Source organism: Streptomyces rubellus (assembly GCF_036323805.1).
In the GTDB taxonomy this organism is placed as follows: Bacteria; Actinomycetota; Actinomycetes; order Streptomycetales; family Streptomycetaceae; genus Streptomyces.
On sequence record NZ_JAZDCX010000010.1, the window covers coordinates 111,640 to 165,980 of the forward strand.

General features: G+C 68.7%; 66 protein-coding genes and 3 tRNA genes (1 of these 69 running past the window's edge). 62 read left to right on the top strand and 7 right to left on the bottom strand.

Annotated elements, in window-relative coordinates; genetic code table 11:
- Positions 1-104 precede the first annotated feature (104 nt).
- From V1L54_RS13920 to V1L54_RS13945, 6 genes are all read left to right on the top strand, one after another.
- Positions 105-177 (top strand) — tRNA-Thr (locus tag V1L54_RS13920).
- Between the two features lie 44 nt (positions 178-221).
- A tRNA-Met gene (locus V1L54_RS13925) sits at positions 222-294 on the top strand.
- 88 nt (positions 295-382) lie between these two features.
- Positions 383-547, top strand: a complete 165-nt coding sequence (gene rpmG / locus V1L54_RS13930; protein WP_003948671.1) for a 50S ribosomal protein L33 — start codon at positions 383-385, stop codon at positions 545-547.
- 159 nt (positions 548-706) lie between these two features.
- Positions 707-1,189 (top strand): FAS1-like dehydratase domain-containing protein, encoded by a 483-nt coding sequence (locus tag V1L54_RS13935; RefSeq protein WP_330118301.1) that lies wholly within the window; start codon positions 707-709, stop codon positions 1,187-1,189.
- A gap of 5 nt (positions 1,190-1,194) precedes the next feature.
- A complete protein-coding gene (locus V1L54_RS13940) occupies positions 1,195-1,629 on the top strand; it encodes a MaoC family dehydratase (protein ID WP_330118302.1) in 435 nt (144 codons plus the stop codon).
- A gap of 122 nt (positions 1,630-1,751) precedes the next feature.
- Positions 1,752-2,807: a UDP-N-acetylmuramate dehydrogenase gene (locus V1L54_RS13945; RefSeq protein WP_330118303.1), complete on the top strand. Its 1,056-nt coding sequence runs from the start codon at positions 1,752-1,754 to the stop codon at positions 2,805-2,807.
- 152 nt (positions 2,808-2,959) lie between these two features.
- Here the strand turns inward: V1L54_RS13945 and V1L54_RS13950 are convergent, their stop codons facing one another.
- Both V1L54_RS13950 and V1L54_RS13955 read right to left on the bottom strand, forming a co-directional pair.
- Positions 2,960-4,009, bottom strand: a complete 1,050-nt coding sequence (locus V1L54_RS13950; RefSeq protein WP_330118304.1) for an adenosine deaminase — start codon at positions 4,007-4,009, stop codon at positions 2,960-2,962.
- A 112-nt stretch (positions 4,010-4,121) separates the two neighbouring features.
- Complete coding sequence (locus tag V1L54_RS13955) at positions 4,122-5,381, bottom strand: pyridoxal phosphate-dependent aminotransferase (protein ID WP_330118305.1); 1,260 nt, start codon at positions 5,379-5,381, stop codon at positions 4,122-4,124.
- Positions 5,382-5,617: 236 nt separating this feature from the next.
- On the opposite strand from V1L54_RS13955, the gene V1L54_RS13960 reads away from it, so the two are divergent.
- The 15 genes from V1L54_RS13960 to tuf all read left to right on the top strand — a co-directional run bounded on the left by V1L54_RS13960 (position 5,618) and on the right by tuf (position 24,538).
- Positions 5,618-5,690, top strand: a tRNA-Trp gene (locus V1L54_RS13960).
- A 112-nt stretch (positions 5,691-5,802) separates the two neighbouring features.
- On the top strand, positions 5,803-6,084 hold the full coding sequence (secE, locus tag V1L54_RS13965; RefSeq protein ID WP_443076622.1) for a preprotein translocase subunit SecE: 282 nt from the start codon (positions 5,803-5,805) through the stop codon (positions 6,082-6,084).
- Between the two features lie 74 nt (positions 6,085-6,158).
- A complete protein-coding gene (gene nusG, locus V1L54_RS13970; RefSeq protein WP_330118306.1) occupies positions 6,159-7,010 on the top strand; it encodes a transcription termination/antitermination protein NusG in 852 nt (283 codons plus the stop codon).
- 174 nt (positions 7,011-7,184) lie between these two features.
- On the top strand, positions 7,185-7,619 hold the full coding sequence (gene rplK, locus V1L54_RS13975) for a 50S ribosomal protein L11 (RefSeq protein ID WP_330118307.1): 435 nt from the start codon (positions 7,185-7,187) through the stop codon (positions 7,617-7,619).
- A gap of 80 nt (positions 7,620-7,699) precedes the next feature.
- Positions 7,700-8,419 carry a 50S ribosomal protein L1 gene (gene rplA / locus V1L54_RS13980; protein ID WP_330118308.1) on the top strand — a complete coding sequence of 240 codons (720 nt, stop codon included), beginning with the start codon at positions 7,700-7,702 and terminating at the stop codon, positions 8,417-8,419.
- 140 nt (positions 8,420-8,559) lie between these two features.
- Complete coding sequence (locus V1L54_RS13985; protein WP_330118309.1) at positions 8,560-9,474, top strand: SCO4651 family lipoprotein; 915 nt, start codon at positions 8,560-8,562, stop codon at positions 9,472-9,474.
- 387 nt (positions 9,475-9,861) lie between these two features.
- Positions 9,862-10,416, top strand: coding sequence for a 50S ribosomal protein L10 (rplJ, locus tag V1L54_RS13990; protein WP_100201501.1), 555 nt, complete (start codon positions 9,862-9,864; stop codon positions 10,414-10,416).
- 96 nt (positions 10,417-10,512) lie between these two features.
- Positions 10,513-10,905, top strand: a complete 393-nt coding sequence (gene rplL / locus V1L54_RS13995; protein WP_330118310.1) for a 50S ribosomal protein L7/L12 — start codon at positions 10,513-10,515, stop codon at positions 10,903-10,905.
- A 521-nt stretch (positions 10,906-11,426) separates the two neighbouring features.
- On the top strand, positions 11,427-14,912 hold the full coding sequence (gene rpoB / locus V1L54_RS14000) for a DNA-directed RNA polymerase subunit beta (protein ID WP_330118311.1): 3,486 nt from the start codon (positions 11,427-11,429) through the stop codon (positions 14,910-14,912).
- Positions 14,913-15,056: 144 nt separating this feature from the next.
- A complete protein-coding gene (locus tag V1L54_RS14005) occupies positions 15,057-18,980 on the top strand; it encodes a DNA-directed RNA polymerase subunit beta' (protein ID WP_330118312.1) in 3,924 nt (1,307 codons plus the stop codon).
- 269 nt (positions 18,981-19,249) lie between these two features.
- Positions 19,250-19,741: a DUF1707 and DUF4190 domain-containing protein gene (locus V1L54_RS14010; protein WP_330118429.1), complete on the top strand. Its 492-nt coding sequence runs from the start codon at positions 19,250-19,252 to the stop codon at positions 19,739-19,741.
- Between the two features lie 369 nt (positions 19,742-20,110).
- The gene (rpsL, locus tag V1L54_RS14015; protein WP_003948652.1) at positions 20,111-20,482 is read left to right on the top strand and encodes a 30S ribosomal protein S12; all 372 of its coding nucleotides are present in this window, start codon (positions 20,111-20,113) and stop codon (positions 20,480-20,482) included.
- A gap of 3 nt (positions 20,483-20,485) precedes the next feature.
- Complete coding sequence (gene rpsG, locus V1L54_RS14020; RefSeq protein ID WP_330118313.1) at positions 20,486-20,956, top strand: 30S ribosomal protein S7; 471 nt, start codon at positions 20,486-20,488, stop codon at positions 20,954-20,956.
- 39 nt (positions 20,957-20,995) lie between these two features.
- Complete coding sequence (gene fusA / locus V1L54_RS14025; RefSeq protein ID WP_330118314.1) at positions 20,996-23,116, top strand: elongation factor G; 2,121 nt, start codon at positions 20,996-20,998, stop codon at positions 23,114-23,116.
- Positions 23,117-23,344: 228 nt separating this feature from the next.
- Positions 23,345-24,538, top strand: coding sequence for an elongation factor Tu (gene tuf / locus V1L54_RS14030; protein ID WP_330118315.1), 1,194 nt, complete (start codon positions 23,345-23,347; stop codon positions 24,536-24,538).
- 121 nt (positions 24,539-24,659) lie between these two features.
- Here the strand turns inward: tuf and V1L54_RS14035 are convergent, their stop codons facing one another.
- Positions 24,660-25,394 carry a hypothetical protein gene (locus V1L54_RS14035; RefSeq protein WP_330118316.1) on the bottom strand — a complete coding sequence of 245 codons (735 nt, stop codon included), beginning with the start codon at positions 25,392-25,394 and terminating at the stop codon, positions 24,660-24,662.
- A gap of 26 nt (positions 25,395-25,420) precedes the next feature.
- Positions 25,421-26,299: a hypothetical protein gene (locus V1L54_RS14040; protein WP_330118317.1), complete on the bottom strand. Its 879-nt coding sequence runs from the start codon at positions 26,297-26,299 to the stop codon at positions 25,421-25,423.
- A 405-nt stretch (positions 26,300-26,704) separates the two neighbouring features.
- Between V1L54_RS14040 and V1L54_RS14045 the strand changes: the two genes are divergently transcribed.
- Positions 26,705-27,169: a hypothetical protein gene (locus V1L54_RS14045; RefSeq protein WP_330118318.1), complete on the top strand. Its 465-nt coding sequence runs from the start codon at positions 26,705-26,707 to the stop codon at positions 27,167-27,169.
- A gap of 64 nt (positions 27,170-27,233) precedes the next feature.
- On the opposite strand, the gene V1L54_RS14050 is transcribed toward V1L54_RS14045, so the two are convergent.
- The gene (locus V1L54_RS14050) at positions 27,234-27,986 is read right to left on the bottom strand and encodes a class I SAM-dependent DNA methyltransferase (protein WP_330118319.1); all 753 of its coding nucleotides are present in this window, start codon (positions 27,984-27,986) and stop codon (positions 27,234-27,236) included.
- Positions 27,987-28,180: 194 nt separating this feature from the next.
- Between V1L54_RS14050 and V1L54_RS14055 the strand changes: the two genes are divergently transcribed.
- Positions 28,181-29,362 carry a hypothetical protein gene (locus V1L54_RS14055; RefSeq protein ID WP_330118320.1) on the top strand — a complete coding sequence of 394 codons (1,182 nt, stop codon included), beginning with the start codon at positions 28,181-28,183 and terminating at the stop codon, positions 29,360-29,362.
- Positions 29,363-29,535: 173 nt separating this feature from the next.
- On the opposite strand, the gene V1L54_RS14060 is transcribed toward V1L54_RS14055, so the two are convergent.
- Both V1L54_RS14060 and V1L54_RS14065 read right to left on the bottom strand, forming a co-directional pair.
- A complete protein-coding gene (locus V1L54_RS14060) occupies positions 29,536-29,721 on the bottom strand; it encodes a VapC50 family PIN domain-containing toxin (protein WP_330118321.1) in 186 nt (61 codons plus the stop codon).
- Between the two features lie 22 nt (positions 29,722-29,743).
- A complete protein-coding gene (locus tag V1L54_RS14065; RefSeq protein WP_330118322.1) occupies positions 29,744-30,121 on the bottom strand; it encodes a helix-turn-helix domain-containing protein in 378 nt (125 codons plus the stop codon).
- Between the two features lie 167 nt (positions 30,122-30,288).
- Here V1L54_RS14065 and V1L54_RS14070 point away from each other — a divergent pair, with 167 nt between their 5' ends.
- The 39 genes from V1L54_RS14070 to truA form a co-directional block, all read left to right on the top strand.
- Complete coding sequence (locus tag V1L54_RS14070; RefSeq protein ID WP_330118323.1) at positions 30,289-31,167, top strand: hypothetical protein; 879 nt, start codon at positions 30,289-30,291, stop codon at positions 31,165-31,167.
- Positions 31,148-31,672 carry a hypothetical protein gene (locus V1L54_RS14075; RefSeq protein ID WP_330118324.1) on the top strand — a complete coding sequence of 175 codons (525 nt, stop codon included), beginning with the start codon at positions 31,148-31,150 and terminating at the stop codon, positions 31,670-31,672. The genes V1L54_RS14070 and V1L54_RS14075 overlap by 20 nt, the downstream gene beginning before the upstream one ends.
- Positions 31,673-31,723: 51 nt before the next feature.
- Positions 31,724-32,419: a contact-dependent growth inhibition system immunity protein gene (locus V1L54_RS14080; protein ID WP_330118325.1), complete on the top strand. Its 696-nt coding sequence runs from the start codon at positions 31,724-31,726 to the stop codon at positions 32,417-32,419.
- A gap of 63 nt (positions 32,420-32,482) precedes the next feature.
- On the top strand, positions 32,483-33,352 hold the full coding sequence (locus V1L54_RS14085; RefSeq protein WP_330118326.1) for a hypothetical protein: 870 nt from the start codon (positions 32,483-32,485) through the stop codon (positions 33,350-33,352).
- Positions 33,353-33,659: 307 nt separating this feature from the next.
- Positions 33,660-34,646 carry a PASTA domain-containing protein gene (locus V1L54_RS14090; RefSeq protein WP_330118327.1) on the top strand — a complete coding sequence of 329 codons (987 nt, stop codon included), beginning with the start codon at positions 33,660-33,662 and terminating at the stop codon, positions 34,644-34,646.
- Between the two features lie 468 nt (positions 34,647-35,114).
- The gene (locus tag V1L54_RS14095) at positions 35,115-36,002 is read left to right on the top strand and encodes a helix-turn-helix domain-containing protein (RefSeq protein WP_330118328.1); all 888 of its coding nucleotides are present in this window, start codon (positions 35,115-35,117) and stop codon (positions 36,000-36,002) included.
- Positions 35,999-36,205: a DUF397 domain-containing protein gene (locus tag V1L54_RS14100; protein WP_330118329.1), complete on the top strand. Its 207-nt coding sequence runs from the start codon at positions 35,999-36,001 to the stop codon at positions 36,203-36,205. Before V1L54_RS14095 ends, V1L54_RS14100 begins: the two co-directional genes overlap by 4 nt.
- 660 nt (positions 36,206-36,865) lie before the next feature.
- Positions 36,866-37,174, top strand: coding sequence for a 30S ribosomal protein S10 (gene rpsJ, locus V1L54_RS14105; protein ID WP_016473429.1), 309 nt, complete (start codon positions 36,866-36,868; stop codon positions 37,172-37,174).
- A 14-nt stretch (positions 37,175-37,188) separates the two neighbouring features.
- Complete coding sequence (gene rplC / locus V1L54_RS14110; RefSeq protein ID WP_330118330.1) at positions 37,189-37,836, top strand: 50S ribosomal protein L3; 648 nt, start codon at positions 37,189-37,191, stop codon at positions 37,834-37,836.
- 5 nt (positions 37,837-37,841) lie between these two features.
- Positions 37,842-38,495 carry a 50S ribosomal protein L4 gene (rplD, locus tag V1L54_RS14115; RefSeq protein ID WP_330118331.1) on the top strand — a complete coding sequence of 218 codons (654 nt, stop codon included), beginning with the start codon at positions 37,842-37,844 and terminating at the stop codon, positions 38,493-38,495.
- The gene (rplW, locus tag V1L54_RS14120; protein ID WP_100201531.1) at positions 38,495-38,818 is read left to right on the top strand and encodes a 50S ribosomal protein L23; all 324 of its coding nucleotides are present in this window, start codon (positions 38,495-38,497) and stop codon (positions 38,816-38,818) included. Before rplD ends, rplW begins: the two co-directional genes overlap by 1 nt.
- Before the next feature lie 39 nt (positions 38,819-38,857).
- Positions 38,858-39,694, top strand: a complete 837-nt coding sequence (gene rplB, locus V1L54_RS14125) for a 50S ribosomal protein L2 (protein WP_100201532.1) — start codon at positions 38,858-38,860, stop codon at positions 39,692-39,694.
- A 14-nt stretch (positions 39,695-39,708) separates the two neighbouring features.
- On the top strand, positions 39,709-39,990 hold the full coding sequence (rpsS, locus tag V1L54_RS14130) for a 30S ribosomal protein S19 (protein WP_020869258.1): 282 nt from the start codon (positions 39,709-39,711) through the stop codon (positions 39,988-39,990).
- Between the two features lie 46 nt (positions 39,991-40,036).
- Positions 40,037-40,384, top strand: a complete 348-nt coding sequence (gene rplV / locus V1L54_RS14135; RefSeq protein WP_006130776.1) for a 50S ribosomal protein L22 — start codon at positions 40,037-40,039, stop codon at positions 40,382-40,384.
- Positions 40,384-41,214, top strand: a complete 831-nt coding sequence (rpsC, locus tag V1L54_RS14140; RefSeq protein ID WP_330118332.1) for a 30S ribosomal protein S3 — start codon at positions 40,384-40,386, stop codon at positions 41,212-41,214. The genes rplV and rpsC overlap by 1 nt, the downstream gene beginning before the upstream one ends.
- 5 nt (positions 41,215-41,219) lie before the next feature.
- A complete protein-coding gene (rplP, locus tag V1L54_RS14145; RefSeq protein ID WP_100201535.1) occupies positions 41,220-41,639 on the top strand; it encodes a 50S ribosomal protein L16 in 420 nt (139 codons plus the stop codon).
- Positions 41,639-41,863, top strand: a complete 225-nt coding sequence (gene rpmC, locus V1L54_RS14150) for a 50S ribosomal protein L29 (protein WP_100201536.1) — start codon at positions 41,639-41,641, stop codon at positions 41,861-41,863. The genes rplP and rpmC overlap by 1 nt, the downstream gene beginning before the upstream one ends.
- Positions 41,863-42,150 (top strand): 30S ribosomal protein S17, encoded by a 288-nt coding sequence (rpsQ, locus tag V1L54_RS14155; protein WP_330118333.1) that lies wholly within the window; start codon positions 41,863-41,865, stop codon positions 42,148-42,150. The genes rpmC and rpsQ overlap by 1 nt, the downstream gene beginning before the upstream one ends.
- 101 nt (positions 42,151-42,251) lie before the next feature.
- Positions 42,252-42,620 (top strand): 50S ribosomal protein L14, encoded by a 369-nt coding sequence (gene rplN / locus V1L54_RS14160; protein WP_100201538.1) that lies wholly within the window; start codon positions 42,252-42,254, stop codon positions 42,618-42,620.
- Positions 42,621-42,623: 3 nt separating this feature from the next.
- Positions 42,624-42,947, top strand: a complete 324-nt coding sequence (gene rplX, locus V1L54_RS14165; protein ID WP_330118334.1) for a 50S ribosomal protein L24 — start codon at positions 42,624-42,626, stop codon at positions 42,945-42,947.
- Entirely contained in the window at positions 42,947-43,510 is a 564-nt protein-coding gene (gene rplE / locus V1L54_RS14170) for a 50S ribosomal protein L5 (protein WP_330118335.1), read from the top strand. Before rplX ends, rplE begins: the two co-directional genes overlap by 1 nt.
- Positions 43,511-43,513: 3 nt before the next feature.
- The gene (locus V1L54_RS14175) at positions 43,514-43,699 is read left to right on the top strand and encodes a type Z 30S ribosomal protein S14 (RefSeq protein ID WP_004571834.1); all 186 of its coding nucleotides are present in this window, start codon (positions 43,514-43,516) and stop codon (positions 43,697-43,699) included.
- A gap of 216 nt (positions 43,700-43,915) precedes the next feature.
- Positions 43,916-44,314 carry a 30S ribosomal protein S8 gene (rpsH, locus tag V1L54_RS14180; protein ID WP_093660615.1) on the top strand — a complete coding sequence of 133 codons (399 nt, stop codon included), beginning with the start codon at positions 43,916-43,918 and terminating at the stop codon, positions 44,312-44,314.
- A 23-nt stretch (positions 44,315-44,337) separates the two neighbouring features.
- Entirely contained in the window at positions 44,338-44,877 is a 540-nt protein-coding gene (rplF, locus tag V1L54_RS14185; protein ID WP_330118336.1) for a 50S ribosomal protein L6, read from the top strand.
- Positions 44,878-44,880: 3 nt separating this feature from the next.
- Positions 44,881-45,264 carry a 50S ribosomal protein L18 gene (rplR, locus tag V1L54_RS14190; protein ID WP_330118337.1) on the top strand — a complete coding sequence of 128 codons (384 nt, stop codon included), beginning with the start codon at positions 44,881-44,883 and terminating at the stop codon, positions 45,262-45,264.
- A 43-nt stretch (positions 45,265-45,307) separates the two neighbouring features.
- Complete coding sequence (rpsE, locus tag V1L54_RS14195) at positions 45,308-45,913, top strand: 30S ribosomal protein S5 (RefSeq protein WP_100201544.1); 606 nt, start codon at positions 45,308-45,310, stop codon at positions 45,911-45,913.
- Positions 45,913-46,095, top strand: a complete 183-nt coding sequence (gene rpmD, locus V1L54_RS14200; protein WP_100201545.1) for a 50S ribosomal protein L30 — start codon at positions 45,913-45,915, stop codon at positions 46,093-46,095. Before rpsE ends, rpmD begins: the two co-directional genes overlap by 1 nt.
- A 1-nt stretch (position 46,096) precedes the next feature.
- Complete coding sequence (gene rplO, locus V1L54_RS14205; RefSeq protein WP_100201546.1) at positions 46,097-46,561, top strand: 50S ribosomal protein L15; 465 nt, start codon at positions 46,097-46,099, stop codon at positions 46,559-46,561.
- A 210-nt stretch (positions 46,562-46,771) separates the two neighbouring features.
- Positions 46,772-48,088, top strand: coding sequence for a preprotein translocase subunit SecY (gene secY / locus V1L54_RS14210; RefSeq protein ID WP_330118430.1), 1,317 nt, complete (start codon positions 46,772-46,774; stop codon positions 48,086-48,088).
- A complete protein-coding gene (locus tag V1L54_RS14215) occupies positions 48,088-48,741 on the top strand; it encodes an adenylate kinase (protein ID WP_330118338.1) in 654 nt (217 codons plus the stop codon). The genes secY and V1L54_RS14215 overlap by 1 nt, the downstream gene beginning before the upstream one ends.
- A 126-nt stretch (positions 48,742-48,867) precedes the next feature.
- The gene (gene map / locus V1L54_RS14220; protein WP_330118339.1) at positions 48,868-49,704 is read left to right on the top strand and encodes a type I methionyl aminopeptidase; all 837 of its coding nucleotides are present in this window, start codon (positions 48,868-48,870) and stop codon (positions 49,702-49,704) included.
- A gap of 258 nt (positions 49,705-49,962) precedes the next feature.
- Positions 49,963-50,184, top strand: a complete 222-nt coding sequence (gene infA, locus V1L54_RS14225; RefSeq protein ID WP_003948620.1) for a translation initiation factor IF-1 — start codon at positions 49,963-49,965, stop codon at positions 50,182-50,184.
- 61 nt (positions 50,185-50,245) lie between these two features.
- Entirely contained in the window at positions 50,246-50,359 is a 114-nt protein-coding gene (gene rpmJ, locus V1L54_RS14230; protein ID WP_009740505.1) for a 50S ribosomal protein L36, read from the top strand.
- Positions 50,360-50,561: 202 nt separating this feature from the next.
- Complete coding sequence (rpsM, locus tag V1L54_RS14235; RefSeq protein WP_100201550.1) at positions 50,562-50,942, top strand: 30S ribosomal protein S13; 381 nt, start codon at positions 50,562-50,564, stop codon at positions 50,940-50,942.
- 66 nt (positions 50,943-51,008) lie between these two features.
- Positions 51,009-51,413 carry a 30S ribosomal protein S11 gene (gene rpsK / locus V1L54_RS14240; protein WP_004571845.1) on the top strand — a complete coding sequence of 135 codons (405 nt, stop codon included), beginning with the start codon at positions 51,009-51,011 and terminating at the stop codon, positions 51,411-51,413.
- Between the two features lie 26 nt (positions 51,414-51,439).
- Positions 51,440-52,066, top strand: a complete 627-nt coding sequence (rpsD, locus tag V1L54_RS14245; RefSeq protein ID WP_330118340.1) for a 30S ribosomal protein S4 — start codon at positions 51,440-51,442, stop codon at positions 52,064-52,066.
- Between the two features lie 137 nt (positions 52,067-52,203).
- The gene (locus V1L54_RS14250; RefSeq protein WP_093660637.1) at positions 52,204-53,226 is read left to right on the top strand and encodes a DNA-directed RNA polymerase subunit alpha; all 1,023 of its coding nucleotides are present in this window, start codon (positions 52,204-52,206) and stop codon (positions 53,224-53,226) included.
- A gap of 207 nt (positions 53,227-53,433) precedes the next feature.
- Complete coding sequence (rplQ, locus tag V1L54_RS14255; protein WP_330118341.1) at positions 53,434-54,015, top strand: 50S ribosomal protein L17; 582 nt, start codon at positions 53,434-53,436, stop codon at positions 54,013-54,015.
- Between the two features lie 115 nt (positions 54,016-54,130).
- On the top strand, positions 54,131-54,341 hold the beginning of the coding sequence (gene truA / locus V1L54_RS14260) for a tRNA pseudouridine(38-40) synthase TruA (RefSeq protein ID WP_330118342.1). 641 nt of this gene lie beyond the right edge of the window; 211 of the gene's 852 nt are visible here — the first part of the coding sequence; it begins with the start codon at positions 54,131-54,133; its stop codon lies off the right edge, out of view.

Below are 54,341 nucleotides of genomic sequence, written 5' to 3' on the forward strand. Positions count from 1 at the left end.
CGGAAGCCCATAAGTCGTACCGGTGGCCGGGTACACGATCGGGCGGTGGTGGCCGATACGGATTTCACGTTCGGCGCCCGGACCGTGTAATGTCTTCATCGCTCGCCCCAATAGCTCAGTCGGCAGAGCGTCTCCATGGTAAGGAGAAGGTCTACGGTTCGATTCCGTATTGGGGCTCTGATGTGTGAGGTCCCCCGCTCCGGCGGGGGCGTCCGCATCGCGGCGGTGTAGCTCAGTCGGTAGAGCAAACGGCTCATAATCGTTGTGTCACCGGTTCGAGTCCGGTCACCGCTACCTCACCCAGTAGCCGATTGCGGGGTCGGTCCTCCGATCGGCTACTCTTTCTGCGTTAAGCCCATCCCGTTCGTCAAGGAGCACTCACGTGGCTGCCACAGACGTCCGCCCGAAGATCACGCTGGCCTGCGTGGAGTGCAAGGAGCGGAACTACATCACCAAGAAGAACCGGCGCAACAACCCGGATCGTCTGGAGATGAAGAAGCACTGCCCGCGCTGCAACGCGCACACCGCGCACCGCGAGACGCGATAACGCCGCGACCGACAAGGCCGCCGCTCACCCACGTCAGCCTGAGGCCGTCCCCGTCGCGGGGGCGGCCTCAGGGCGTTGCGGAGGCGACTTTCCGGCCGACGACGTCCAGCACCCAGTAGGCACCGACAAGTCCAGCAAGCCGTATGGAGGTACCGGGCCATGGCGCTCGACCAGTCCTTCGTGGGGCGGAGCTATCCACCCACCGCACCGTACGAGGTCGGCCGGGAGAAGATCCGCGAGTTCGCCGAGGCGATCGGGGACACCCACCCCGCCTACACGGACCCGGCGGCGGCCGCGGAGCTCGGCCACCCGGACGTGATCGCCCCGCCCACCTTCGCCTTCACCCTCACCTTCCGGGCGGCCGGCGAGGTCATCCGGGACCCGGCGCTCGGCCTGGACTACAGCCGGGTGGTCCACGGCGACCAGCGGTTCGCCCACACCCGGCCGGTGCGCGCCGGGGACCGGCTCTCGGTGACCTCCACCATCGAGTCGGTCAAGTCGCTCGCCGGGAACGACATCCTGGACGTCCGCGGCGAGGTGCGCGACGAGAGGGGCGAGCTCGTGGTGACCGCCTGGACCAAGCTGGTGGCCCGCGCCGCGCGGGACGAGTCCGCCGAGAACACCGGAAAGCAGGGGGAGTGACGGACATGGCAGCGCGGATCGCCTACGCGGACGTCGAGGTCGGCACCGAGCTCCCCGCGCGGAGCTTCCCCGTGGACCGTGCCGCGCTCGTGCGCTACGCGGGCGCCTCCGGCGACTTCAACCCGATCCACTGGAACGAGCGGTTCGCCCGCGAGGTCGGCCTCCCCGACGTCATCGCGCACGGCATGTTCACCATGGCCCAGGCCGCCCGGGTGGTGACCGACTGGGCGGGTGACCCGGGTGCGCTCGTGGAGCACGGCGTGCGCTTCACCAAGCCCGTCGTCGTCCCCGACGACGACAAGGGCGCGGTCATCGAGGTCTCCGGGAAGGTCGCCGCCAAGCTGGACGACGAGGCCCGCACCGTCCGGGTGGACCTGACGGCGACCAGCGCGGGCCAGAAGGTGCTGGGCATGTCCCGCGCGGTGGTCCGGCTGGCCTGAGCCCGGCCGTACGTCCCCGGTGCCGCCGCACGGCGGCACCGTCCGGCGGCACGGGGCCGGGGCCCGCCCGTACGCGGCGAGGCCGCCCGGCCGCCGTACGGCCGTCCCCGTACGCTTGGGGCGTGCAGGAACTCCACGACGCCCCCCTCGCCCCGCTGACCACCTTCCGGCTGGGCGGCCCGGCCCGCCGCCTGGTGGTGGCCAGCACCGACGAGGAGGTGACCGAGGCGGTGCGCGCCGCCGACGCCTCGGGCACCCCGCTGCTGCTCGTCGGCGGCGGCAGCAACCTCGTCGTCGCCGACGAGGGCTTCGACGGCACCGCCCTGCGCGTCGCCACCACCGGCTTCCGCCTGGAGGGCACCCGGCTGGAGCTGGCCGCGGGCGAGAACTGGTCCGCCGCCGTGGCCCGCACCGTCGAGGCGGGACTGGCGGGCGTCGAGTGCCTGGCCGGGATCCCCGGCTCCGCCGGCGCGACGCCGATCCAGAACGTCGGCGCGTACGGCCAGGAGGTCGCCGCCACGATCACCGAGGTCGTCGCCCACGACCGCCGCACCGACGAGACCGTCACCCTCCCCGCCGCCGAGTGCGGCTTCTCCTACCGGCACAGCCGCTTCAAGGCCGATCCGGAGCGCTTCGTCGTGCTGCGCGTCCGCTTCGAACTGGAGGACGCCGGCGGGCTCTCCGCCCCGGTCCGCTACGCCGAGACCGCCCGTGCGCTGGGCGTGGCGGTCGGCGAGCGGGTGCCCGTGGAGCGGGCCCGCGAGACCGTCCTCAAGCTCCGCGCCGGCAAGGGCATGGTCCTCGACCCGGAGGACCACGACACCTGGTCCGCGGGCTCCTTCTTCACCAACCCCGTCCTGACCGAGGACGGGTACGCCGCCTTCCTCGCCCGCGTCGCCGAGCGGCTCGGTCCGGACGCCGTCCCGCCCGCCTACCCGGCGGGGGAGGGGCTGGTGAAGACCTCCGCCGCCTGGCTGATCGACAAGGCGGGCTTCGCCAAGGGGTACGGCGAGGGCCCGGCCCGGATCTCCACCAAGCACACCCTCGCCCTGACCAACCGGGGCTCGGCCACCACCGCCGACCTGCTGGCCCTGGCCCGCGAGGTCCGCGACGGGGTGTACGAGGCGTTCGGCGTGCGGCTGGTCAACGAGCCGGTGACGGTCGGCTGCGCCCTGTAAGGGCCTTGCGGAGGGCGCGCGGTCGGCCGCGCCCCGGGGCCGTCCGGAATCGCTGCCGGGCCGGGGCCTCGCGGGCGCGCCGACGCACGCTCACCCCACGCCGGGAGACGGTGGTCCGGGAGGTACGCGCCCGTCCCGCGGCCCCGTGCCCCTCAGCCCCCGGCGCCCGCCGTGTCCCCCGGCGGTGCCGCCAGCCAGGCGTCGATGTCCGCCAGCAGCTCCTTGCGGACGCTCTCCGGCGCGCGCGAGCCGCGCACCGACTGCCGGGCCAGCTCCGCCAGCTCCGCGTCCGTGAAGCCGTGGTACCGCCGGGCGATCTCGTACTGCGCCGCCAGCCGGGAGCCGAACAGCAGCGGGTCGTCGGCGCCCAGCGCCATCGGCACGCCCGCCTCGAACAGCGTCCGCAGCGGTACGTCCTCGGGCCTGTCGTACACGCCCAGCGCCACGTTGGACGCCGGGCAGACCTCGCAGGTCACCTGGTGCTCGGCCAGCCGGGCCAGCAGCCGCGGCTCCTCGGCGGCCCGCACCCCGTGCCCGATGCGGCCCGCGCGCAGGTCGTCCAGGCAGTCGGCGACGGACGCCGGGCCCGACAGCTCGCCGCCGTGCGGGGCCGCCAGCAGCCCGCCCCGGCGCGCGATGGCGAAGGCCCTGTCGAAGTCCCGGGCGAAACCGCGCCGCTCGTCGTTGGAGAGCCCGAAGCCGACGACCCCGCGGTCGGCGTAGCGCACCGCCAGCCGGGCCAGGGTGCGGGCTTCCAGCGGGTGCTTGACGCGGTTGGCGGCGATCAGCACCCGCATGCCGAGTCCGGTCTCCCGGCTCGCGCCCTCCACCGCGTCCAGGATGATCTCGATGGCCGGGATCAGCCCGCCCAGCCGCGGCGCGTACGAGGTGGGGTCGACCTGGATCTCCAGCCAGCGCGAGCCGTCCCGCACGTCCTCCTCGGCGGCCTCGCGGACCAGCCGCCGGATGTCCTCCGGCGAGCGCAGGCAGGAGCGCGCGATGTCGTACAGCCGCTGGAAGCGGAACCAGCCCCGCTCGTCCGTGGCCCGCAGTTTCGGCGGTGTGCCGCCGCTCAGGGCGTCCGGCAGGTGGACGCCGTACCGGTCGGCGAGCTCCAGCAGGGTGCCGGGCCGCATCGATCCGGTGAAGTGCAGGTGCAGGTGGGCCTTCGGGAGTTGACGGACGTCGCGAGCGCTTTCCATCCATGGATTTTGCCGCATGCCGCGACACGCCCGGAACCGCGGCCCCCGATCGGGGACGGCGTGAACACACGAGCGGGCCCCGGAAGATCCCGGGGCCCGCTCGGGGCCGGGCTCAGCGCGCCTCGGCCAGCAGCTTCTGGATGCGGGAGACGCCCTCGACGAGGTCCTCGTCGCCCAGCGCGTACGACAGCCGCAGATAGCCGGGGGTGCCGAACGCCTCACCGGGGACGACCGCGACCTCGGCCTCCTCCAGGATCACCTCGGCCAGTTCCACGCTGGTGGCCGGACGGCGGCCGCGGATCTCCTTCCCCAGCACGCCCTTGACCGACGGGTACGCGTAGAAGGCGCCCTCCGGCTCGGGGCAGGTGACGCCGTCGATCTCGTTCAGCATCCGCACGATCGTCCTCCGGCGGCGGTCGAACGCCTCGCGCATCCGGGACACGGCCGTCAGATCGCCGGAGACGGCGGCCAGCGCGGCGGCCTGCGAGACGTTGGCGACGTTGGAGGTGGCGTGCGACTGGAGGTTCGCGGCGGCCTTCACCACGTCCTTCGGAGCGATGATCCAGCCCACCCGCCAGCCGGTCATGGCGTAGGTCTTGGCCACGCCGTTGACCACGACACAGCGGTCGGCCAGCTCGGGCACGACCACCGGCAGCGACGAGCTCTGTCCTTCAGCGCCGGCGCGCGCGGCCGCTTCCCCGTAGACGAGGTGCTCGTAGATCTCGTCGGTGAGCACCCACAGCCCGTGCTCGGCGGCCCAGCGGCCGATCTCCTCGACCTGGGCGCGGGAGTAGACCGCGCCGGTCGGGTTGGAGGGGGAGACGAACACCAGCGCCTTGGTCCGCTCGGTGCGGGCCGCCTCCAGCTGCTCCACGGTGGCGCGGTAGCCGGTGGTCTCGTCGGTGACCACCGGGACCGGCACACCGCCCGCGAGCTTGACCGACTCGGGGTAGGTGGTCCAGTACGGGGCGGGGAGGACGACCTCGTCGCCCGGGTCGAGGATCGCGGCGAAGGCCTCGTAGATGGCCTGCTTGCCACCGTTGGTGACCAGCACCTGGGAGGTCTCGACCGCGTAGCCGGAGTCGCGCAGCGTCTTGGCGACGATCGCCTCCTTCAGCTCGGGGAGCCCGCCGGCCGGGGTGTAGCGGTGGAAGCGCGGATCCCGGCAGGCCTCCACCGCCGCCTCGACGATGTAGTCGGGGGTCGGGAAGTCGGGCTCGCCCGCACCGAAGCCGATCACCGGCCGTCCGGCGGCCTTGAGCGCCTTGGCCTTGGCGTCGACGGCGAGGGTGGCGGACTCGGAGATCGAGCCGATCCGGGCCGAGACCCGGCGCTCGGTGGGCGACTGGTTGGCAGGATTCGCAGCGGTCATAGGGGCATCGTCGCAGACCGGGCGGGAGCCGGGCACACCGGTTTGGACGGACCGGGGCGGGCCCGGGGCGGAAGCCGGCGGGAGGACGGCCGGGGGAGCCCGGGGGCGGTCCGGGGCTACGTGTTCGACGCCGGGGCGGGAAGCACGTACACTCGTGCGTCGTTGGCCCCGGCCGATCAGCTTCGAATCGTGTACTCCGCGAGGCCGTTCGGATGCTGTAGGTTGGGAGGCGACAAAGGGTCGTAGCTCAATTGGTAGAGCACTGGTCTCCAAAACCAGCGGTTGGGGGTTCAAGTCCCTCCGGCCCTGCTACACGCATCTGGCACAGGTGCGTGCACGTGTACGTACTGGACGCACCGCCGTACGGCCGGGCCGGACGCGGCACGGCACGCGGCCAGGACCCGGATGCAGGTGAGGACGAGTGGCGGAGATCACGGACTCCATCGAGGTCCCCGAGCCCGGGCGGTCGCAGGACGACAGCAAGCCCCGGCGCGGCGGCAAGCGCGGAAAGAAGGGCCCCCTGGGCCGTTTCGCGCTCTTCTACCGACAGATCGTCGCAGAGCTGCGCAAGGTCGTCTGGCCCACGAAGCGCCAGCTCTCGACGTACACCACAGTGGTGATCATTTTTGTCGTCATCGTCATCGGCCTGGTGACCGTGATTGACTGGGGGTTCACCGAGGTCGTCAAGTTCGTCTTCGGCTGATCCGCCCGCGGAGGGTGCCTCCCGGGCACCTTTCCGCATGTTCGACCCCTTGAAGCCAGGAAGAAGCAGCCACCGTGTCTGACCCGAACCTGAACGACGCCGTCGATCCTGCCGAGGGAGACGACACCGCACCCGACGCCGCCGAGGCGAAGGACAGCGTCGACCAGGTCGAAGCCGCCGACGTCGCCGGGGAGGACGAGCCGGCCGGGTCCGCCGCGGACGACACCGGTACCGAGCCCGCCGAGGACGCCACCGACGACACCGGCACCGCGACCGACCCCGCCGGGGAGGCGGAGGAGGAGAAGGCGGCCGACCCGGTCGCCGCCCTCCGCGACGAGCTGCGCACCCTTCCCGGCGAGTGGTACGTCATCCACACCTACGCGGGCTACGAGAAGCGCGTGAAGGCCAACCTGGAGCAGCGTGCCGTCTCGCTGAACGTCGAGGACTTCATCTACCAGGCCGAGGTCCCCGAGGAAGAGATCGTCCAGATCAAGAACGGCGAGCGCAAGAACGTCCGCCAGAACAAGCTCCCCGGCTACGTCCTGGTCCGGATGGACCTGACGAACGAGTCCTGGGGCGTCGTCCGCAACACCCCGGGCGTCACGGGCTTCGTGGGCAACGCCTACGACCCGTACCCGCTGACCCTGGACGAGGTCGTCAAGATGCTCGCCCCCGAGGCCGAGGAGCGCGCCGCCGCGGCGGCCGCCGCCGAGAGCGGCGCCCCGGCCCCGAGCCGCCGGCTGGAGGTCCAGGTCCTGGACTTCGAGGTCGGCGACTCGGTCACCGTCACCGACGGTCCGTTCGCCACCCTCCAGGCGACGATCAACGAGATCAACGCCGACTCGAAGAAGGTCAAGGGCCTCGTCGAGATCTTCGGCCGCGAGACCCCGGTCGAGCTCAGCTTCGACCAGATCCAGAAGAACTGACCCGGTTCTTCCGGACACCGGCTTCCGGCCAGGTCAGGCAGGCGTTCGTGCCCGCCTGACCTGGCCGGTTTCTGGCCGTGCCGCGATACCGGCTATCGTGGTGCGGTATGCCTCCGTAAGGGCGGATCAGCCCGTCGGGGGAATCACCACCTCTCACCAGGACCCGGAGAGAACATGCCTCCCAAGAAGAAGAAGGTCACGGGGCTGATCAAGCTCCAGATCCAGGCCGGTGCCGCGAACCCGGCCCCGCCGGTCGGCCCCGCGCTGGGTCAGCACGGCGTCAACATCATGGAGTTCTGCAAGGCCTACAACGCCGCGACCGAGTCGCAGCGCGGCTGGGTCATCCCGGTGGAGATCACGGTCTACGAGGACCGCTCCTTCACCTTCATCACCAAGACCCCGCCGGCCGCGAAGATGATCCTCAAGGCCGCGGGCATCGAGAAGGGCTCCGGCGAGCCCCACACCAAGAAGGTCGCGAAGATCACGCGCGAGCAGGTGCGGGAGATCGCCACCACCAAGATGCCCGACCTCAACGCCAACGACCTGGACGCCGCCGAGAAGATCATCGCCGGCACCGCCCGTTCCATGGGCGTCACGGTCGAGGGCTGACCCCGCCCTCAGGACCGCCGTGGCAGGGTCAGGCGCTGACCCGGACCACGACTCCGCAATCGACATCCCCTGGAGCAGAAGTGAAGCGCAGCAAGGCTCTCCGCAACGCGGACGCCAAGATCGACCGGACACGGCTGTACGCCCCGCTGGAGGCCGTACGGCTGGCCAAGGAGACCTCCCCGACCAAGTTCGACGCGACCGTCGAGGTCGCCATGCGCCTGGGCGTCGACCCGCGCAAGGCCGACCAGATGGTGCGCGGCACCGTGAACCTCCCGCACGGCACCGGTAAGACCGCCCGGGTCCTGGTCTTCGCGACCGGTGACCGTGCCGCGGCCGCGGAAGCCGCCGGAGCCGACATCGTCGGCTCGGACGAACTGATCGACGAGGTCGCGAAGGGACGTCTGGACTTCGACGCCGTCGTCGCCACCCCGGACCTGATGGGCAAGGTCGGCCGGCTCGGCCGGGTGCTCGGTCCCCGTGGTCTGATGCCGAACCCGAAGACCGGCACCGTCACCCCGGACGTCGCCAAGGCCGTCACCGAGATCAAGGGCGGCAAGATCGAGTTCCGGGTCGACAAGCACGCGAACCTGCACTTCATCATCGGCAAGACCTCGTTCGACGAGAAGCAGCTGGTGGAGAACTACGCGGCGGCGCTGGACGAGGTCCTGCGGCTGAAGCCGTCCGCGGCCAAGGGCCGGTACGTGAAGAAGGCCGTCGTCAGCACCACGATGGGCCCCGGCGTCCCGGTCGACCCCAACCGCACCCGCAACCTCCTCGCCGAGGAGGACGCGGCCGCCTGATCCGGCAGGCCGCCGAGCGCGTGGCCCGATAGGGCACAAAGCCCGGTCCTCGTCTACCAGTTGAGACGGGGACCGGGCTTTTCCGCGTCCCGGAGTCGGTAGTGTGTGCGAAACACAAGCCACATCGACATGGGGGAATCATGCGCCTCATTCACAAGACGGCGCTCGGAGTCACGGCTCTGGCGACGGCGGCCGTGCTCACCGGTTGCACCGGCGGGGGGACCGACAAGGCGTCCGGGGGCGAGCCCCGTTCCGCCGTCCAGGCACTCCAGGCGGCGGCCCAGAAGACCGAGGAGGCCAAGAGCGCCAAGGTCGAGATGACCATCTCGATGCCCGAGGCGGCCGGTGGCGACATGAAGATGTCCGGTGTGCTGGGCTGGGACCCGATCGTCATGGACGTCACCGCGTCCGGCGCGGCGTTCGCCGAGCAGGGCGCTCCCGGTGAGATGCGCATGCTCTGGGTCGACGACGTGATGTACATGAACGCGGGCGAGGAGGCCATCGGCGGCAAGCCGTGGCTGAAGATGGACTTCAACGCCATGGTGAAGATGGCCGAGGAGTCCGGCGCGGCCGGTGCCCTGGACGGGATGTCGGAGAGCATCCAGAACATGAACCGCCAGGACCCGGTCAAGCAGATGGCCCTCCTCCTGGAGTCGCCCGGCATCAAGCGGGTCGGCGAGGAGAAGGTCGACGGCGTCGACACCGAGCGCTACAGCGGCACGCTCACCATGAAGGAGGCCCTGGAGTCCTCCGGCTCCTCCCTCGGCGACTACCTCACCGAGGAGGAGTACAAGGAACTGCTGGGCAACATGGAGAAGTCCGGGGTGAAGGGCTTCGACATCGACGCCTGGGTCAACGAGGACGACCTTCCCGTCAAGATCGACATGACGATGGACAGCCCCGAGGGCGAGATCGTCATGTCGCAGACCTACAAGGACTACGGCACTCCTGTCTCGGTAGAGGCCCCGCCGGCCGGCGAGACCACCGACATGCTCCAGATGATCAAGGATCTGCAGGAGGCGGGCGCCGACCTGGAGCCGTCCGAGGGGCTCTGAGCCCCGGGCCTCCTCCGGGCCGGTGAGCCGGCCCGGAGGAGGCCGTGAGTTCCCGGGCCCGCGAGTCGCGGATTTGCCTGCCGTGACACCGTTCGCGTACTCTTCCACGGAAGCCAAAGACCGCTGGTCGTTGCCGTGTCCCGGTGAATCCCCGTGATTTCCGGAGTGCGGTGGCCGAAGGATCCGCTGTAGCGGGCGACCTGCGCAGGTGACCGTGGAGGACTCCCGGACGTGTGTCCGGTCGAGTCACGCCCCGTGCGCCTGCGCCGGGGCGTTTCGTTTTGCGCAAGTCCCCTTCCTCGTGCGCCCGACGTGGGCGGTCCGGCGTCGTGGCCTGCCGAAGGGCAGGCCGAGGATCGCATCACCCGGAAAGGAGGGCCGAGGCTCATGGCGAGTCCCGACAAGGTCGAAGCCGTCGCGGATATCAAGGAGAGGTTCCAGAACTCCAACGCGGCGGTCGTGACCGCGTACACCGGTCTCAGCGTCGCACAGCTGAAGGACCTGCGCCGTTCTCTCGGAGAGAACGCCCAGTACCGCGTGGCGAAGAACACGCTTACCAAGATCGCGGCCAACGAGGCCGGGGTCACCGAGCTCGACGAGTTCTTCATCGGCTCGACGGCGGTCGCCTTCGTGACCGGTGACCCGGTCGAGGCGGCGAAGAGCCTGCGTGACTTCGCCAAGAACAACCCCCAGCTCGTCATCAAGGGCGGTGTCCTTGAGGGCAAGGCGCTGTCCGCCGACGACATCAAGAAGCTCGCGGACCTCGAGTCCCGTGAGGTGCTGCTCGCCAAGCTGGCCGGTGGCATGAAGGCGTCCATGGCGAAGGCCGCGGCGACCTTCCAGGCCCCGCTGTCGAAGCTCGTCCGCACCGCGGACGCCCTTCGCGCCAAGCAGGAGGAGCAGGGCGGTGCCGGTACGCCGGCTCCCGCCGAGGCCGAGTGACCGACCCCTCGGGTCCCATTCGGTCGCAGCGGGCCCCAGTACGCCCGCCGACATGTACAGCCCGGCACCAGCCGACTTAGTGGAAGGACCGCCATCATGGCGAAGCTCAGCCAGGACGAGCTGCTCGAGCAGTTCAGCGAGATGACCCTCATCGAGCTCTCCGAGTTCGTGAAGGCCTTCGAGGAGAAGTTCGACGTCGAGGCCGCCGCCCCGGTCGCCGTCGCCCCCGCCGCCGGTGGTGCCGCCGCCGGTGGTGCCGCCGAGGCCGCCGAGGAGAAGGACGAGTTCGACGTCGTCCTCACCGCCGCCGGCGACAAGAAGATCCAGGTCATCAAGGTCGTGCGCGAGCTGACCTCGCTGGGTCTGAAGGAGGCCAAGGACCTGGTCGACGGCGCTCCGAAGCCCGTCGTGGAGAAGGTCAACAAGGAGGCCGCGGACAAGGCCAAGGAGGCCCTGGAGGGCGCCGGCGCCTCCGTCGAGGTCAAGTGACCCCGACGACCGCCGCGTGACCTCGGTCACCGGGGGAGTCCGCCGACTCCCCCGGTGCCGGGTCCCGTCGTAGTCTCGCCGGAGGCGATCACCCACCCGGGTGGTCGCCTCCGGCCGTTTCCGCACCGGCCGTCTTGCCTGTCGGAGCACGCCAGGTAGGGTGATCAGCGCCGTCCGGCCATACGCCTTCCGGGCTTCGGAGGGGGGCGGGGCCTTGACGAACCGCACGTAGCGCGCAATTCTCAGGACGCGTCGTCACATCGATCCAAGATCCGAGGCATGGATCGCCGGCGAAGTGGGAAACCTTGCGGCAGGCGTTGAACAACCGAGGTGAACAACGAGGGGGTCGCCCCTCCCGGAGGGAGAGATTGGTACCACGTGCCGGTCTCCGGAATCTGCACTGGACATCAGTGGGCCTTGTGGCTACACTGACCCTTTGCGCTGCCTATTAACTGCCCCCTGCCCGTCACCAGGGGCACGGTATGCGCGTAGTGAGTCCGAGCCCTCGGAAGGACCCCCTCTTGGCCGCCTCGCGCAACGCCTCGACCGCACATTCGACCAACGGCGCCAGCACCGCCCCGCTGCGCATCTCCTTTGCGAAGATCAAGGAGCCCCTCGGGGTTCCGAATCTCCTTGCGCTGCAGACCGAGAGCTTCGACTGGCTGCTCGGCAACGACGCCTGGAAGGCGCGTGTCGAGGCGGCGCTGGAGCGCGGTGAGGATGTCCCCACCAAGTCCGGTCTGGAGGAGATCTTCGAGGAGATTTCCCCGATCGAGGACTTCTCCGGGTCGATGTCGCTCACCTTCCGCGACCATCGCTTCGAGCCCCCGAAGAACTCGATCGACGAGTGCAAGGAGCGCGACTTCACCTACGCCGCGCCCCTGTTCGTCACCGCCGAGTTCACCAACAACGAGACCGGCGAGATCAAGTCCCAGACGGTCTTCATGGGCGACTTCCCGCTCATGACCAACAAGGGCACCTTCGTCATCAACGGCACCGAGCGTGTCGTGGTCTCCCAGCTGGTGCGCTCGCCGGGCGTCTACTTCGACAGCAACATCGACAAGACCTCCGACAAGGACATCTTCACCGCCAAGATCATCCCCTCCCGGGGTGCCTGGCTGGAGATGGAGATCGACAAGCGCGACATGGTCGGTGTCCGCATCGACCGCAAGCGCAAGCAGTCCGTCACCGTCCTCCTCAAGGCGCTCGGCTGGACCAACGAGCAGATCCTGGAGGAGTTCGGCCAGTACGAGTCCATGCGCGCCACCCTGGAGAAGGACCACACCCAGGGGCAGGACGACGCGCTGCTCGACATCTACCGCAAGCTGCGTCCGGGCGAGCCGCCGACCCGGGAGGCCGCGCAGACGCTGCTGGAGAACCTGTACTTCAACCCCAAGCGCTACGACCTGGCCAAGGTCGGCCGGTACAAGATCAACCGGAAGCTCGGCGGGAACGAGCCGCTGGACTCCGGCGTGCTGACCACGGCCGACGTCATCGCCACGATCAAGTACCTGGTGAAGCTGCACGCCGGCGAGACGGAGACGGTGTCCTCCGACGGTGAGACGATCGTCGTCGAGACCGACGACATCGACCACTTCGGCAACCGCCGCCTGCGCAACGTCGGCGAGCTCATCCAGAACCAGGTCCGCACCGGTCTGGCCCGTATGGAGCGCGTCGTCCGCGAGCGGATGACCACCCAGGACGTCGAGGCGATCACGCCGCAGACCCTGATCAACATCCGGCCGGTCGTCGCCTCCATCAAGGAGTTCTTCGGCACCAGCCAGCTCTCCCAGTTCATGGACCAGACCAACCCGCTGTCGGGTCTGACCCACAAGCGCCGCCTGTCGGCGCTGGGCCCGGGTGGTCTGAGCCGTGAGCGGGCGGGCTTCGAGGTCCGTGACGTGCACCCGTCGCACTACGGCCGCATGTGCCCGATCGAGACCCCGGAGGGGCCGAACATCGGTCTGATCGGTTCGCTGGCCTCGTACGGCCGGGTGAACGCGTTCGGCTTCGTCGAGACCCCGTACCGCAAGGTCATCGACGGCCAGGTCACCGACGAGGTGAACTACCTGACCGCCGACGAGGAGGACCGCTACGTCATCGCGCAGGCCAACGCGCCGCTGACGGACGACATGCGGTTCGCCGAGGGCCGGGTCCTGGTCCGCCGCCGCGGCGGCGAGGTCGACTACGTGCCCGGCGGCGAGGTCGACTACATGGACGTCTCGCCGCGCCAGATGGTGTCGGTCGCGACCGCCATGATCCCGTTCCTGGAGCACGACGACGCCAACCGCGCGCTCATGGGCTCGAACATGATGCGCCAGGCCGTCCCGCTGATCCGGGCCGAGTCCCCGCTGGTCGGCACCGGCATGGAGTACCGCTCCGCGGTCGACGCCGGTGACGTGATCAAGGCCGAGAAGGACGGCGTGGTCCAGGAGGTCTCCGCCGACTACGTCACGGTGGCCAACGACGACGCCACGTACACCACGTACCGGGTCGCCAAGTTCTTCCGCTCCAACCAGGGCACCTCCTTCAACCAGAAGGTGATCGTGGACGAGGGCGACCGGGTGGTCGAGGGCCAGGTCCTCGCCGACGGTCCCTCCACCCAGAGCGGCGAGATGGCGCTCGGCAAGAACCTGCTCGTGGCGTTCATGCCGTGGGAGGGCCACAACTACGAGGACGCGATCATCCTGTCGCAGCGCCTCGTCCAGGACGACGTCCTGTCCTCGATCCACATCGAGGAGCACGAGGTCGACGCCCGGGACACCAAGCTCGGCCCCGAGGAGATCACCCGGGACATCCCGAACGTCTCCGAGGAGGTCCTGGCCGATCTCGACGAGCGCGGCATCATCCGCATCGGCGCCGAGGTCGAGGCCGGCGACATCCTGGTCGGCAAGGTCACCCCGAAGGGTGAGACGGAGCTGACCCCGGAGGAGCGGCTGCTGCGCGCGATCTTCGGCGAGAAGGCCCGTGAGGTCCGCGACACCTCGCTGAAGGTGCCGCACGGCGAGACCGGCAAGGTCATCGGCGTGCGCGTCTTCGACCGCGAGGAGGGCGACGAGCTCCCGCCCGGCGTCAACCAGCTCGTCCGTGTCTACGTGGCCCAGAAGCGCAAGATCACCGACGGTGACAAGCTCGCGGGCCGGCACGGCAACAAGGGCGTCATCTCCAAGATCCTGCCGATCGAGGACATGCCGTTCATGGAGGACGGCACCCCGGTCGACGTCATCCTCAACCCGCTGGGCGTCCCGTCCCGGATGAACCCGGGCCAGGTCCTGGAGATCCACCTGGGCTGGCTCGCCTCCCAGGGCTGGAAGATCGACGGGATCGAGGAGGAGTGGAAGAAGCGGCTGGCCGCGATCGGCGCCGACGAGGTCGCTCCCGGCACCAACGTCGCCACCCCGGTGTTCGACGGTGCCCGCGAGGACGAGATCGCCGGTCTGTTCGAGGCCACCCTCCCCAACCGCGACGGTGACCGGCTGGTCCTGCCCTCGGGCAAGGCCCGGCTGTTCGACGGCCGCTCCGGCGAGCCGTTCCCGGAGCCGATCTCGGTCGGCTACATGTACATCCTCAAGCTGCACCACCTGGTCGACGACAAGCTGCACGCCCGCTCGACCGGTCCGTACTCGATGATCACCCAGCAGCCGCTGGGTGGTAAGGCCCAGTTCGGCGGCCAGCGCTTCGGTGAGATGGAGGTGTGGGCGCTGGAGGCGTACGGCGCCGCGTACGCCCTCCAGGAGCTGCTGACCATCAAGTCCGACGACGTCACCGGCCGTGTGAAGGTCTACGAGGCCATCGTCAAGGGCGAGAACATCCCCGAGCCGGGCATCCCCGAGTCCTTCAAGGTGCTCATCAAGGAGATGCAGTCCCTGTGCCTCAACGTGGAGGTGCTGTCCAGTGACGGTATGTCCATCGAGATGCGCGACACCGACGAGGACGTCTTCCGCGCCGCGGAAGAGCTCGGTATCGACCTGTCCCGGCGCGAGCCGAGCAGCGTCGAAGAGGTCTGACGGGCCGGCCGGGGCGCCGCTCCCCTCCTTCCCCACCGGGAGGAGACGGCTCCCCGGCCTCCCCGGGACCCCCGTTCAGACCATCAAAGAGCCCCTTGGTCCCGCCGACGCGGGGGGCACAAACCCTGAGAGGGATTGACGAGAGTGCTCGACGTCAACTTCTTCGACGAGCTGCGAATCGGCCTGGCCACCGCTGACGACATCCGTCAGTGGTCCCACGGCGAGGTCAAGAAGCCGGAGACCATCAACTACCGCACCCTGAAGCCGGAAAAGGACGGGCTCTTCTGCGAGAAGATCTTCGGCCCCACCCGGGACTGGGAGTGCTACTGCGGAAAGTACAAGCGCGTCCGCTTCAAGGGCATCATCTGTGAGCGCTGCGGCGTCGAGGTGACCCGCGCCAAGGTGCGCCGCGAGCGGATGGGCCACATCGAACTGGCCGCCCCCGTCACCCACATCTGGTACTTCAAGGGCGTGCCCTCCCGCCTGGGCTACCTGCTGGACCTCGCCCCGAAGGACCTGGAGAAGGTCATCTACTTCGCCGCCTACATGATCACGTGGGTGGACGAGGAGCGCCGCACGCGCGACCTGCCCTCCCTGGAGGCGCACGTCTCCGTGGAGCGCCAGCAGATCGAGCAGCGCCGCGACGCCGACCTGGAGGCCCGGGCCAAGAAGCTCGAGTCCGACCTGGCCGAGCTGGAGGCCGAGGGCGCCAAGGCTGACGCCCGCCGCAAGGTGCGCGAGAGCGCCGAGCGGGAGATGAAGCAGCTCCGCGACCGCGCCCAGCGCGAGATCGACCGGCTGGACGAGGTGTGGAACCGCTTCAAGAACCTCAAGGTCCAGGACCTGGAGGGCGACGAGCTGCTCTACCGCGAGCTGCGCGACCGCTTCGGGACCTACTTCGACGGCTCGATGGGCGCCGCCGCGCTGCAGAAGCGCCTGGAGACCTTCGACCTGGACGAGGAGGCCGAGCGGCTCCGGGAGATCATCCGGACCGGCAAGGGCCAGAAGAAGACCCGGGCGCTGAAGCGCCTCAAGGTCGTCTCCGCCTTCCTGCAGACCCGCAACAGCCCCAAGGGCATGGTGCTGGACTGCGTGCCGGTCATCCCGCCGGACCTGCGCCCGATGGTGCAGCTCGACGGTGGCCGCTTCGCGACCAGTGACCTCAACGACCTGTACCGCCGCGTCATCAACCGCAACAACCGCCTCAAGCGGCTTCTCGACCTCGGCGCGCCCGAGATCATCGTGAACAACGAGAAGCGGATGCTGCAGGAGGCCGTCGACGCGCTGTTCGACAACGGCCGCCGCGGCCGGCCGGTGACGGGTCCGGGCAACCGCCCGCTGAAGTCGCTGTCCGACATGCTCAAGGGCAAGCAGGGCCGCTTCCGCCAGAACCTGCTGGGCAAGCGCGTCGACTACTCGGCCCGCTCCGTGATCGTCGTCGGTCCGCAGCTCAAGCTGCACCAGTGCGGTCTGCCCAAGGCCATGGCGCTGGAGCTGTTCAAGCCGTTCGTGATGAAGCGCCTGGTGGACCTCAACCACGCGCAGAACATCAAGTCGGCCAAGCGCATGGTCGAGCGCGGCCGTACGGTCGTGTACGACGTGCTGGAAGAGGTCATCGCCGAGCACCCGGTGCTGCTCAACCGCGCGCCGACCCTGCACCGGCTGGGCATCCAGGCCTTCGAGCCGCAGCTGGTCGAGGGCAAGGCCATCCAGATCCACCCGCTGGTGTGCACCGCGTTCAACGCGGACTTCGACGGCGACCAGATGGCCGTGCACCTGCCGCTGTCCGCGGAGGCGCAGGCCGAGGCCCGCATCCTGATGCTGTCCTCGAACAACATCCTCAAGCCGGCCGACGGCCGTCCGGTCACCATGCCGACCCAGGACATGGTGCTGGGCCTGTTCTTCCTCACCACCGACGAGATCGAGGGCGAGCTGAAGGGCGAGGGGCGGTCGTTCAACTCGGTCGCCGAGGCGATCATGGCGTTCGACGCCCGGGAGCTGTCGCTCCAGGCGCGGATCGACATCCGCTTCCCCCTCGGCTCGATCCCGCCCCGCGGCTGGACCCCGCCGGCGGCCGAGGAGGGCGCTGCGGCCGATGGCGGCTCCGCCGCGGGCGAGTGGCAGCCGGGCGACCCGTTCCGGCTGCGGACCACCCTGGGCCGCGCGCTCTTCAACGAGCTGCTGCCCGAGGACTACCCGTTCGTCGACTACACCGTGGGCAAGAAGCAGCTCTCCGCGATCGTCAACGATCTCGCCGAGCGCTACCCCAAGGTCGTCGTCGCCGCCACGCTGGACAACCTGAAGTCGGCCGGTTTCCACTGGGCGACCCGCTCCGGCGTCACCATCGCGATCTCCGACGTCGTGGTCCCCGAGGCCAAGAAGGAGATCATCGCGAACTACGAGGCGCAGGACGAGAAGGTCCAGAAGCAGTACGAGCGCGGCCTGATCACGAAGGACGAGCGGTCCCAGGAGCTCATCGCCATCTGGACCAAGGCGACCAACGAGGTCGCCGAGGCCATGTCGGAGAACTTCCCGAAGACCAACCCGATCTTCATGATGGTCGACTCGGGCGCCCGCGGAAACATGATGCAGATGCGGCAGATCGCGGGTATGCGCGGTCTGGTGTCCAACGCCAAGAACGAGACCATCCCGCGGCCGATCAAGGCGTCGTTCCGCGAGGGTCTGTCCGTGCTGGAGTACTTCATCTCCACGCACGGCGCCCGTAAGGGTCTGGCGGACACCGCGCTGCGCACCGCGGACTCCGGCTACCTGACCCGTCGTCTGGTGGACGTCTCGCAGGACGTGATCATCCGCGAGGAGGACTGCGGCACCGAGCGCGGTCTGAAGCTGGTGATCGCCTCCCGGGGCGCCGACGGTGTGCTGCGCAAGGCGGAGGACGCCGAGACCAGCGTGTACGCCCGCTGCCTCGCCGAGGACGTCACCGTCGACGGCAAGGTGCTGGCCCCGGCCGGCACCGACCTGGGCGACGTGCTCATCGACGAGCTGGTGCGGCACGGCGTGGAGACGGTCAAGACCCGCTCGGTCCTCACCTGCGAGTCCGCCGTCGGCACCTGCGCCATGTGCTACGGCCGCTCGCTGGCGACCGGCAAGCTGGTGGACATCGGCGAGGCGGTCGGCATCATCGCCGCCCAGTCCATCGGTGAGCCCGGCACCCAGCTGACGATGCGGACCTTCCACACCGGTGGTGTGGCAGGTGACGACATCACCCAGGGTCTGCCGCGTGTCGTCGAGCTGTTCGAGGCGCGTACGCCCAAGGGCGTCGCCCCGATCTCGGAGGCGGCCGGCCGTGTCCGGATCGAGGAGACCGAGAAGACCAAGAAGATCGTCGTCACCCCCGACGACGGTTCCGACGAGACCTCCTACGGCGTGTCCAAGCGCGCCCGTCTGCTGGTCTCCGAGGGCGACCACGTCGACGTCGGCCAGCCGCTGACGGTCGGTGCCACCAACCCGCACGACGTGCTGCGCATCCTCGGCCAGCGTGCGGTCCAGGTGCACCTGGTGGGCGAGGTCCAGAAGGTCTACAACTCGCAGGGCGTGTCGATCCACGACAAGCACATCGAGATCATCATCCGGCAGATGCTGCGCCGGGTGACGATCATCGAGTCCGGCGACGCCGAGCTGCTGCCCGGTGAGCTGGTGGAGCGCACGAAGTTCGAGGGTGAGAACCGCCGCGTGGTGGCGGAGGGCGGGCAGCCGGCCTCCGGACGTCCGCAGCTCATGGGCATCACCAAGGCCTCGCTGGCCACCGAGTCGTGGCTGTCGGCGGCGTCCTTCCAGGAGACGACCAGGGTCCTGACCGACGCGGCGATCAACGCCAAGTCGGACTCCCTGATCGGCCTCAAGGAGAACGTCATCATCGGTAAGCTCATCCCGGCCGGTACGGGACTGTCCCGTTACCGCAACATCCGGGTCGAGCCGACCGAGGAGGCCAAGGCCGCGATGTACTCGGCCGTCGGCTACGACGACATCGACTACTCGCCCTTCGGCACCGGCTCCGGCCAGGCGGTTCCGCTGGAGGACTACGACTACGGCCCGTACAACGGCTGAGTCCACGCCCGTCCCCGGACGGCGAGCGCGGGGCGGTCACCCTCACGGGTGGCCGCCCCGCGGCGTTGCCGGCCGGGGACGGCCGGGCGCCCGGGTGACCGGTGGGGAACTGGGCAACTTGCCCGAACGTCCTGGATGATGGGGATATCCAGGCGGGGAGGTGTCCGGAAATGGCTTTCGGACCATGGGAAGAGCACAAGCCGGTGCCACCGGGATCCGGTCCGGCCCGGCCCTGGCAGGCGGCGCAGCAGGGTTCGCAGCTGCCGATGATGAGGGCCTCCCACGCCGACCGCGAGCGCGCGCTCGACGTGCTCAAGGCGGGTTTCGCGGAGGGGCGGCTGACGCACGCGGAGTACGAGCAGCGGATGGCCCGCGTCCAGCAGGCCTCGACGTACGGCGAGTTGCACATGCTCGTCGCCGACCTGCCGCAGGGGCCGATGGCGGTCCCCGCGCCCGCGCCGCAGCACTACCCGCAGCCGTACCAGCCGCAGGTGCCGCCCACCTTCCTGCCGCCGCCCGTTCCGAACAACTCCTCCGCCACCGCGTCCCTGGTCTGCGCCGTCCTCATCCCGTTCACCGCGGGGATCACGGCCGTCCCCGCGGTGATCCTGGGGCACAAGGCGCGTGCGGAGATCCGGCGGACCGGCGAGGGCGGGGACGGCATGGCCACGGTCGGGCTGGTCCTGGGCTGGCTCTCGATCGGTGCTTTCCTGCTGTTCCTCCTCTCGGTGGTGGCCGCCGCTGCCGCGGCCGGCCCCTGACGCCGCGCCGGCCGGGCGCCCGGCGCGGATGCGCGGTGCCTTCCGGGAGGCGCCGTACGGGGCCCTGGGAGCCGCTCAGGCGCCCTTTCGCTCCCGCTCCGTGCCCGCTACGGTGGCATGGGCATTTGTTTTGACCGGAGCCGATGCGGTAGGTACGCTCTGACCTTGTGCCTGGGGTATCCCCTGCGCTCTCGTACGCGCCAGGAAGCGCGGGAAGCGAGTGAGGCGGGGACACCGGAATCTGCATGCTTCTCCCCCGGATGGCCCTGTGTCGACGGGAGTGTGCAGTCTTCGACACGCCCGACCGCGTGGGTCGGCGAGTGGCCCGGGTTAGTTGTACCGAGACGGCACACAGAAACCGGAGAAACGGTGCCTACGATCCAGCAGTTGGTCCGCAAGGGCCGACAGGACAAGGTCGAGAAGAACAAGACGCCCGCGCTCGAGGGTTCTCCCCAGCGCCGCGGTGTCTGCACGCGTGTTTTCACCACCACCCCGAAGAAGCCGAACTCGGCCCTGCGTAAGGTCGCACGTGTGCGTCTGACCAGTGGTATCGAGGTCACCGCTTACATTCCGGGTGAGGGTCACAACCTGCAGGAGCACTCCATCGTGCTCGTGCGCGGTGGCCGTGTGAAGGACCTGCCGGGTGTTCGCTACAAGATCATCCGCGGTTCCCTCGACACCCAGGGCGTCAAGAACCGCAAGCAGGCTCGCAGCCGCTACGGCGCCAAGAAGGAGAAGTAAGCAATGCCTCGTAAGGGCCCTGCCCCGAAGCGCCCGGTCATCATCGACCCGGTCTACGGCTCTCCTCTGGTGACCTCCCTGATCAACAAGGTGCTGCTGCACGGCAAGCGCTCCACCGCCGAGCGCATCGTCTACGGCGCCATGGAGGGCCTGAGGGAGAAGACCGGCAACGACCCGGTCATCACCCTCAAGCGCGCCCTCGAGAACGTGAAGCCGGCGATCGAGGTCAAGTCCCGCCGCGTCGGCGGCGCCACCTACCAGGTTCCGGTCGAGGTCCGCCCCGGCCGTTCCTCGACTCTCGCGCTGCGTTGGATCGTGGGCTACGCCCGCGCGCGCCGCGAGAAGACCATGACCGAGCGTCTGATGAACGAGCTGCTCGACGCCTCCAACGGCCTCGGCGCCGCCGTGAAGAAGCGCGAGGACACCCACAAGATGGCCGAGTCCAACAAGGCCTTCGCGCACTACCGCTGGTAGTCGCTTCCCCATCGAGAACCGAGAGAAGACGAAAGCCTTATGGCTACCACTTCACTTGACCTGGCCAGGGTCCGCAACATCGGGATCATGGCCCACATCGACGCGGGCAAGACGACCACCACCGAGCGGATCCTGTTCTACACCGGTGTGAGCTACAAGATCGGTGAGGTCCACGACGGCGCTGCCACGATGGACTGGATGGAGCAGGAGCAGGAGCGCGGCATCACCATCACGTCGGCCGCGACGACCTGCCACTGGCCGCTCGACAACGTCGACCACACCATCAACATCATCGACACCCCGGGGCACGTCGACTTCACCGTCGAGGTGGAGCGCTCGCTGCGCGTGCTCGACGGCGCGGTGACGGTGTTCGACGGGGTGGCCGGTGTCGAGCCCCAGTCCGAGACGGTGTGGCGTCAGGCGGACCGTTACGGCGTCCCGCGCATCTGCTTCGTCAACAAGCTGGACCGCACCGGTGCGGACTTCCACCGCTGCGTCGACATGATCGTCGACCGCCTCGGTGCGCAGCCGCTGGTGATGCAGCTCCCGATCGGTGCCGAGGCGGACTTCCAGGGCGTCATCGACCTGGTCCGCATGAAGGCCCTGGTCTGGTCGGCCGAGGCCGCCAAGGGCGAGATGTACGACGTCGTCGACATCCCGGCCGAGCTCGCCGAGACCGCCGAGGAGTGGCGCGGCAAGCTCCTGGAGGCCGTCGCCGAGAACGACGAGGAGCTGATGGAGCTGTACCTGGAGGGCGAGGAGCCCAGCCAGGAGCAGCTGTACGCGGCGATCCGCCGCATCACCATCGACTCCGGCAAGGGCGGCGGCACCACCGTCACCCCGGTGTTCTGCGGCACCGCGTTCAAGAACAAGGGCGTCCAGCCCCTGCTCGACGCGGTCGTGCGGTACCTGCCCTCCCCGGTCGACATCGAGGCGATCGAGGGCCAGGCGGTCAACGACGCCGAGGAGGTCATCAGGCGCAAGCCCTCCGAGGAGGAGCCGCTCGCCGCGCTGGCCTTCAAGATCGCGAGCGACCCGCACCTGGGCAAGCTCACCTTCATCCGGGTCTACTCGGGCCGCCTGAACGCGGGCACCCAGGTGCTGAACTCCGTGAAGGGCAAGAAGGAGCGCATCGGCAAGATCTACCGGATGCACGCGAACAAGCGTGAGGAGATCGACAGCGTGGGCGCCGGCGACATCGTCGCCGTCATGGGTCTGAAGCAGACCACCACGGGCGAGACCCTCTGCGACGCGGGCGCTCCGGTGATCCTGGAGTCCATGGACTTCCCGGCCCCGGTGATCGAGGTCGCCATCGAGCCGAAGTCCAAGGGCGACCAGGAGAAGCTGGGTGTCGCCATCCAGCGGCTCGCCGAGGAGGACCCGTCCTTCCAGGTGAAGACGAACGAGGAGACCGGCCAGACCATCATCGCGGGCATGGGCGAACTGCACCTCGACGTGCTGGTCGACCGCATGAAGCGCGAGTTCAAGGTCGAGGCCAACGTCGGCAAGCCGCAGGTCGCCTACCGGGAGACCCTGCGCCGGGCCGTCGAGCGGGTCGACTACACGCACAAGAAGCAGACTGGTGGTTCCGGCCAGTTCGCGAAGGTGCAGATCGCGGTCGAGCCCCTGGAGGGCGACGGCTACGAGTTCGTCAACAAGGTGACCGGTGGCCGCATCCCCAAGGAGTACATCCCCTCCGTGGACGCGGGCTGCCAGGAGGCCATGGAGTTCGGTGTGCTGGCGGGCTACCCGCTCACCGGCGTACGGGTGACGCTGCTCGACGGCGCCTACCACGACGTCGACTCCTCCGAGATGGCGTTCAAGATCGCCGGTTCCATGGCCTTCAAGGAGGCCGCCCGCAAGGCCAGCCCGGCCCTGCTGGAGCCGATGATGGCCGTCGAGGTGACCACGCCCGAGGACTACATGGGCGACGTGATCGGTGACATCAACTCCCGCCGTGGCCAGATCCAGGCCATGGAGGACCGCGCCGGCGCCAAGCTCGTCAAGGGCCTGGTCCCGCTGTCGGAGATGTTCGGCTACGTCGGCGACCTGCGCAGCAAGACCTCCGGTCGCGCGAGCTACTCGATGCAGTTCGACTCCTACGCCGAGGTTCCCCGGAACGTCGCAGAGGAGATCATCGCGAAGGTCAAGGGCGAGTAGCGCACGTTTCGTGTCGCTATCCACCCTTTAGGCTGGAGCACAACAAGGCATTCGGGGCGTCCCGCCTCCGGACCGCGTAGGTTCGGCGGCGGGGCCCCCGGCGGCCCCGCCCCCAGAATCGAAACGGTCAAGGGCGTCCCCTCGGGGTCCTGACCGGTTCGGCACGACCACCTGAACCCCTTCCGCAGAGCGCGGGGGAGTACAGCACCAGTCCACAGGAGGACCCCAGTGGCGAAGGCGAAGTTCGAGCGGACTAAGCCGCACGTCAACATCGGCACCATCGGTCACATCGACCACGGTAAGACCACCCTTACCGCGGCGATCACCAAGGTGCTGCATGACGCCTACCCCGACCTGAACGAGGTCTCGGCGTTCGAGAACATCGACAAGGCTCCCGAGGAGCGGCAGCGCGGTATCACCATCTCCATCGCGCACGTCGAGTACCAGACGGAGTCGCGTCACTACGCCCACGTCGACTGCCCGGGTCACGCGGACTACATCAAGAACATGATCACCGGTGCCGCCCAGATGGACGGTGCCATCCTCGTGGTCGCCGCCACCGACGGCCCCATGCCGCAGACCAAGGAGCACGTGCTCCTGGCCCGCCAGGTCGGCGTCCCCTACATCGTCGTCGCGCTGAACAAGTCCGACATGGTGGACGACGAGGAGATCATGGAGCTCGTCGAGCTCGAGGTCCGTGAGCTGCTCTCCGAGTACGAGTTCCCGGGCGACGACCTGCCGGTCGTCCGCGTCTCGGCGCTGAAGGCGCTCGAGGGCGACCAGAAGTGGGCCGACTCCGTCCTCGAGCTGATGAAGGCCGTCGACGAGTCGATCCCGGAGCCCGAGCGCGAGATCGACAAGCCGTTCCTGATGCCCATCGAGGACGTCTTCACCATCACCGGCCGCGGTACGGTCGTCACCGGCCGTATCGAGCGCGGTGTGCTCAAGGTGAACGAGGAAGTCGAGATCATCGGCATCAAGGAAGAGAAGACCAAGACCACGGTCACCGGCATCGAGATGTTCCGGAAGCTGCTGGACGAGGGTCAGGCCGGTGAGAACGTCGGTCTGCTGCTCCGCGGCATCAAGCGCGAGGACGTCGAGCGCGGCCAGGTCATCATCAAGCCGGGCACCGTCACCCCGCACACGGAGTTCGAGGCCCAGGCGTACATCCTGTCGAAGGACGAGGGTGGCCGCCACACCCCGTTCTTCAACAACTACCGCCCGCAGTTCTACTTCCGCACCACCGACGTGACCGGTGTGGTGACCCTCCCCGAGGGCACCGAGATGGTCATGCCGGGCGACAACACCGAGATGAAGGTTCAGCTCATCCAGCCTGTCGCCATGGAAGAGGGCCTGAAGTTCGCCATCCGTGAGGGTGGCCGGACCGTGGGCGCCGGCCAGGTCACCAAGATCGTCAAGTGACCCGGTCCGCCGTCCGCCGTTAGACGGCACCGCCGGCCCCGGCCGGTGAGAGGGCCCGTACGACCACGTCGGTCGTACGGGCCCTCTCCGTAGCTTGGGTCGTCCCTCCGGCCGCCGGGCCTCAGCCCCCGGCCCGCTCCAGAGCCGGCAGGAACTGGTCGTAGAAGTCCGTCTTGAGACGGAAGGCCCGTTCCTCCGTATCCCTGAAGCAGTCGGTGGAATCCTCGCGGGCGAGGAGTTCGCTCATCCGGGTGGCCAGCCGGTCGGAGTGGGTGGAGGAGAGCAGCGACACGCTCGCGAGTGGACGTGCCTTCGCGTCGTGGACGTAGTGCGGGTAGTAGAAGCGCGAGCGGTTCTCGCCGTCCTGGGTCAGCAGCGGCCCCATCCGCTCCCACAGCCGCTCGTACTCGGCGGAGACCAGTACTTCGCCCCAGAACCGCAGGATCGTCAGCAGCCGAAGGTCGGCGTTGCCGTGACGGCCCGCGTCGGTGATCAACTCGAAGGTGTCGTCGATGGCTCTCCGCGTCGCCGCCGTCGGTCGTGTCTCGACCAGCGCCCTCCTGGACACTCCGAGCCGGAGCAGGTCCTCCTTCATGTCCTCGCGGTGCGAGGGCTCGCGCCCCTGGTCGTCCGGGTACTCCTCGCGCAGGATGACCCGCGCGATCCGCAGCCCCGCCTCGTCGCGCAGCAGGTCGATCGCCAGATCGTAGGACGGGGTGAAGGCGAGTGACACGAAGCGGCGCTGCAGTAGGAGAGCGGTGAAGTCCTCGTCCGGCAGCACGGCGATGTTCGCCAGGACCGGATGCTCCTTGAACCGCTCGATCAGTTTGTCCTCGAACTCGTCCAGTTCACGCATGGCCGTAACCTCTAACCTCTTCCGGATCACAGACTGATGTTGCTGATTGATACACGCCAGTCACGGAGATCCACGTCACGGCCGATCCGCCACAGGGTGTCCAGCTCCTGCTGGACCTTCTCGCCCATTGCGGTGTCGCTTCCGTGGACCTCGAGTTGGGCGGAGTTGATGGCGAGCCGACCATGCAGGAACCAGCTGACCAGGTAGCACTCGTCCACCTTGTACACGGCGACCGACGGCAGGGAGTTGTACACCCGCACCCGGAGCCGACCCCGGTCGTCCTCCCCGATGCCGTGGTAGAGGTCCCCGAGGATGGACAGGCATCGCTCGACACTTGCCCTCACGTTCTCCTCGCGTGCCGGGTCCCGGAGGGAGCGCAGTGCCTCGTCACGCAGTCGTGCCACGGGCGACGAGGGGTGCAGCAGGAGGAAACGCAGTTCGGCGCGCCGCTCGACGAGCGCCTTCCGCAGCTCCGCGTCGAACTCCTCCAGATCGGGAATCCAGGTCTGCAGAATGGTCACCTGTCGGTTGACGCCGCCCAGAAAGCGGGCGAACTCGTTTTCCGGAAAGCGCCGGTGCACCTGAGTCACACCGCCGTAGTGATCCTGTCTGAGCTCGTCCGCGATGATGTCGATATCGATCTTGGCGAGCTGTGCCTTTATGGTGTCGAGTTCCTTCAGGCGATCGAGCTCCAGGAAGAGGGACAGGGTGATCGTGCTGAGAATGATCAATGTGATCCCCGGAATCGTGCCGTCGGGAGCCAGTTTGTCGAGCCACCCGAGGAGATCGGCTGGTACGGCCACGATGCCGATCGTGGCCACCACGACCAGCGCGACCCGTTCCGCCTGGTGGCGAATGCCGCCTTCCATCCCCGCCCCCCGTTGCTTCCCTTGACGTACCGTCATCGATGATGACCGTATACCGTGGCGAGGTCAGAAAAAAGCAAAGCTTCGAATCGTGCGCAAGTAGCTTCGCCGCTGTCGGCAGCCTGCGCAATTGTGCAGGAATATGCCAGTGGAATTCGGCCGACCCTGAACGGCAAACTGTCGTCGGCCCGCCGGTATCCATACCGGCGAGACTGTGCCGGAGGTCTGCACGCACTGTGCGCGAACCGATCGCCCCTTCGCAGAGCTCGTGCCCCGGAGGTCGTCGACCTTGCGGTCGCGCCGGAGGCGCCAGACGGCCCTGGAGTCGGCGAGGTGGCGGATCGCGTACCGCCACGGCCCGGTGGGGGAGCGGCTGACTAGGATCACCGGAGCGGTCCGGGGCGACGGGCATCCGGGCCCACGGGACTCACGAGGGGGACGAGCATGCGCAGGACCGTCATTACCGGGTCCGCCCTGGCCGTGGCGACCGTACTGCTGCTGGCGGGCTGCGGCGGGGACGAAGACGCCGGGAAGAAGGACACCCCCTCGGCCGGGCAGAGCGAACAACCCGGCGGGGAGGACGGTGGCGAGAAGGACGGCGCCAAGGGCGGCGAGGTGACGCGCGAGGTCACCCTGGAGGTCCAGGGCACCGGAAAGACGCAGATCGCCTATGTCGCGGGCAGCAACGCCACCGAGCAGGTCACCCTGCCGTGGAGCAAGACGGCCGAGGTCTCCCTGACGCCCGCGGAGCAGAAGGTCGGCGTCCTGGTGTCCGTCCTGCCCGGTTCGGTGCAGGGCCCGGACGGACAGCTCAAGCCCGTGCCGTGCACCATCGAGGTGGACGGCGAGCAGGTCGACGACAACAACGACGGGCGGGACGTCACCGGCTGCAAGCACCTGCTGAAGTGAGCACGCCGCCCGGTCCGGGCCCGTGCGTACGGGCCCGGACCGGGCGCGACCGTTCCGGCGCCGGTCAGCCGGCGGGCTTCTCCCACACCGAGACGTGCTTGCCGCTCTCACCGGTGAACGGCTCCCGCGTCCAGTCCGCCCACCGCTCGCGCAGCCGCATACCGGCCAGCCGCGCCATCAGGTCCAGCTCCGCCGGCCACACGTACCGGAAGGGGATCGACCGGAACGAGCCGCGCCCGTCGACCACCTCGACGTAGTTCGAGCTCATCGCCTGGGTGGCGGGGTCGTAGAGGTCGTACGCCCACCCGGTGGGGCTGATCCGGAACGGCACGACGCTCTGCCCCGGCGGGAGCCTGCGCAGGTCGGGGACGCCGACCTCGACGACGAAGCAGCCGCCGGGCTCCAGATGCGCGGCGGCGTTGCGGAAGCAGTCCACCTGCGCGTCCTGCGTCGTCAGGTTGCCGATGGTGTTGAAGACCAGGTACGCGAGGGAGAACGTCCCGGCCACCCGCGTCGTCGCGAAGTCGCCGATGGTCGCGCCGATCCCGTCGCCGCCCGGTTTGGCGCGCAGCCGGGCGACCATCGCCCGGGACAGGTCGATGCCGTGGACCGGCACCCCGCGCCGCGCCAGCGGCAGCGCGACGCGCCCCGTACCGACGCCCAGCTCCAGGGCCCGGCCGCCCTCGCCGCGGCCGGCCAGTTCCGCCAGGAAACCGACCATCGGTTCCAGGGCCTCCGGCGTGGACATCCCCGCCGTCGACTCGTCGTACGTCGCCGCGACGCTTTCCCCGAAGTAGCCGTCCTCGTCGTCAGCCATGCCGCGACGGTACTGCGGGGCGCTCACGCGACGCCTCCGGTTTTTCCGCTGCGGTACGCGGGAAGGCGGCGGCCGGTTGCACCACCGCACCATTCCTCACACTCCCCTCACCGGCCTCTCATCTCGTGCTCACCGGGCCCCCCTAGCGTCCGGGCAGACCCGGGCCCGGGCGCCGAGGAGTGGAGGGAACGGACATGACCGAGGAGCGGTTCACCGTCGCGCCGGGGACGCGGCTGCTGCACATCGGGCCGTACAAGACGGGGACGACCGCGCTCCAGGGCGCCTTCCACCGGGCCCGCGAGACGCTGGCCGCGCACGGCGTCGTCTACGCGGGACGGGACCGCCAGGCCAAGCGGCCGGCCGTCGCGCTCACCTCCCCCACCGGCCCGCGGGAGCCCTGGGAGGAACTGTGCCGGGAGGCCGCCGCGGCGGGCGGCAGCAGGGTGGTCGTCAGCAGTGAGTTCTTCTGCGACGCCGATGCCGCCGCGGCCCGGGAGGCGGTGCGCGGACTCGGCGCGGGCCCCGGCGGAACACCCGGCGGCCGGAGGGACGTACACGTCGTGGTGACCCTGCGGCCCCTGCTGAAGATCCTCCCCTCGCACTGGCAGCAGTACGTCAAGCACGGCCTGCGCGACTCCTACGAGCAGTGGCTCGACGGAGTGCTGCGCCGCCCCGAGCGGTGCTCCACGCCCGAGTTCTGGCACCGGCACCGCCATGACGCCCTGCTGGTGCGGTGGATGGACGCCGCCGGGCCGGACGATGTCACCGTCGTCGTCACGGACGAGACCGCGCCGCGGCGGATCTTCCGCACCTTCGAGGGGATGCTCGGCCTGCCCGACGGGCTGCTCGTGCCGGAGGAGGACGGCGTCAACCGCTCCCTGACGGCGGCCCAGGCCGAGCTGCTGCTGCGGCTCAACCGCAGGCTCGCCGAGGACCCGGTGCTCGACGCGCCGCGCCAGAAGGTGGTGCGCGAGGGGATCGTCCCGCAGCTGCAGGCCTACCGGCCGTCCCGCGACGAGCCGCGCATCGCCACCCCGGCCTGGGCCCAGCAGGCGGCGGCGGAGGTGGCCGGGGAGATGGCCGAGGCCATCGCCAAACTCGGGGTCCGGGTCCTGGGCGACCTGTCGGCCCTGACCCCGCCGCCGGGCGGCCCCACCGGCCCCGTGGCGCCGGAGGCGGCACCCGTCGACGCGGCGGTGGAGGCCGTACTGGGCGGCCTCGCCGCGGGCGCGGCCTTCGCCCGGTACCGGCAGCCGGAGCCGGGCGCCATCGACGACTTCCCGGTCCGCAAGGTCCCCACCCGGGACCTGCTGCGCGTCGTCCACCGCCGCGGGGTGCGCCGGCTGCGCCGCGGGCTGGCCGGGGGGCGCGGCTGAGCCGCGCGCACGCGGGCGCGCCGGGGCGGGACGCCGACTTCACCATCCGCCACGTGTACGACTGACGCCGTGCCGGGCTCCGTGGGCAGAGCCGCTCGCCGCGTGCGGGCCGTGCCCGTACCGACCCGGCCGCGTAGGCGACCCCCGCCGGGAGTGAGGGCCGCCTTACGCGGTCAGAGCGCTCGCAGGGCTGCCACCGAGGCGACCATGCCATCCCGTTCCAGTGAGCCGAGCACGTCCTGCACGGTCCCCGGCGGTTTCTTCCAGCCGTCCGCGATCTGGCGCACCAGCGCATACACGGTGGCCGGATCCAGTCCGGTCTGGTCCTCGATGAACGCGTCGGGGTGCTTGGCTTCCACGTCCCACGGCGACAGAACGGTGTCAGAGCAGTCCCATCTCCTGGCCCAGCTCGGTCAGCCCCTCTGCCGCTCGGCGACGGCGTTCGTCGTCCCGCCGCTTGTACTCCAGCAGCGAGGAGGCCGTGATCCTCCGGTCTCCGCCGACCTCGTGGTACCCGATGTCTCCCGCCTCCAGCAGCCCGACGAGAAAGGAGAGGGAGACGTTGAGCAGGTCGGCTGCCTGCTCAGCGGTGAGTTCCGCGTTCTGGGGGATGGATGAAGGGCTGTGGCCGACTGGTTCCGCATTCTCCAGCGGCAGGCGGACGGTCCGGTCGTCCGGCTTGTTCGTGTGTGGCTCCTTGCGAGCGGTCAGGGCACGGATTTGGGGGCCTTCCCCGTTGCTCCCCGCTGCGTCCGCCACCGAGGCAGCAGCAGGAGACGCATGGCCTGACCGTGCTCCTCATGCCGCCAGGAGTTAGGGAGGGGCGGCCTGTTCTGTGCGGCAGCCGCGGCAGAGGCCGGGGGTGGGGGAGCGGAAGGCGCGGTCACAGCCGTCGCAGTTCTGGAGTGGTACGGGACGCGGGCGCGGTGGCGCGGTCTCGGTGGGTGGTGGTGCGGCCGGGAGCGGCGGCCACCGCAGCGACGATCACGCAGACGGCCGCCTCCCTGAGGGCGGCGGTCTCCACCACCACCGCCCGGATCGCGGCCACCACCCTGGTCGGCGCCGCCTTCGGTGGCATCGAGACCGTCGCCGTCGACCTCGCGGTCGCCCAGCCCATGCGCATCCACGCCGGCCTCCAGGACGGCCTGAACCTCGCCCAGGCCCGCGAGGCCGGGATGTACGGCACCATGTTCGGCGCCGGGCTCGGTGGTGCCGGAAGCAGCGCCAAGGCGATCAACGACGCGGACGGCATCTACAGCGCCCTCAACCACATCCGACTCGGGCCGGTGACGCGGCCGAGCCCGGCCTTCCCCGGCGGTTTCCCACCGGGGGCGATGCCGGGCTCGGGCCTGGACAGCGGTCTGAACGTCGCCTGGCGGGACATACCGGAAGAGGTCAGGAAGAGATTCCTCGCGGGCAACCGGTTCAACACGGACAACCACCCGCGCTACACCCACAACGAAGTACACCTCAAGAGCGGGAAGCAGGTGGACTCCTATGTACGCGGAAAGGAGATAGCCTCGCGCAAGTACACGCAGCTTTCGGAAATCCAGACCAAGAGCGCCAAGGACTACCTCAACGAACTTGCCGACAAGTACAAGCCTGGCGAGGTGATACGGAGCGGAAAGTATCCGGAAATTTACGGAGAGAAGCTCCGCGGGGCCATGATCCTGGAGGTCCCTGCGCGGAAGAACCCGATCCCTCAAGAAGTCATCGAGCACGCACAGGGCCTTCGTATCACGATCAGAGACGTCAGTGGCAAGATGTATACGTGCGGGAGGACGTGTGAGCATTATTTACTGTGAGCGTTGGAACGACCGCTTCAGTAAACCCATCAATGTCCTGACCGAGGAGGAGGCGTACGCGCGGCACATAGCAGGGAAATTGTACACCGCGGTGTCTCGCCCGGTCAGCGACTCTCCTGCGCGGAGGGCTGTCGAGATTCGATTGGAAGTCGGGTGTACCCGTGTCTACTTCTACGACTCCGATGGGCGTATCGAGATCACCTACACTTTTGGCCGGCGTGAGGAGAGAATGTTCCTGGAGGGGGTTACCGCGTGCACCTATGAAAAGGATGGAGTCTTCCTCCGCGAGAACCAGGCGTCACGGGTCGAGATCGACAGCTACAACGAAGACGGAAGTGGGCTGCGTATTGTCCGGGACGAGAAGAACGACGAGTGCTACATGCAGGAACTTCAGCTGGCGCCGGACGGGACGCTCGACGACTTCTGGGAGGATGTTCCGCGATTCGGCGAATACGACAGCATCGCACGGGCCGTGCGTAGTCAACCCCCTGCCCCCTTCGTGTGATGCCGCAGAGAAAGTCTCACGTGTCCGCCTCGGCGCCTTCCAGGGGCACTGGTGGGGCTCTTGCATGTCTGGGGCAAAGCGATGGACTGCTTCCCGGTGCCGGGGTTCCGTTTCTCCGAGGTCCAGAAGATCCTCGCCGCATACGCTGCGGTGGACTGTGTGTTCACTGACACTTCTGAGTGGCCGGGACCGGCGCTGGAGTCCCATCTCGGGGAAGCTGCACAGAACCCGGAAAGCGCTGCGAAAGCACTCCGGCAGATCGACGACCTCCTCTCGGTCGACCTCTTCTCGGCCGAGATCAGGGATGAAGTGGCGCTGATGCCGCAAGTCAGTCCCACGGGTGGAAGGAGCGTCGAAGAAAGTTTCTGGATCATCCGCAAGCACCTTGTCTCCTTTCTTGAAGGAGACTTGGAGCGGCCTGTTGTCCCACCGCAGAAGCCGGAGGAGTGGAGGGAGCGCTCTCCCGAGATTTCCCATCTGCTCGGCGCCTACTTCCATCAGGACTCGCTGAACATATATGCCTCCCATCGGGAGGCGGTTGACGACTACATTTCCGGTACACCTGCTGAGGACCGCCGCCGTGCGGCAAAGGAGGGGCTGACTCTGCTGAGAATGGTCGAGGACAAAGAGAGGCTCGAGGACGCCGTGCTGGCCGTGGGAATGCAGGTCTATCCCCCGAGGGGGGTGAGGTTGCGCAGGTGGATGACGGACTTGGCGGACATCATCAAGAATGACGGCGAATGCTGAAGCAGCCCCTGCGGCTTCTGTGCCGAAGTGGGATCTCCTGGAATCAAAGGGGAGACACAAGCGATGTGCCTTCTCTCCGCCGTGGGGGAGCTGGACGCCGATCGCCTCGTGACCGCCCTCGCCGAGATCTTCCGGGCGGCCCCGGAAGAAGTCGAGGTGGTCGATGAGGGAGACGATCCGGAGGGACGGAACTGGAACGCTCTCGTCCACTGCGATCGTTCGGCGCTTCGGGGTCATATCTCGTGGTTCCTGGACGTCTACGTCCAGAAGCAGGTGGCCGAGCGGCCCAGTGGGGCGGAGGTGGCCCGGCGACTGGCCGGGAGGCTGTGGCGCGTGGTGCTCTATCCGGCCGACGGGGTGCGGCCCAGCGCCTATTGGCTGGTGACGCCGGAAGGCCTCGTCACCCGCGCCAGGCTGTACGAGTCGGACGACGAGGAGCCCGTCTACACCATCGACGCGGTGGAGGACCCCGTTCCCCACCTGCCCGATGTCCGGGTCGAACTGATCCGGGAGGTCATCAGGGAGCAACCCGACCCGACGCCGGTCTCCGGCGAATTCTCCGCCTCCGCGGAGGCGTGCCCGGGGACCGGCGACGCCCTCTGGTGCGCCATGGACAGCCTGGGTGCGTGGGAGAAGAGCGTGTACCGCGTAGAGAGCGACTGGCCGCCCCGTGGACGCTACCCGGCGGACACGTACGCCGAGGACCTGGAGATACGGGACGAGATCGGTGGGATGCTTCCCGCCCTGCCGCAGGAGCTCGGCGACCTCCTCCGGTGTTCGGCGGAGCGGGTGGACGAGCGTTTCCGGGATGCCACACGGGACGACGGCGGGCAGGCCCTGAGCGCGGCACTCGGCATCTCACGCATCGCACTGGCGGACAAGGGCTGGTGGTGGCACCGGCGTCCGGTCCGGCTGTCCTGGGAAGGACTCTGAGCGTGGGCCCCGGACGGGCGGTCCGCCGTGGGGGCCACCGGTAGGCGTTCCGGCGGCGGGCGGTGACTGTGGCCCTCTCGCCCCGCCTGCTGTCGCCTCGGTCGCCGACGAGTTCTCTCCCGTCATCTGCGCACCTTCACCGCTGAGCCCTCTGACGCCGCCTCGCGGCGGCCCGGCCGGTCCCGCTCTGCCAGGCATGCGAGCCCGGTGGTCGCCGAGGCGGACCAGCGTTCTGTGAACTGTCCGGCACCGGAAGGTTGCGTTCGGTTAGGGTTCGCCGCACGAACAGCACTGCCAGGGGGGCGGGATGACTGACATACAGGCCGAGGGCGACATATCGCGCAGACGGCGGGTGCACGGGCAGCCGACGGCCGGGAAGCGCTCGGGTGGGGGAGAGCAGACGGGGGGCCGTGCCGCGATCCGCGGGAGGTTCGCCGCCCTCGGGGTGCTCGGCGTCTTCCTGCTCGGGGCCTGCTCGGGCAGTGGTGCCGGGGCGGAGCCGGCGGAGACCGCCACCGCCACCGCCACCGTGACGGCGAAGCCGGAGCGGATCTCCTCCCAGAAGGGAGTGACCCTCAAGGACGCCCGGAAGGCCGCCGAGGGCGCCGGGTACACCGTCTCCGTCCACAGCGCCAACAAGGGCGGCGCCGAGCCTTCCGAGAACTGGAAGGTGTGTTTCGAGGGCATCGGATACGGCACCGTCGACTACGGAGCCGTCGAGGAAGGCGCCCTCTGCCCGAAGAAGGACGGCGGCCCGCTCGCGTGGCCCAAGGCTCCCGGTGTCACCGGGAAGACCTACGCCGAGGCCGTCAAGGCGCTGACCGAGGCGGGCCTGGACGAAGGAAGGATCAGCGCCGACTCGGCGTACAAGGACGTGTCCTTGACCCAGGCCGAGGTGGAGAGCGACGCGGACGGGTACAAGGTCTGCTTCCAGTCACTCAAGGCCGGCGCGGACGTCAAGCCCGGCGCCGAGGCGACGCTGACCCTGGTCGAAGGCGGCTCGTGCCCGTCGAAGAAGGGCACCTACCAGGACAGGAAGAACGATCCCGGCTACACCCCGCCGCCCCCGCCGTCCTCCTCGGAGCGGGACAGCGGCTCCGGCGGCTCCACCGGCGGCGCGGGCGGTTCCGCCGAGTGGAACGGCCAGTGCGAGCTGACCTCCCCGGCGGGCAACTGCTACCGGGCCGGTCAGTTCTGCGCCAACAGGCACGTCGGCATGCGGACACACGACGCCAACGGCCGGGTCATCTACTGCAAGGTCCGCGGCGACGGACAGCGCTGGAACTACTCGTGAGCGTGCCTCTGATCTGACTCGGCCTCTGCCGAGGGGAGCCGGTTTCACACCTCAGTTATAGAGCGAACCGGAAGACGGGTTCGGTGGCCTCCTGCGGGGGCCGCCGAGCCCGTTTCGTCTGGGATCGGCAAGGTCCTGTAGGAGGCCGCCGACGGGGACTTCATCTGGCCGCGCCGTCTGTTCGCTGCGTCGTCCGGTGGGTCGACGCCGAGCGCGCCGAAGGCATCCGGTGCCGGGGGAGCGGCACCGCGAACTCGGGCTACAGAAGCGGAATTTACTATTCGAGTGATTTCCTGACTTCTGGCATGGAGTGCGGCTTTTCCATGCCTAATCTGATCGGTGGCGGCTCGCGGGCGCAGGGGCGGTTGTCGAATCAGGGCCGGTGTCTGTGCGGCCTGTACGGCGTGACGGTCCGGAAGCGGGCGCCGTTGGGCAAGGACACACGACACGCGGGAGGCTGATTTACGCATGAGTGTGAACGGCGACGGTGCGGGGCGCGCGGAGCACACGACGGACGGTGCGGACGATGCCCGGTGGGAGACGGATCCGGATGACGAGTACTGGCCGATCGCGGAGGCGGCCGGGCGTCAGGTGAAGGTGTGGCGGGAGTCGACGGATCTGACGCAGGCGGAGCTGGGGGTGGCGATCGGCTACAGCCTGAGCATGGTCTCGTCGGTGGAGCGCGGCAAACGGCTGGCGCACCCGGAGTTCCTGGAGAAGTCGGACAAGGTGCTGGGGGCGGGCGGCAAGCTCGCGGCGATGAAGAAGGACGTGGCCCGGGCCCGGTACCCGAAGAAGGTCCGCGACCTGGCCAAGCTGGAGGCGGAGGCCGTCGAGCTGGGGTCGTACAACGACCACAACATCGACGGCCTGTTGCAGACGGAGGAGTACACCAAGGCCCTGTTCGAGATGCGACGCCCGGTGTGCAGCGAGGAAGAGGTCGAACGGCAGGTGGCCGCCCGAATGGCCAGGCAGGAGATCTTCACGCGGAAGCCCACGCCCATGCTGTCCTTTGTCCTGGAAGAGGTGACCCTCCGGCGCCCGCTCGGAGGCAGAATGGTGCTGCGGCGCCAGCTCGAACACCTGCTGGAAGTCGGACAACTGCGGCACGTCGACATCCAGGTGATGCCGACGGACCGCGAGGACCACGCCGGAATGGGTGGTCAGCTCCAACTGCTGAAACTCGGCAACGGCACGACACTGGGGCACTGGGAGGCTCAGCTCTCCCACCGCCTGGTCTCCGACGCCAAGGAAGTCCAGACGCTGGAGATGCGGTATGGGATCATCCGAGCCCAGGCCCTCACGCCGTGTGAGTCGATGGCCTTCATCAAGAGACTGCTGGGAGAGATGACATGACGCTCAAGCTCTCTGCCGGAGACGGTTCCGCGCTGGAGTGGGTCAAGAGCAGCCACAGCAGCAATGACGGGCCGGCCTGCGTCGAGGTCGCGGCCACCCCCGGCACCGTCCACGTCCGCGACTCCAAGGACGCGCGGGGCCCGCGGCTCGCGTTCGCTCCGGAGGCGTGGAGCGGCTTCGTGGCGTACACCGCCGGTCGCTGACCGCGAACCGCCTGTGCCCTCATGCCCGGCTCTGACCGGATATGGGGGCACGCTGCCGTGCGGTTGGTCGGAAGAATCCGTTGGGGCGGCTGAACAGACCGCCGTGGAAGTCGGCCCTTGCCCCCGGCGGTTGTCCGCCGGGCCGAACCGGGCCGCCGCCACGCCCAGGGCACCGAGCGGTTGAGCGCGGCACCTTTGCCGCGACCACGGGTGACGTAACGGTCACCCATGGTGCGGTGCGGGGCGACGATCCGATGATCGACGACGGGGGTTCGGACGTCCTCGCGCGGGGTAACGTGATAGGTCTCGATTGGCGGCCCGCCTGGGCCTTGTGGCACACTGTCCAAGTTGCTCGGTTGAGCGCCGATGCTGCGCGCCTCCCGCCGGGAGGACCGGAAGCGAGTCCCAACGTATTCGTCGCCCCTCATCAGGGACGGAAGTACGGGAATCTTCCGGGAAGTGTCAGCGGGGTGCCGGCCAGGCGCCCGGTGGGACGAACTCCCCGGTCCGCGGTCCCACGTACCGCGTCACCCGTAACAGGGAAATCCTCCAAGGGATATCCATGTCAGCAGGGACGCGACACGCCCGACCGCGTGGGTCGGAGAGGGCAAGGGCCACCGGGTCCCGGAGCGTGACGAGAGACAGGACTACGAAGTAGCCATGGCGGGACAGAAGATCCGCATCCGGCTCAAGGCCTACGACCACGAGGTCATCGACAACTCGGCGAAGAAGATCGTCGAGACGGTGACCCGCACTGGTGCGTCGGTCGCGGGCCCGGTGCCGCTGCCCACAGAGAAGAACGTGTACTGCGTCATCAAGTCGCCGCACAAGTACAAGGACTCGCGCGAGCACTTCGAGATGCGCACCCACAAGCGCCTGATCGACATCCTCGACCCGACGCCCAAGACCGTTGACTCGCTGATGCGCCTGGACCTGCCGGCCGGCGTCGACATCGAGATCAAGCTCTGAGAGGCCCGGTAGAGATGACCACGAAGCAGATCAAGGGTGTCCTGGGCGAGAAGCTCGGCATGACCCAGGTCTGGGACGAGAACAACCGTGTCGTCCCGGTCACTGTCGTCAAGGCCGGACCCTGTGTCGTCACCCAGGTGCGCACCGCTGACAAGGACGGCTACGAGGCCGTCCAGATCGCCTTCGGCGAGATCGACCCGCGCAAGGTGAACAAGCCCCTCAAGGGCCACTTCGCCAAGGCCGACGTGCCCCCGCGCCGTCACCTGGTGGAGCTGCGCACCGCCGACGCCGCCGAGTACACGCTCGGCCAGGAGATCACCGCCGAGGTGTTCGAGTCCGGCACCAAGGTCGACGTGACCGGCAAGAGCAAGGGCAAGGGCACCGCCGGTGTCATGAAGCGCCACGGCTTCGCCGGCCTCGGCGCCGGCCACGGCACCCAGCGCAAGCACCGCTCGCCCGGTTCCATCGGCGGCTGCGCCACCCCGGGCCGCGTGTTCAAGGGCCTGCGCATGGCCGGCCGCATGGGCAACGAGCGGGTCACCACCCAGAACCTGACCGTCCACGCCGTTGACGCGGAGAAGGGACTGCTGCTCATCAAGGGCGCGGTTCCCGGTCCGAACGGCGGCCTCGTCCTGGTCCGTACCGCGGCCAAGGGGGCCTGAGGTAGATGAGCACCATTGACATCCTTTCGCCGGCAGGCGACAAGGCCGGGACCGTCGAGCTCCCCGCGGAGATCTTCGACGTGCAGGTCAGCGTTCCGCTGATCCACCAGGTCGTCGTCGCACAGCTGGCCGCTGCCCGCCAGGGCACGCACAAGACCAAGACCCGCGGCGAGGTCCGCGGCGGCGGCAAGAAGCCGTACCGCCAGAAGGGCACCGGCCGCGCCCGCCAGGGCTCGACCCGCGCGCCGCAGTTCGCCGGCGGTGGCGTCGTGCACGGCCCGGTGCCGCGCGACTACTCGCAGCGCACCCCGAAGAAGATGAAGGCCGCCGCCCTGCGCGGTGCCCTCTCCGACCGGGCGCGCCACGACCGCGTCCACGTCGTCACCGGCGTGGTCGAGGGCGAGGCCCCGTCCACCAAGGCCGCCAAGGGTCTGCTCGGCAGGATCAGCGAGCGCAAGAACGTGCTGCTGGTCGTCGAGCGGAGCGACGAGGCCGCGTGGCTGTCCGCCCGCAACCTGCCCCAGGTCCACATCCTGGAGCCGGGTCAGCTGAACACCTACGACGTGCTCGTCTCCGACGACGTGGTCTTCACCAAGGCCGCCTTCGAGAGCTTCGTGGCCGGCCGTACGGCTGCCGAGCGCGAAGGGAGCAACGCCTGATGAGTGAGGCGACCGTCACCAGCAAGACCTTCTCCGACCCCCGCGACATCCTGATCAAGCCGGTGGTCTCGGAGAAGAGCTACGCGCTGCTGGACGAGAACAAGTACACGTTCGTCGTCGACCCGCGTGCCAACAAGACCCAGATCAAGCAGGCCGTCGAGACGGTCTTCTCGGTCAAGGTCACCGGGGTCAACACGATCAACCGGCAGGGCAAGCGCAAGCGCACTCGGACCGGCTACGGCAAGCGCGCCGACACCAAGCGCGCCATCGTGACCCTCGCCGAGGGCGACCGTATCGACATCTTCGGCGGTCCGGTCTCCTGACGGAGGCCGTACCGTCCGATATCGGACGAGGACTGAGAAATGGGTATCCGCAAGTACAAGCCGACGACTCCGGGCCGTCGTGGCGCCAGTGTCGCCGACTTCGTCGAGATCACGCGGTCCACGCCGGAGAAGTCGCTGGTCCGCCCGCTGCACAGCAAGGGCGGCCGTAACAACGCCGGTCGTGTGACCGTCCGCCACCAGGGCGGTGGCCACAAGCGCGCCTACCGTGTGATCGACTTCCGCCGTCACGACAAGGACGGCGTGCCGGCCAAGGTCGCGCACATCGAGTACGACCCGAACCGCACCGCGCGCATCGCGCTGCTGCACTACGCCGACGGCGAGAAGCGCTACATCCTCGCCCCGGCCGGTCTGAAGCAGGGCGCCCGCGTCGAGAACGGCCCCGGTGCCGACATCAAGCCCGGCAACAACCTGGCGCTGCGCAACATCCCGGTCGGTACGACCATCCACGCCATCGAGCTGAGCCCCGGCGGCGGCGCGAAGTTCGCCCGCTCCGCCGGCGCCTCCGTGCAGCTGCTGGCGAAGGAGGGCCGCATGGCCCACCTCCGCATGCCCTCCGGCGAGATCCGCCTGGTCGACGTCCGCTGCCGCGCGACCGTCGGCGAGGTCGGCAACGCCGAGCAGTCGAACATCAACTGGGGCAAGGCCGGCCGCATGCGCTGGAAGGGCGTCCGCCCGACCGTCCGCGGTGTGGTCATGAACCCGGTCGACCACCCGCACGGTGGTGGTGAGGGCAAGACCTCCGGTGGTCGTCACCCGGTCTCGCCGTGGGGCAAGAAGGAAGGACGTACTCGCTCGCCGAAGAAGGCCAGCAACAAGTACATCGTCCGCCGCCGCAAGACGAACAAGAAGCGCTAGGAGGCGGGTTTTCGATGCCGCGCAGTCTCAAGAAGGGGCCCTTCGTCGACGACCACCTGATCAAGAAGGTGGACACGCAGAACGAAGCCGGCACCAAGAACGTCATCAAGACCTGGTCCCGCCGCTCGATGATCGTCCCGGCCATGCTGGGCCACACGATCGCGGTGCACGACGGCCGCAAGCACGTCCCGGTGTTCGTCACCGAGTCGATGGTCGGCCACAAGCTCGGCGAGTTCGCGCCGACCCGCACCTTCCGCGGCCACGAGAAGGACGACCGCAAGTCGCGGCGTCGCTGATCTGCGGAAACAGCGAAGACCAATGACTGACACCGAAGGGACGACCATGGAAGCCAGGGCCCAGGCGCGGTACATCCGCGTCACGCCCATGAAGGCCCGCCGTGTGGTGGACCTCATCCGTGGCATGGATGCCACGGAGGCTCAGGCGGTCCTGCGTTTCGCTCCGCAGGCCGCGAGCGTGCCCGTGGGCAAGGTGCTCGACAGCGCCATCGCCAACGCCGCGCACAACTACGACCACACCGACGTCGACAGCCTGTTCATCTCCGAGGCCTATGTCGACGAGGGCCCGACCCTGAAGCGGTTCCGGCCGCGCGCCCAGGGCCGTGCCTACCGGATCCGTAAGCGGACCAGCCACATCACGGTGGTCGTCAGCAGCAAGGAAGGAACCCGGTAATGGGGCAGAAGGTCAACCCGCACGGGTTCCGGCTGGGCATCACCACCGACTTCAAGTCGCGCTGGTACGCCGACAAGCTCTACAAGGACTACATCAAGGAAGACGTCGAGATCCGCCGCCTGCTCACGCAGGGCATGGAGCGGGCCGGCATCTCCAAGGTGGAGATCGAGCGCACCCGCGACCGCGTCCGCGTCGACGTCCACACGGCCCGTCCGGGCATCGTGATCGGCCGCCGCGGCGCCGAGGCGGAGCGCATCCGCGGTCGGCTGGAGAAGCTGACCGGCAAGCAGATCCAGTTCAACATCCTCGAGGTGAAGAACCCGGAGACGGACGCCCAGCTGGTGGCCCAGGCCGTCGCCGAGCAGCTGTCCTCCCGCGTCTCCTTCCGCCGTGCGATGCGCAAGTCGATGCAGAGCACGATGAAGGCCGGCGCCAAGGGCATCAAGATCCAGTGCGGTGGCCGCCTCGGCGGCGCCGAGATGTCCCGCTCCGAGTTCTACCGCGAGGGCCGGGTCCCCCTGCACACCCTCCGCGCCAACGTGGACTACGGCTTCTTCGAGGCCAAGACGTCCTTCGGCCGGATCGGTGTGAAGGTCTGGATCTACAAGGGCGACGTCAAGAACATCGCCGAGGTCCGTGCCGAGAACGCCGCCGCCCGCGCCGGCAACCGCCCGTCGCGCGGTGGTGGCAACGACCGCCCGCGCCGCGGTGGCGAGCGCGGCGGCCGCGGACGCAAGCCGCAGCAGGAGAGGACCGAGGCCCCCAAGGCCGAGGCGAGCAGCTCCGCTCCGGCCGCCGAGAGCACCGGCTCTGCCGGGAAGGAGGCCTGACCGTCATGCTGATCCCCCGCAGGGTCAAGCACCGCAAGCAGCACCACCCCAAGCGCAGGGGCATGGCCAAGGGTGGCACCGAGGTCGCGTTCGGCGAGTACGGCATCCAGGCCGTCACCGCCGCCTACGTGACCAACCGGCAGATCGAGGCCGCGCGTATCTCCATGACGCGGCACATCAAGCGTGGCGGCAAGGTGTGGATCAACATCTACCCGGACCGTCCGCTGACGAAGAAGCCCGCCGAGACCCGCATGGGTTCCGGCAAGGGCTCGCCGGAGTGGTGGGTCGCGAACGTCAAGCCCGGTCGGGTGATGTTCGAGCTTTCCTACCCGAACGAGAAGATTGCTCGTGAGGCGCTCACCCGCGCTGCTCACAAGCTTCCGATGAAGTGCCGGATCGTTCGGCGCGAGGCAGGTGAGTCGTGATGGCGGCCGGTACCAAGGCGAGCGAGCTGCGCGAGCTGAGCGACGAGGAGCTCGTCGGGAAGCTGCGCGAGGCCAAGGAGGAGCTCTTCAAGCTCCGTTTCCAGGCGGCGACCGGACAGCTGGAGAACAACGGCCGGCTGAAGGCCGTCCGTAAGGACATCGCCCGGATCTACACCCTGATGCGGGAGCGCGAGCTCGGCATCGAGACGGTGGAGAGCGCCTGATGAGCGAGACGAATGTGACTGAGACGAACAACCAGCAGCGCGGCTTCCGCAAGACCCGTGAGGGTCTGGTCGTCAGCGACAAGATGGACAAGACCGTCGTCGTCGCCGTCGAGGACCGCGTCAAGCACGCCCTGTACGGCAAGGTCATCCGCCGTACGAACAAGCTCAAGGCGCACGACGAGCAGAACGCCGCGGGTGTCGGCGACCGGGTCCTCCTGATGGAGACCCGGCCGCTGTCCGCGACCAAGCGCTGGCGCGTCGTCGAGATCCTCGAGAAGGCCAAGTAACCCCCGAGAGCACTTCTCGGGACGAGTTCCGCCAGGCTCGGTGAGGTGCGCGCGGCACCGCGCGCACCCACCGGGAACCGGCAGACGATCAGGAGATAGACGTGATCCAGCAGGAGTCGCGACTGCGCGTCGCCGACAACACGGGAGCGAAGGAGATCCTCTGCATCCGTGTTCTCGGTGGCTCCGGCCGCCGCTACGCGGGTGTCGGGGACGTCATCGTCGCCACCGTCAAGGACGCGATCCCCGGTGGCAACGTGAAGAAGGGCGACGTCGTCAAGGCCGTCGTCGTGCGCACCGTCAAGGAGCGCCGCCGCCCGGACGGCTCGTACATCCGCTTCGACGAGAACGCCGCCGTCATCCTCAAGAACGACGGCGACCCCCGCGGCACCCGTATCTTCGGCCCGGTGGGCCGTGAGCTGCGCGAGAAGAAGTTCATGAAGATCATCTCCCTCGCGCCGGAGGTGCTGTAACCGATGAAGATCAAGAAGGGTGACCTGGTCCAGGTCATCACCGGCAAGGACAAGGGGAAGCAGGGGAAGGTCATCGTGGCCTACCCCCGCGAGAACCGCGTCCTGGTCGAGGGTGTCAACCGGGTCAAGAAGCACACCAAGGCCGGACAGACCGCCCGTGGTTCGAAGACCGGCGGGATCGTGACGACCGAGGCCCCGATCCACGTGAGCAACGTGCAGCTCGTGGTGGAGAAGGACGGCAAGAAGGTCGTCACCCGCGTCGGTTACCGCTTCGACGACGAAGGCAACAAGATCCGCGTTGCCAAGCGGACCGGTGAGGACATCTGATGACTACCGCCACCAACGTGCAGCCGCGCCTGAAGGTGCGCTACCGCGAGGAGATCGCGGGCAAGCTGCGTGACGAGTTCGACTACGGCAACGTCATGCAGATCCCCGGTCTCACCAAGATCGTGGTCAACATGGGTGTGGGCGAGGCCGCCCGCGACTCCAAGCTGATCGAGGGCGCCGTCCGCGACCTCGCCACGATCACCGGCCAGAAGCCGGCCGTGACCAAGGCCCGGAAGTCCATCGCGCAGTTCAAGCTGCGCGAGGGTCAGCCGATCGGTGCCCACGTCACCCTCCGGGGTGACCGCATGTGGGAGTTCCTGGACCGCCTGCTGTCGCTGGCGCTGCCGCGCATCCGCGACTTCCGCGGTCTGTCGCCCAAGCAGTTCGACGGCCGGGGCAACTACACCTTCGGTCTCACGGAGCAGGTCATGTTCCACGAGATCGACCAGGACAAGATCGACCGGGTCCGAGGCATGGACATCACCGTGGTCACCACGGCGAACACCGACGAGGAGGGCCGCGCCCTGCTGCGTCACCTCGGATTCCCGTTCAAGGAGGCCTGAGCAGTGGCCAAGAAGGCTCTGATCGCCAAGGCGGCCCGCAAGCCCAAGTTCGCGGTGCGTGCGTACACGCGCTGCCAGCGCTGCGGCCGTCCCCACTCCGTCTACCGCAAGTTCGGCCTGTGCCGCGTGTGCCTTCGTGAGATGGCCCACCGCGGCGAGCTGCCGGGCGTCACCAAGAGCTCCTGGTAAGTCCGCTCCGGCGGACCCAGGGACTCTCGGTAAGAGCATCCTGGCCGGCGAACGCCCGCCCCGCGTGCCCTAGGCTTGTGGGCTGGGCGCTCGCCGTCCATGACCGTCTTACTACGCCGTAGGTCCCCGCACCGCACCCGTCCCGTCGCGTACCGCGTACGGGGAGAGGGACGGCGCATACAGGAAACCCCGGCGAGAGAGGCCGAAGGCCATCACATGACCATGACCGATCCGATCGCAGACATGCTGACGCGTCTGCGAAACGCGAACTCGGCGTACCACGACACCGTCGTGATGCCGCACAGCAAGATCAAGTCGCACATCGCGGAGATCCTCCAGCAGGAGGGCTACATCACCGGCTGGAAGGTCGAGGACGCCCCGGTGGGCAAGAACCTCGTCCTGGAGCTCAAGTTCGGGCCGAACCGCGAGCGTTCGATCGCCGGCATCAAGCGCATCAGCAAGCCGGGTCTGCGGGTCTACGCGAAGTCCACCAACCTGCCGAAGGTGCTCGGCGGCCTGGGAGTGGCGATCATCTCCACCTCCCACGGTCTCCTCACCGACAAGCAGGCTCAGAAGAAGGGCGTGGGTGGGGAAGTCCTCGCCTACGTCTGGTAGCGGAAGGGAACGGAGGTAAGGCAATGTCGCGTATCGGCAAGCTCCCCATCCAGGTTCCCGCCGGTGTGGACGTCACCATCGATGGCCGTACGGTCGCCGTGAAGGGCCCCAAGGGCACCCTGACGCACACCGTCGCCGCCCCCATCGAGGTCGCCCGGGACGAGGACGGCACGATCCGTGTCACCCGCCCCAACGACGAGAGCCGGAACAAGGCCCTGCACGGTCTGTCCCGCACGCTGGTGGCGAACATGATCACTGGCGTGACCCAGGGGTACACCAAGCAGCTCGAGATCAGCGGGGTCGGCTACCGCGTCCAGGCCAAGGGCTCCAACCTGGAGTTCTCCCTGGGCTACAGCCACCCGATCCTCGTCGAGGCCCCCCAGGGCATCACCTTCAAGGTGGAGTCCCCGACGAAGTTCAGCGTCGAGGGCATCGACAAGCAGCAGGTCGGCGAGATCGCCGCGCGGATCCGCAAGCTGCGCAAGCCCGACCCGTACAAGGCCAAGGGCGTCAAGTACGCGGGCGAGGTCATCCGCCGCAAGGTCGGAAAGGCTGGTAAGTAAGCCATGGCATACGGTGTGAAGATCGCCAAGGGCGGTGCCCGCAAGGCCACCGCCGTCAAGCGGCGCCACATCCGCGTCCGCAAGAAGGTCTCGGGCACCCCCGAGCGCCCCCGCCTGGTGGTGACGCGTTCCAACCGCCACATGGTGGCGCAGGTCGTCGACGACGTCGCGGGCCACACGCTCGCCTCGGCCTCGACCCTGGACAGCTCGATCCGCGGCGCCGACGGCGACAAGAGCGAGCTGGCCAAGAAGGTCGGCGCCCTGGTCGCCGAGCGGGCGAAGGCCGCGGGCATCGAGGCCGTCGTGTTCGACCGCGGTGGCAACAAGTACGCCGGGCGGATCGCCGCCCTGGCCGACGCCGCCCGCGAGGCCGGGCTCAGGTTCTGAGCCGGTCCCCACGCAAGCGGACGCATAGAGAGAGGTAAATCCAATGGCTGGACCCCAGCGCCGCGGTGGCGGCGCCGGTGGCGGCGAGCGGCGGGACCGACGGGACCGGCGGGACGGCGGCGCGGCCGCCGAGAAGACCGCGTACGTCGAGCGGGTCGTCGCGATCAACCGCGTCGCCAAGGTTGTGAAGGGTGGTCGTCGCTTCAGCTTCACCGCGCTGGTCGTGGTGGGCGACGGTGACGGCACCGTGGGTGTCGGATACGGCAAGGCCAAGGAGGTGCCGGCCGCCATCGCCAAGGGTGTGGAGGAGGCCAAGAAGCACTTCTTCAAGGTCCCCCGGATCCAGGGCACCATCCCCCACCCGATCCAGGGTGAGGAGGCCGCGGGTGTCGTGCTGCTCAAGCCGGCCTCGCCCGGTACCGGTGTGATCGCCGGTGGCCCGGTGCGCGCCGTGCTGGAGTGCGCGGGCATCCACGACGTGCTGAGCAAGTCGCTCGGCTCGTCCAATCCCATCAACATCGTGCACGCCACGGTGGCCGCTCTGAAGGGCCTGCAGCGCCCCGAGGAGATCGCCGCCCGCCGCGGTCTGCCGCTGGAGGACGTCGCTCCCGCCGCTCTGTTGCGGGCGCGGGCTGGGGTGAGTGGCTGATGGCTCGTCTGAAGGTCACCCAGACCAAGTCCTACATCGGCAGCAAGCAGAACCACCGCGACACCCTGCGTTCGCTCGGCCTCAAGCGAGTGAACGACACGGTCGTCAAGGAGGACCGCCCCGAGATCCGCGGCATGGTGCAGACCGTCCGCCACCTCGTGACGGTCGAGGAGGTCGACTGAGATGGCTGAGTCTCCCGCGAGCAAGCCGCTGAAGGTCCACAACCTCCGGCCCGCCCCGGGCGCCAAGACCGCCAAGACCCGTGTCGGTCGTGGTGAGGCGTCCAAGGGCAAGACCGCAGGTCGTGGCACCAAGGGCACCAAGGCCCGCTACCAGGTTCCGGAGCGCTTCGAGGGTGGGCAGATGCCGCTGCACATGCGGCTGCCCAAGCTCAAGGGCTTCAAGAACCCGTTCCGCACCGAGTACCAGGTCGTCAACCTGGACAAGCTCTCGGCCCTGTACCCGGAGGGTGGCGACGTCACCGTCGCCGACCTGGTCGCCAAGGGCGCGGTGCGCAAGAACCAGCCCGTGAAGGTGCTGGGCAACGGCGACATCTCCGTGGCCCTGCGGGTGACCGTCGACAAGGTCTCCGGCTCCGCCAAGGAGAAGATCACCGCCGCCGGCGGTACGGTCGACGAGCTCGCCTGAGCACGATGACGGCCGAGTGACACGGCAAACCGGGGGCGCCCATGGGAACGGGCGTCCCCGGTCGGCCGTTCCAAGGGGGGCACGCTCGCCGGTAAGGTGGCGTGCGTTATTGACCTCCGCAGGTTTGCCCTGTGGAATCTGAATGTTTTATCCGTTGATCCTCACGACCGTAACCTCTCGCGTATGAGCGCGGGGGGCGCAGGAGGCACCGTGCTCACCGCGTTCGCCCGGGCGTTCAAGACGCCCGACCTGCGCAAGAAGCTGCTCTTCACCCTCGGCATCATGGTGCTCTTCCGGCTCGGGGCGCACGTCCCGGCCCCGGGGGTCAGCTTCGAGAACGTCAACCAGTGCGTGAAAGAGGCAGAGAGCGCCGGCGCCGGCCTCTTCGGCCTGGTGAACATGTTCAGCGGTGGCGCGCTGCTGCAGTTGACCATCTTCGCACTCGGGATCATGCCGTACATCACGGCGAGCATCATCCTGCAGCTGCTGGTGGTGGTGATCCCGAGGCTGGAGGCCCTGAAGAAGGAGGGGCAGTCCGGCCAGGCGAAGATCACGCAGTACACCCGCTACCTCACCGTGGCGCTCAGCGTGCTCCAGGCCACCGGTCTGGTGGCGACGGCGCGCAGCGGCAGCCTCTTCGCACAGTGCTCCGTCCGGGACCAGATCATCCCGGACGACTCGATCTTCACCACGATCACCATGGTGATCGCCATGACCGCCGGCGCCACGCTGATCATGTGGCTGGGTGAGCTGATCACCGACAAGGGCATCGGCAACGGCATGTCGATCCTGATGTTCGTGTCGATCGCGGCCGGCTTCCCCGGCGCCCTGTGGGCCATCAAGCAGCAGGGCAACCTCGCCGACGGCTGGATCGAGTTCGGCGTGGTGATCATCTGCGGTCTGGCGATGGTCGGACTGGTGGTCTTCGTCGAGCAGGCCCAGCGCCGCATCCCGGTGCAGTACGCCAAGCGGATGATCGGGCGTCGCTCGTACGGCGGCACCTCCACCTACATCCCGCTCAAGGTGAACCAGGCGGGTGTCATCCCCGTCATCTTCGCGGCCTCGCTGCTCTACATCCCGGCGCTGATCGTCCAGTTCAGCGGCTCCCAGGCGGGCTGGGCCGACTGGATCAACCAGCACTTCGTCCGGGGCGATCACCCGTACTACATCATCACGTACTTCGTGCTGATCGTCTTCTTCGCCTTCTTCTACGTCGCGATCTCCTTCAACCCCGAAGACGTTGCCGACAACATGAAGAAGTATGGTGGCTTCATCCCGGGTATCCGGGCAGGTCGCCCCACGGCCGAGTACCTGAGCTACGTGCTGAACCGCATCACGTGGCCCGGTTCGCTCTATCTGGGCCTGATCGCTCTGGTGCCCACCGTCGCGCTGGTGTTGTTCAACGCGAATCAGAACTTCCCGTTCGGCGGGACCAGCCTCCTCATCATCGTGGGCGTTGGTCTGGAGACCGTGAAGCAGATCGAGAGCCAGCTGCAGCAGCGCCATTACGAAGGGTTCCTCCGCTGATGCGAATCGTCCTCGTCGGGCCGCCGGGCGCGGGCAAGGGTACGCAGGCCGCGTACCTGGCCAAGAACCTGTCCATTCCGCACATCTCCACCGGTGATCTCTTCCGCGCCAACATCAGCCAGGGCACCCCGCTCGGGCAGAAGGCGCAGGAGTACATGCGCGCCGGGCAGCTCGTGCCGGACGAGGTCACCATCGGCATGGCCAGGGACCGCATGGCGGAGCCGGACGCCGCGGGCGGCTTCCTGCTCGACGGTTTCCCGCGCAACCTCTCCCAGGCCGAGGCCCTGGACGGGATCCTGCGCGAGACGGGGACGGAACTGGACGCGGTGCTCGACCTGGAGGTCCCCGAGGACGAGGTCGTGAAGCGGATCGCCGGACGGCGGATGTGCCGCAACGACAGCACGCACATCTTCCACGTCGAGTACAGCCCGCCGAAGGCCGAGGGCGTCTGCGACGCCTGCGGCGGCGAGCTGTACCAGCGCGAGGACGACAGCGAGGACACCGTCCGCAAGCGGCTGGAGGTCTACCACAGCGAGACCGAGCCGATCATCGACTACTACAAGGCGCAGGAGCTGGTCGTGACCATCTCGGCGCTCGGCAGGGTCGACGAGGTGACCAGGCGCGCGATGGAGGCGCTCGGCCGCTCCGCCTAGCGGTGCGAGGACGACGACCGGCCGCGGTGCCCCGTTCGGGTGCCGCGGCCGTATCGTGTAGAGGTGGACCGGTGCGCCGCGCCGGACGATGGTGACCGAATCGGACAGCTGGAAGGCATCAGCCGCATGGTGGAGCTCAAGACCCCCGAGCAGATCGCGAAGATGCGAGCGGCAGGCCTGGTCGTCGCCGCGATGCACGCCGCGTGCCGCGAGGCGGCGGTGCCGGGCGCGACCACCAGGGAGCTGGACGAGGTCGCCGCCAAGGTGCTCGCCGACCACGGCGCCAAGCCGAACTTCCTCGGTTACGGCGGTTTCCCCGGCAACATCTGCACCTCCGTGAACGACGTCGTCGTGCACGGCATCCCGGACAGCGAGACGGTCCTGAGGTCCGGCGACATCATCTCCGTCGACGCCGGCGCGATCGTCGACGGCTGGCACGGGGACGCGGCGATCACCGTCTTCGTCGGTGAGGGGCACGCCCCGGAGCTGCACGAGCTGAGCCGGGTCACCGAGGAGTCCATGTGGGCCGGCATCGCGGCCATGCGCAAGGGCAACCGGCTGGTGGATGTCTCCAAGGCGATCGAGGGCTACATCCGCCGCCAGCCCCGCCCGGCCTCCGGCCGCTACGGGATCATCGAGGACTACGGCGGGCACGGCATCGGCAGCCAGATGCACATGGACCCGCACCTGCTGAACTACGTCGACCGCCGCCGGGGCCGCGGCCCGCGGCTGGTGCCGGGGATATGCCTGGCGATCGAGCCGATGGTCAGTCTGGGCACCGCCAAGACGCACGTCCTGGACGACGAGTGGACGGTCAAGACCGACGACGGCTCCTGGGCCTGCCACTGGGAGCACTCGGTGGCCCTGACCGAGCAGGGTCCGCTGGTGCTGACCGCGCCGGACGGCGGGAAGGCGAAGCTGGCCGAGTACGGCATCACGGCCGCCCCCGACCCGCTGGCCTGAGGCCGGGCCCCGGGCCCCGCGCGGGACGGCCTCCGCGGTCTTCCGGTGCCTCCCGTGCCCCCGTACCTCCGGTTTCTCTTTCCCGGCTTCCCCCGGTTCTTTCCCTCCGGGCCGCATAAGGATCTCCCCGGATGGGCATACATCCCCGATTCGTGTTTCGCCGCGCCGTGTCGTAGACTGGCTCGTCGGTCCATGTGTGCCTGCGCGCACCCACGGGCTGATCCAGGTAGCCGATCCCGGAAGGTGAAGCGCTCAAGCATGGCCAAAAAACAAGGGGCCATCGAGATCGAGGGCACCGTCGTCGAGTCTCTCCCGAACGCGATGTTCAAGGTGGAGCTCCAGAACGGGCACCAGGTCCTCGCGCACATCAGCGGCAAGATGCGGATGCACTACATCCGTATCCTGCCCGACGACCGTGTCGTGGTGGAGCTGTCTCCCTACGACCTGACGCGCGGGCGGATCGTCTACCGCTACAAGTAGATCTCTTGCCCTCACCCCGTTCCCGCGGGGTGGTGGCCTGACCCGGAGAACCTCACATCCCATGAAGGTCAAGCCGAGCGTCAAGAAGATCTGCGACAAGTGCAAGGTGATCCGCCGCCACGGCCGGGTCATGGTGATCTGCGAGAACCTGCGCCACAAGCAGCGCCAGGGCTGACGTACGACCCACCTCGCACCTCGCGGCTCTTCGCGCGACGCAAGCGACACAACCAGATACGCAGTCACCCGACCCCCCGCCGTGACACCTCTCACTGTCGGTGGGGACGACACCCCCGGACGGAGGCCGGGGACCCGGCTCGTACATCGCTACGGGAACGGTGCTGCGGAAGACCTCCGAGTAGAAACCAGGAGCCACGTCCATGGCACGCCTCGAAGGCGTTGATCTCCCGCGCGACAAGCGTGTGGAGGTCGCCCTCACCTATGTCTTCGGCATCGGCCGCACGCTGTCCCAGCAGACGCTGGCCAGCACCGGGGTGAACCCGGACACGCGCGTCCGCGACCTGACCGAAGAAGAGCTGGTCCGGATCCGCGAGTACGTCGAGGCCAACATCAGGACCGAGGGTGACCTCCGTCGTGAGATCCAGGCCGACATCCGCCGCAAGGTCGAGATCGGCAGCTACCAGGGTCTGCGGCACCGTCGCGGCCTCCCCGTCCGGGGCCAGCGCACCAGCACGAACGCCCGGACCCGCAAGGGCCCGCGTCGCGCGATCGCCGGCAAGAAGAAGCCGGGCAAGAAGTAGTCCGCACCGGACACCGACGACAGGTCCGGACTGCAGGACCGACCACCTCCACAGGAGAAACTCTTTATGCCTCCGAAGGGCCGTACGGCCGGCGCCAAGAAGGTGCGCCGCAAGGAGAAGAAGAACGTCGCCCACGGGCACGCTCACATCAAGAGCACGTTCAACAACACCATCGTTTCCATCACCGACCCCACCGGCAACGTGATTTCCTGGGCCTCCGCCGGTCACGTGGGCTTCAAGGGCTCGCGCAAGTCGACGCCGTTCGCCGCGCAGATGGCCGCCGAGTCGGCCGCCCGTCGCGCGCAGGAGCACGGCATGCGCAAGGTCGACGTGTTCGTCAAGGGTCCCGGCTCCGGCCGTGAGACCGCGATCCGCTCCCTCCAGGCCACCGGCCTCGAGGTCGGCTCGATCCAGGACGTCACCCCGACCCCGCACAACGGCTGCCGCCCGCCGAAGCGTCGCCGCGTCTGACCAGCTGAAGTAGGAGATACACGACTATGGCGCGTTACACCGGGGCCGACTGCAAGCGTTGCCGTCGGGAGAAGCAGAAGCTCTTCCTCAAGGGAGCCAAGTGCGAGAGCGCTAAGTGCCCGATCGAGATCCGTCCTTACCCCCCGGGTGAGCACGGACGCGGGCGCACCAAGGACAGCGAGTACCTGCTGCAGAAGCGTGAGAAGCAGAAGGCCGCCCGCATCTACGGAGTCCTTGAGAAGCAGTTCCGCGGTTACTTCAACGAAGCGAACCGCAAGCAGGGCAAGACGGGTGAGAACCTGCTCCAGATCCTGGAGTCCCGTCTGGACAACGTGGTCTACCGGGCCGGCTTCGCCAAGTCACGCGACCACGCCCGTCAGCTCGTCCGTCACGGACACATCATGGTGAACGGTCGCAAGACCGACATCCCGTCGGCTCGGGTCTCCCCGAACGACATCGTCGAGGTCCGTCCGGCCTCCCGCAACATGACCCCCTTCCAGGTGGCTCAGGCGGAGGCCGGCGAGAAGACCGTGCCGGCGTGGCTGGAGGCCATCCCGTCGAAGATGCGGATCCTCGTCCACTCGCTGCCCGAGCGCCAGGTGATCGACACCCAGGTGCAGGAGCAGCTGATCGTCGAGCTGTACTCCAAGTAGTCCGGAGTACCGGCTCCCGGTCACGGGCGGTGCGGCCCGCACGGGCCGCACCGCCCGTACCCTTGCAGTAGACAACCGGGCCCTCGCCCGGCGCTCGGCATCAAATAGCGGTTGCCGAAGACTGGAGGCACATCCCCATGCTGATCGCTCAGCGCCCCTCACTGACCGAAGAGGTCGTCGACGAGTTCCGCTCGCGGTTCGTGATCGAACCGCTGGAGCCCGGCTTCGGCTACACCCTCGGAAACTCCCTGCGTCGTACGCTCCTCTCCTCGATCCCCGGTGCCGCCGTGACGAGCATCCGGATCGACGGGGTCCTGCACGAGTTCACCACCGTGCCGGGCGTCAAGGAGGACGTCACCGACCTGATCCTCAACATCAAGAGCCTGGTCGTCTCCTCGGAGCACGACGAGCCGGTCGTGATGTACCTGCGCAAGCAGGGCCCGGGTCTGGTCACCGCCGCCGACATCGCCCCGCCGGCCGGTGTCGAGGTGCACAACCCCGACCTGGTGCTCGCCACGCTGAACGGCAAGGGGAAGCTGGAGATGGAGCTGACCGTCGAGCGCGGTCGCGGCTACGTCTCCGCGGTGCAGAACAAGCAGGCCGGCCAGGAGATCGGCCGCATCCCGGTCGACTCCATCTACTCGCCGGTCCTCAAGGTCACCTACAAGGTCGAGGCGACCCGTGTCGAGCAGCGCACCGACTTCGACAAGCTGATCGTCGACGTCGAGACCAAGGAGTCCATGCGGCCCCGGGACGCCATGGCGTCCGCCGGAAAGACCCTGGTCGAGCTGTTCGGTCTGGCCCGTGAGCTGAACGTCGACGCCGAGGGCATCGACATGGGCCCGTCCCCGACGGACGCCGCGCTCGCCGCCGACCTGGCCCTGCCGATCGAGGAGCTGGAGCTGACCGTCCGCTCCTACAACTGCCTCAAGCGCGAGGGCATCCACTCGGTGGGCGAGCTGGTGGCCCGCTCCGAGGCGGACCTGCTCGACATCCGCAACTTCGGCGCCAAGTCGATCGACGAGGTCAAGGCGAAGCTGGCCGGGATGGGCCTGACCCTCAAGGACAGCCCGCCCGGATTCGACCCGACCGCCGCCGCCGACGCCTTCGGCGCCGACGACGACGCGGACTCCGGCTTCGTCGAGACCGAGCAGTACTGAGGCAGTACCGAGACGGAGCGGTACCGCCGCCGGTCACCGCCGGCGGCCCCGGCCGGGCGCGGCACCCGCCGCACCCGGCCGGCCCACACCTCCGGGGCGCACCGCGCACCCTGTGCCGCGCGCCCCGGGCTCCGGCGGGCACAAGCCCGTACGGACACTGACACCGGTACCTGATACGGCCGGTGCAGACAACGAGGAGAAGGACCCATGCCGAAGCCCACCAAGGGTGCCCGTCTGGGCGGCAGCGCCGCGCACCAGAAGGCCATGCTGGCGAACCTCGCCACCAGCCTCTTCGAGCACGGCCGCATCACCACCACCGAGGCCAAGGCCCGCCGGCTGCGCCCGGTGGCGGAGCGTCTGATCACCAAGGCGAAGAAGGGCGACCTGCACAACCGTCGCCAGGTGATGCGCTCGATCCTGGACAAGAGCGTCGTCCACACGCTCTTCACCGAGATCGCCCCGCGCTACGAGAACCGCCCGGGCGGCTACACCCGTATCACCAAGATCGGTAACCGCCGGGGCGACAACGCGCCCATGGCCGTCATCGAGCTGGTGGAGGCCCTGACCGTGCAGCAGGAGGCCGTCGGCGAGGCCGAGGCCGCCACGAAGCGCTCGGTCAAGGAGCAGGAGCAGGAGCAGGCCGACGCCGGCGCCGACAAGGACGCCGCGGGCGACGAGGCCCTGAAGGGCCTCAAGAAGGACGAGGCCGCCGAGTCCGCCACCGAGGCCCCGGCCGAGGAGAAGGCCGACGAGGCCGGCGAGAGCGGCGAGGAGAAGAAGGAGGCCTGAGGCTCCCTTCGGACCCGGCGCGGCCCGAGCCGCACGGCAGCACAGGCAGCACCACAGGCGGACCCGTCTCCCGACCCGGAGACGGGTCCGCCGCCGTTGGAGAGGAACACCGGCGTTGAGCGAGGAAGTGGAGCCCGGGCACGTACGGGTCCGGCTGGACCTGTCGTACGACGGGAGGGACTTCTCCGGCTGGGCCCGGCAGCACGGCCGGCGCACCGTGCAGGGCGAGCTGGAGGAGGCGCTGCGGGTGGTGACCCGCTCGGCGGAGCCCTTCGAGCTGACGGTCGCCGGCCGTACCGACGCCGGGGTGCACGCCCGCGGCCAGG

Bases quoted from the DNA above. Each gene is read 5' to 3' on its own strand.
- V1L54_RS14010 (WP_330118429.1), top strand. From the start codon at position 19,250: ATGAGGGCCTCCCACGCCGACCGCGAGCGCGCGCTCGACGTGCTCAAG.
- rpsM (WP_100201550.1), top strand. From the start codon at position 50,562: ATGGCACGCCTCGAAGGCGTTGATCTCCCGCGCGACAAGCGTGTGGAG.
- V1L54_RS14090 (WP_330118327.1), top strand. From the start codon at position 33,660: ATGACTGACATACAGGCCGAGGGCGACATATCGCGCAGACGGCGGGTG.
- V1L54_RS14040 (WP_330118317.1), bottom strand. From the start codon at position 26,299: ATGACGGTACGTCAAGGGAAGCAACGGGGGGCGGGGATGGAAGGCGGC.
- V1L54_RS13950 (WP_330118304.1), bottom strand. From the start codon at position 4,009: ATGGAAAGCGCTCGCGACGTCCGTCAACTCCCGAAGGCCCACCTGCAC.
- V1L54_RS14215 (WP_330118338.1), top strand. From the start codon at position 48,088: ATGCGAATCGTCCTCGTCGGGCCGCCGGGCGCGGGCAAGGGTACGCAG.
- rpsS (WP_020869258.1), top strand. From the start codon at position 39,709: ATGCCGCGCAGTCTCAAGAAGGGGCCCTTCGTCGACGACCACCTGATC.
- V1L54_RS13955 (WP_330118305.1), bottom strand. From the start codon at position 5,381: ATGACCGCTGCGAATCCTGCCAACCAGTCGCCCACCGAGCGCCGGGTC.
- rplX (WP_330118334.1), top strand. From the start codon at position 42,624: ATGAAGATCAAGAAGGGTGACCTGGTCCAGGTCATCACCGGCAAGGAC.
- rpmJ (WP_009740505.1), top strand. From the start codon at position 50,246: ATGAAGGTCAAGCCGAGCGTCAAGAAGATCTGCGACAAGTGCAAGGTG.
- rpsK (WP_004571845.1), top strand. From the start codon at position 51,009: ATGCCTCCGAAGGGCCGTACGGCCGGCGCCAAGAAGGTGCGCCGCAAG.
- fusA (WP_330118314.1), top strand. From the start codon at position 20,996: ATGGCTACCACTTCACTTGACCTGGCCAGGGTCCGCAACATCGGGATC.
- rpsQ (WP_330118333.1), top strand. From the start codon at position 41,863: ATGAGCGAGACGAATGTGACTGAGACGAACAACCAGCAGCGCGGCTTC.
- V1L54_RS13940 (WP_330118302.1), top strand. From the start codon at position 1,195: ATGGCAGCGCGGATCGCCTACGCGGACGTCGAGGTCGGCACCGAGCTC.
- rplL (WP_330118310.1), top strand. From the start codon at position 10,513: ATGGCGAAGCTCAGCCAGGACGAGCTGCTCGAGCAGTTCAGCGAGATG.
- rplB (WP_100201532.1), top strand. From the start codon at position 38,858: ATGGGTATCCGCAAGTACAAGCCGACGACTCCGGGCCGTCGTGGCGCC.
- rpmC (WP_100201536.1), top strand. From the start codon at position 41,639: ATGGCGGCCGGTACCAAGGCGAGCGAGCTGCGCGAGCTGAGCGACGAG.
- V1L54_RS13935 (WP_330118301.1), top strand. From the start codon at position 707: ATGGCGCTCGACCAGTCCTTCGTGGGGCGGAGCTATCCACCCACCGCA.
- V1L54_RS13985 (WP_330118309.1), top strand. From the start codon at position 8,560: ATGCGCCTCATTCACAAGACGGCGCTCGGAGTCACGGCTCTGGCGACG.
- rplP (WP_100201535.1), top strand. From the start codon at position 41,220: ATGCTGATCCCCCGCAGGGTCAAGCACCGCAAGCAGCACCACCCCAAG.
- rplJ (WP_100201501.1), top strand. From the start codon at position 9,862: ATGGCGAGTCCCGACAAGGTCGAAGCCGTCGCGGATATCAAGGAGAGG.
- rpsC (WP_330118332.1), top strand. From the start codon at position 40,384: ATGGGGCAGAAGGTCAACCCGCACGGGTTCCGGCTGGGCATCACCACC.
- rplO (WP_100201546.1), top strand. From the start codon at position 46,097: ATGGCTGAGTCTCCCGCGAGCAAGCCGCTGAAGGTCCACAACCTCCGG.
- V1L54_RS14250 (WP_093660637.1), top strand. From the start codon at position 52,204: ATGCTGATCGCTCAGCGCCCCTCACTGACCGAAGAGGTCGTCGACGAG.
- V1L54_RS14100 (WP_330118329.1), top strand. From the start codon at position 35,999: ATGACGCTCAAGCTCTCTGCCGGAGACGGTTCCGCGCTGGAGTGGGTC.
- rpmD (WP_100201545.1), top strand. From the start codon at position 45,913: ATGGCTCGTCTGAAGGTCACCCAGACCAAGTCCTACATCGGCAGCAAG.
- V1L54_RS14055 (WP_330118320.1), top strand. From the start codon at position 28,181: ATGACCGAGGAGCGGTTCACCGTCGCGCCGGGGACGCGGCTGCTGCAC.
- rplC (WP_330118330.1), top strand. From the start codon at position 37,189: ATGACCACGAAGCAGATCAAGGGTGTCCTGGGCGAGAAGCTCGGCATG.
- rplK (WP_330118307.1), top strand. From the start codon at position 7,185: ATGCCTCCCAAGAAGAAGAAGGTCACGGGGCTGATCAAGCTCCAGATC.
- rplD (WP_330118331.1), top strand. From the start codon at position 37,842: ATGAGCACCATTGACATCCTTTCGCCGGCAGGCGACAAGGCCGGGACC.
- infA (WP_003948620.1), top strand. From the start codon at position 49,963: ATGGCCAAAAAACAAGGGGCCATCGAGATCGAGGGCACCGTCGTCGAG.
- rplF (WP_330118336.1), top strand. From the start codon at position 44,338: ATGTCGCGTATCGGCAAGCTCCCCATCCAGGTTCCCGCCGGTGTGGAC.
- rplQ (WP_330118341.1), top strand. From the start codon at position 53,434: ATGCCGAAGCCCACCAAGGGTGCCCGTCTGGGCGGCAGCGCCGCGCAC.
- V1L54_RS14050 (WP_330118319.1), bottom strand. From the start codon at position 27,986: ATGGCTGACGACGAGGACGGCTACTTCGGGGAAAGCGTCGCGGCGACG.
- map (WP_330118339.1), top strand. From the start codon at position 48,868: ATGGTGGAGCTCAAGACCCCCGAGCAGATCGCGAAGATGCGAGCGGCA.
- V1L54_RS14085 (WP_330118326.1), top strand. From the start codon at position 32,483: ATGTGCCTTCTCTCCGCCGTGGGGGAGCTGGACGCCGATCGCCTCGTG.
- rpsG (WP_330118313.1), top strand. From the start codon at position 20,486: ATGCCTCGTAAGGGCCCTGCCCCGAAGCGCCCGGTCATCATCGACCCG.
- rplW (WP_100201531.1), top strand. From the start codon at position 38,495: ATGAGTGAGGCGACCGTCACCAGCAAGACCTTCTCCGACCCCCGCGAC.
- V1L54_RS14095 (WP_330118328.1), top strand. From the start codon at position 35,115: ATGAGTGTGAACGGCGACGGTGCGGGGCGCGCGGAGCACACGACGGAC.
- rpsJ (WP_016473429.1), top strand. From the start codon at position 36,866: ATGGCGGGACAGAAGATCCGCATCCGGCTCAAGGCCTACGACCACGAG.
- rpsE (WP_100201544.1), top strand. From the start codon at position 45,308: ATGGCTGGACCCCAGCGCCGCGGTGGCGGCGCCGGTGGCGGCGAGCGG.
- rpsH (WP_093660615.1), top strand. From the start codon at position 43,916: ATGACCATGACCGATCCGATCGCAGACATGCTGACGCGTCTGCGAAAC.
- rplV (WP_006130776.1), top strand. From the start codon at position 40,037: ATGGAAGCCAGGGCCCAGGCGCGGTACATCCGCGTCACGCCCATGAAG.
- rplR (WP_330118337.1), top strand. From the start codon at position 44,881: ATGGCATACGGTGTGAAGATCGCCAAGGGCGGTGCCCGCAAGGCCACC.
- rpsD (WP_330118340.1), top strand. From the start codon at position 51,440: ATGGCGCGTTACACCGGGGCCGACTGCAAGCGTTGCCGTCGGGAGAAG.
- V1L54_RS14045 (WP_330118318.1), top strand. From the start codon at position 26,705: ATGCGCAGGACCGTCATTACCGGGTCCGCCCTGGCCGTGGCGACCGTA.
- V1L54_RS14035 (WP_330118316.1), bottom strand. From the start codon at position 25,394: ATGCGTGAACTGGACGAGTTCGAGGACAAACTGATCGAGCGGTTCAAG.
- rplE (WP_330118335.1), top strand. From the start codon at position 42,947: ATGACTACCGCCACCAACGTGCAGCCGCGCCTGAAGGTGCGCTACCGC.